Here is a 55,952-nt window from a genome sequence, read left to right as displayed (position 1 = left end):
GCACTGCCCGTCGCCGCAGGGAGGCGGCGGTTCGCTCGGCGGCAAGTGCTTCCTCGTGCAGAACGGATGCCTCGCTCCATGCCGCCGCAGCGGCTCCGGGCATCTCGAGCGCGACAGTGACCTCGATTTGTTCCTCGTTGAGGTCGAGCAAAGCGGAGATAAGTCCAATGGTCATGTCGTTGATCTGTCGCACACGCCGAGCCTGGGTGACGGCATCGAGCGCAGGGACGGTGATTATCCACCAGCGCCCCTCCCTGATCGCGACGGCGTCGAAATGGTGAGGTCGCGCATCTGTTGGCGAAGAAGTATGGGGCCCGGAGCCCTCGAGAACAGTCTTAAACATTCGGAAGGCTCTCTATCGCCATGAATCAGGTGTCGTCGGTAAAATCTTGACGATCTGGCGCACGACCCCGGGGGAGACTCGCCCGTGGGTGGGGATGGCGAGAGTGAGGGTTCCGTCGCCTGATTTCCACACGTTGTGTCCGCCTTAGGTTCGAATCAGCTGCCAGCCGAGAGACGTGAGGTACTTCTCAACCTCGCGCTGGCTCACTTCCTAACCATGATAGGGCGCTAGTTAGGCTAGGGCAAGCACACAAGGGGGGCTAGATTTCTGCCGGGATCTCGATGCAATTGGAATCATGCAGTCACCCTATTCACGTACCGCGTAGGTCCACTTCGACGCGGTACATCTGTGGATAACTGCGGGGTGTCAGCGGCGGCCCGCGTAAGGGGGCGTTCTGCCCTTGAGGGTAAATATCGGGTACCGGTGGGGGTATGTGTTGGAATTAGCTCGGATGCGGTTTGTTCAGGCGTTTCCCTAACGAACAGATTTGAGGAACCATGCCTGAAACCACCCCCACCGCCACTTTCACTATGCCGCGCCTCGGAGACCCTGCACCGGAGTTCACGGCCGTCACCACCCAGGGGGACATTTCCTTTCCCGGCGACTATGCCGGCCGGTGGGTCATCCTGTTCAGCCACCCGTCCGACTTCACCCCGGTCTGCACGAGCGATTCATGACCTTCGCCGTTATGCAGGAGGAATTTGCCCAGTACAACACGGACCTCGTCGGGCTCTCGGTCGACGGGCTGTACAGTCACATCGCCTGGCTCCGCACGATCGAGCAGAAGATCTCCTACCGCGGGCACAGCAACGTGCTAGTCACCTTCCCGCTCATCGACGACCACACGGTTGAGGTTTCGATGAAATACGGCATGATCATGCCCGGTGAAGGCGGCTCCTCAACAGTGCGCGCCGTGTTCATCATCGATCCGAAGGGCATTATCCGCACGATCATCTACTACCCGCTGAGCACCGGCCGCAACTTTCCTGAACTGCTCCGGGTGATCAAGGCGCTGCAGACCGCCGATGAGTTCGGTGTAGCGACACCGCCGACTGGATGCCGGGCGAACCCGTCATTATGCCGCTGCCCGGCTCGTGCGGAACGGCCAAGGAGCGTATGGACGGTGCCGCCGAAGAAGAACTCACCTGCCAGGACTGGTTACTTCTGCACCAAGAAGCTCACTGAAGCCGAGATCGACTCCCGCCTGAAGGTTTAGGGCAGGGAGGCGATCGCAATCGCGATAGCCATCCAGAGCGGCATGGCCGCGACCATGAGTGCGAGGCCGACCCACTGCAGCCGGGTGTAGGCCGGGTCGGCGCCGCCGCGCTTGCGGGTGCGCACGATGTCGACCACGGAGACGACCATGCCCACGAACATCAGTGGCGACACGGTCAGCAGGGCAATGATGTTCAGCGCATCGGTGCGCACGGCCAGAGCAACGGCCACGCCGAGAACGCTGTAGACCACGAAAAGTACCGCGCTGATCCACAGCGAAATAGGAACGCGCCGTGTCGTCGGTGTGAGCGTTGCGTGCATGGTGCTACCCCCGTTGGTATCTGCGATTTCTGACAGTAGCACGGGGGTGGGGGCAACGGCGTCGGGTCAGCTCAGGCGGCCGAGCTGCGTGAGCTTGGTGCGCACCTCGGCGTCGCTCGGCTCGACCAGGTGGGTGTCGTCGGGGAACACAATGACCGGAATGTTGGTGCGCCCGCTGATGGCGCGGGCGCGGTCGGCACCGTCCTCGACGAGCAGCAGGTCCACGTAGTCGTAGTCCACCTCGAGGCGGTCCAGCAGCGACTTGGAACGGCGGCAATCGCCGCACCACTCCGCCCCATACATCGTGATGCGCGTGGCGGTGTCGGTGGCAATGGATTCAGTCATGCCAGAAAGTTTAGGTGGCGCGCCTGTGTGAGGCGGGTGGACATCCGCTGTAGTCGTGCAGTGGTCGACCTGATGACTCGTGCACTAAAGGAGTACCCGTACCCTGAAGCCATGCCTTCTTATCGCGTCACCATGAGTATCGAATCCCTGCACCCTGGCACCGCGCCCGCTTCGGTTGTGCCCCGGGCCGCAGCTGCGGCGGCCGAATTCACCACGGTGGAGGCCTCCGACCTCACGATCGTCGCCGGCGCCGCCCGAATCATCGTGCGTTTCACAGCGGATGACGCGGCGTCGGCCCTCCAGATCGGCGCCCACGTGGTGGCTGACCTGCGACTCGTCGCCGAGCTGCGGGCATCGCTGGTTACCGAGCGGGTTAAGGGAACCTGGGTGCCGGTGCGCTGACCCCACCAGAGTGACGAAAGGCGCGGGTGACCAGAAGTCACCCGCGCCTTTCTGCGTTGCTGCGTTACTCGACGGGCGCGGTGACCGTGTTGCTCTGCAGTGTGACGGCCGTCTGGGCCAGAAGGCGGCCGTTGATGGTCGCTCCGGTCTTCATGGCGATCATCGTCTGGCTGAGGATGGTGCCTTCGAAGTGCGCGGTCGTGCCGATGGCGACGGAACCGGCAACCTGCCAGAACACGTTCTTCGCCTGCACGTCGCCGGCCAAGATGACGCTTTGGGCGGAGGCCTGGACCAGATCCTTGGAGATCTGGAAGATGAAGACGTCATCCGCGGTGCCGGTGAGGGTGACGTCGGTGGAAATGTTCACGTCGGTGCCCCACTTGTAGAGGCCTTGGGTGAGGGTCAGGCCACCGATCTCGCCAGCGCCCAGGTTGATGAAGTCGGGAGTGGTGCGCCCTGCGGCATCGGTGTAAGCGATTTCGACGTCGCTGACGGCCTCGGTGAGGTACGTGGCATCGGTCACGATGCAGGAGGGCCCCTCGGCGTCGACGCTGTAAATCGTTCCGTCGACCTCCGGGCAGGTGAGGTGAATAGCGGCACCGGAGATGGGGCTCGCGCCAACGTTGCCGCTGATCGCGGACGCGTAGACATCCGTGATGCCGGACTTCGACAGGATGGCAAAGGTGCCGGCCTCTCCAAGGTCGACCGCGGCGCGCGGGGCGGGCTCGGCGGCGACGGCTCCGCCGACTCCGATACTGCCGACTCCGATCATGCCGAAGGCGAGCAGAGCGCCGAGAAGTCGCTTGCGCGACGGTGAAAGCTGTGTGAACGAACTCATGATATTTTCCCCTCGGTATAGACCCGCACCATGCGGGTCCGGCAGGGCCACGCGTTGGCGTGGTCGCCGATGTTGCACATCGGGCTTCCCCCGTTGACCGGGCTCGCGAGCAGGTGACGCCCCCAAGTCCCCACTGTCGTGTCCTCCGGGCGCCATTCGCACACTCGTTCGTGCGCCCCCACGACAATGGTTCCAACGAATAGAATCTGTCTAACCCCAGACTAGGGGCAATTGCGGCCGTTCAGGGGCCGGTTAGACGACCGGGTCCATCGAACTCAGGTGGCAGGCGTCGTTCCACATCTGCAGCACACGATTCTCGCGTTCCCAACCAAGAGTCGACACCGTTGCAGTGCCGAGGCTCAGGCTCTTGCCGGCGACGGCTGGCAGGCCCATCCAGCGTGCGGTCATGATGCGCAGAAAGTGTCCGTGGGCGAAGACGGCCACTCGTCCCTCGGCGGCGAGGCACGTTTCGATGGCGAGATCGGCGCGAGCGCCCACCTCCTCGACGGATTCGCCGCCAAAAATCGGGTTGCCCCACACGGTCCAGCCGGGAATCTCTGAACGAATGTCGACGGTGCGGCGGCCCTCATACACACCGTAATCCCACTCCACGAGGTCGTCGCTCACCACTCCCTTCCTACCGTATCCGGCGCGTTCCATCGTCTCCCGGGCGCGCACCAACGGGCTCGAATAGACCCGATCGAAGTGTTCGCCGTCGAGCATCTCGCCGAGGGCATCCGCTTGCTGGCGACCGAAGTCGGTCAGCGGAATGTCGGTGCGCCCGGTGTGCTGACCGGAAATACTCCACTCGGTCTGTCCGTGGCGAATAAGAACGATGTCGTTCTGGGTCATGCGACTCCCTCACGCGTGCCACAGGAACGCGGTGGCCTGTCAAGTCTACGTTTCGTGCTTTCGGCGGCCCCGACCGGGGGAGTAGACGACCCGCCTGCTACCTTTACAAGGTCAGTGCAGACGCCCTGAGCCACAATGTTGTAGCAAACCAGGGGGACTTTCGTGTCAACTGCCACTGAGAAACGCGCCACCGGCCCCGCCGCCGCGTTTATGCGCCCGATCAACTCGCTCGTCGAACGGTTCATTCCGAGCGCCCTCGTGTTCGTGATCGCGCTGACCGTGATCGTAGCGATACTCGCCCTGATCCTCACCGATTCCGGCCCGATCGACGTCGTGCGCAGCTGGGGCGACGGCCTGGCCGGGCTGCTCGCTTTCATGACCCAGATGGCGCTCGTGCTGCTGCTTGGGCATATTCTGGCCAACACGACTCCGGTGCACCGGTTGCTGGTGCGACTCGGCGGCGTGCCTCGAACGGCGTTGCAGGCCTACATCTTTGTGTTCACCGTCGCCGCGGTGGCCTGCCTCATCACCTGGGGCCTCGGCCTTGTGGTCGGCGGATTGCTCGCCAAGGAGGTGGCCTTTCAGCTGCGCGCCAAGGGCGTACCGGCGCACTTCCCCCTGCTGGTCGCCGCCGGCTACTCGGGCTTTGTGATCTGGCACATGGGCTATTCCGGATCGGGCCCGCTCACCGCAGCCACCGATGGTTCCTTCCTGGCGGAGCAGCTCGGCCGAACAATCTCGCTGGCCGACACCACATTCTCCGCGTGGAATATCACCGCGGCCATCGCGACGATCGTGGTTGTGGCCCTCGCCCTGGCGCTGGTCGCCCCTCGCCAAGGCGCCCCGGTCTTTGTGCTCGAGGTCGATGCACGCGAGAAGCAGGTTGCCCAGGAACCCGTCGTCACACCCGCTGACCGGCTGGATGCCAGTCGCATCCTGACTCTGATTGTGGGTCTCGCCCTCGTCGCCTACCTCGTCATCCACTTCGTCGAGGGCGGCACGCTGACACTCGACATCGTGAACTGGTCGTTCCTCGCCCTGATCTTTCTGCTCGTGCGCAACCCGTTCGAACTAATCCGGCTGACCAAAGACGCGGCGTCGAACGTCGGCGACATTCTGCTGCAGTTTCCGCTGTACGCGGGCATCCTCGGCATGATGGTCGGCTCTGGCCTGATCGGCGTCTTCTCCGACTTCTTCGTGAACGTGTCGACGCCGGCGACCTTCGGCGTCATGGCACTGCTCGCGGCCGGGCTGGTGAACTTCTTCGTGCCCTCCGGTGGTGGCCAGTTCGCGGTGCAGGGCCCGATCATGCTCGACGCGGCGGAACGCCTCGGCGTCGACCCCTCGGTCGCCATCATGGCCGTTTCCTATGGTGACCAGTGGACCAACATGATCCAGCCGTTCTGGGCGCTGCCGCTGCTGGCGATCGCCGGGCTGAAGATGCGCGACATCCTCGGCTACACGACGATCACCTTTTTGGCGGCCGGCCTGGTCTTCATCGCGACCATGTTCATCGTCGGTGCCGGCTAGCCCTGATCGGGAGAGTGTGCAGGCTGGATACCACCTGCGCATATGCCAACTGACCCCGGATGTTCAATTGCGACCTCGGCGAGAGTCGTAGGCTTGTGGCATAGCCATCAAGTCTGAGACGGGTGCCATGAGGGTCATTAGTTACAACCTCCGCAAGAATCGTGCCAGCGGCGAACTCGTCGCTTTGGCCGAACGTTACAGTCCCAACATCCTCTGCCTGCAGGAATGCAACACCATCGACCTGCCGGCCGAGGTCGGTCACCTGCACTTGGCCGACTCGACCCACCGCAACCGGCTGGGCCTGGCGATCTACTACAACAGGGACCGCTTCACGGCGATCAAGACCCAGACCTTCGCGCTCAAGAAATCGCTGCACGACCGCCTTGCAGCGCCCGCCCACGAGCGGCTGATTGCGACGCGTCTGATCGACAATGTCGCTCAGCGTGAGCTGGTCGTCGCCTCCTTTCACGCAGCCCCGCTGACCGCGCTCAACTCCCTGCGTCGCAACCAAATTCGCACGGCCCACGAAGAGTTGAGCATTCTCGGTCCGGGGTTGCCCACCCTCATGGTCGGCGACTACAACTACCCGATCTTTCAGGGCAAGCTCGGCTACAAGGTGAACCAGTCCGGTTACGACCTCACGCTCAGCGACACGCGCACCTACACGCGGTACAAGTTCTTTCGCGGGCACTTCGACCTGGCCACTTCGATGGGGCTAAACATCTCCAACGTCGAGACCCTCCCGCAGGGCACGTCAGACCACATGCCTATTCTGGTGACGGCTACCTACCCAGACGAGCAAATTATGCACTCGGCGGCCGCGCATCACCTCGCTCATCCGGCCCGCGACGAGTCGGTGTCGGTCGAGGGCGTCGACTTCACCATCTGAGGTCAAACGAGAAGCTCGAGCACCCCGCGCAGGATGGTCGCGAACGACCCGAGATAGGCCACGATCACGAGCAGACGCCTGGCCACGTGCGGCTCGATCACCGTCGTCAGGCGGTCGCCGACTATGAGCCCGACAATGCAGGCGCACCCGATCAGCACCCAGACCAGTGCGGGAAGCTGCGGCAGGCCGGCCGATCCCAGGGCGAATTTTGAGGCCAGGGATGTCAGCCCGATCGTGAGAAAGTACGGCTGCATTGTCGCAGCGAAGGACCGTTGCGGCCAGCCCGTGGCGATGGCGTAAATGCTCACGGCCGGGCCGCCGACCCCGGCAGTGGTGTTCATGAACCCGCTGGACATGCCCGCTAGCACGCGAAAGCCGAGTCGGTCGCGCACCACGACTCGGCCGAGGTTAATCGAGATGGTCAGGCCAGCGGCCACGAGTACGCCGATCGAAATTTCCAGCCAGGCCACCGGCACGAACTGCAAAACGTAAGAACCCGGCACGATGCCGCCGACGGCGCAGACCGCCAGAATGCCGTAGCGCCGCCAGTCCACCTGCCGAAAGACGCGCAGCAAAATAATGCTCGCGGTGAGTGCCCCGCACACGTTGACCACGATGACGCCGTCGACCGGCCCGAGCAGCAGCACCAGAAAGGGGGCAGCGACGAGGGCGAACCCCATACCGGTGATGCGCTGCATGCTCGAGCCGATCAGTACGGCCGTGATCACCAGAACGGTCGTCCACACGGTACGGTCTCCCAGCTTGGTTGTTGCTGTCCACGATACCGGCCCGTCCCCACCGAATGGCGTGGTCGTTGCTGGGTGGCCTACCGTTGAGAAACGGCACTCAGTCGTCACGACGAAAGGACAGCGGATGCCCGGTACCGAAAACGTTTTGCAGGGGTGCACGTTCGACGCCGTGCTCTTCGACATGGACGGCACCCTCATCGATTCGACGCCAGCAGTCAACCGCTCGTGGGCACTGTGGGCCAAAGAATGGGGCGTAGCCAAGGACGACACCTCCCACGGACGCCCGGCCCGCGACATCATCGAGGAACTCGTGCCGCCTGAACGTGTCGACGAAGCGATCGCGCGGATTCTCGAGCTCGAAACCGCAGACACCAACGACATCACCGTGCTGCCCGGTGCTGCCGCACTCATGAACAGCCTGCCGGAGAGTCGACGGGCCATCGTCACGTCCTGCGCGCGGCCACTGGCGGTCGCGCGGCTGGGGGCATCCGCTTTGGTGGCACCGAACGTGATCGTGACAATCGATGACACCCCGCGCGGCAAGCCCTATCCCGAGCCGTTTCTCGCGGGAGCCGCGCGGCTCGGAGTCGACCCACGCCGCTGCCTGGTCATTGAGGATGCGCCCGCTGGATTGCAGGCCGGCCGCGCCGCCGGTTGCACCACGATCGGCGTCGCTGGAACGTATTCGGCCGCCGAGCTTGACGCCGATCTCATCGTGGCCGGACTCGATCACCTGCGCATCGAGGTTTCAAACGGCGGACTGATTGTTCGGATCGTGTCGCCGAAAAGCTAAAGAACGGTCAGCGCACGACCTCAAATGAACGTAACGTTGATAGGCGCTATGCGCGTTCGGCTTTTCCGAGTGGCGCGAGTACGCGAAACGAAAGGTTCTTCCCTCTTGGACGACGAATGCATCCACGGACTCGAGGGCCAATTGTGCGCCCTGTGCTATCCCAAAGTGGTCACTGAACCCCTCAACCCGGTGAAGAAGACCCGCGCCCCGAAGCTGTCCTCGCTGCGCGACCCGCTGCCGACTGCTGCCATACCAGCCGCCCGCGCGGCTCGCTCGGTTCGGGTCGCCGGAGCGCCGCGCCCGGTGCGCGCCGATAAGGTCGCCACCGACAAGGTTTCGACCGACAACGTCGACGAGCAGCGCGTGTACCACCTCACTCACATCAGCAACCTCGCCGCGATTTTGAAGGACGGGTGCCTGCTGGCCAACGACGCCCTCACGGCACGTCCCGTCGTGGACATCTCCGCTCCGGCCACGCGCGAGCTGCGTCACGCGGCCCTCGTGGCCGGCGACGGTCGCAGCGTTGCCGAGTACGTGCCGTTCTTTCTGTCGCCGAACGCGACCGTCTGGGAGAGCGTGCGCGCCGAGGCCGCTGACCCGCGCCTCGCGCTCGACGCCCACGGCTCCGAAGCCTTCGACTTCGTCATGCTCGTCAGCACAGTCAAGAACATCAACGACGGTCTCGCGGCCGTGGCCGCTTCTGCCGACACGGCCACGGATGCTGACGCCACCGACGATGAGGCCCCGTTCGTTTCCAGCGTGGTTGCCGTCACCAACGGTGACGCCGCCGGAACGCTCACCAGATTCGGCGCCACGCCGGCCACCGCTGAGCGCATGCTCCAGACCCTGCGCGCTGAAGCCGACGGCGCGATGATTCTCGACGCCGAACTGCTCGTGCCAGACGCAGTACCCATGGAACTGATCACGCTCATCGGCGTCTGCAATGACAACGTGCGCGAGACCGTGCGCGGCATTCTGAAGGCCAGCTCGTTCAAGCCCAAGGTCGCGGTCTACCCGCCGTGGTTCCACACCTCCGCTGACGCCCAGTAGCAAATACGGGCCTTGTCTTCTGGACGGGGCCCGGGCCCCGTCCGTGGGCCCAGCCTATAGACTGGGCCCACGGTCATAAGGTGGGCCCGGGGCGCGGCTAGACGACGCCGAGGGGGAGTTGCTCGCCGGCGGGCAGTGCCACCCGGATGCCGTCGCCCGGGTGCACGACACCGCCGGTGACCACGACGCCCATGATGCCGCCGCGGCGCTCAACGGTGCCGGCGGCATCCGTTCTGATTAGCTGCTTCATCAGACCTTTTTGGTACCCGTTGATCTGCGAGCACGGACTGCGCATGCCGGTGATCGAAACCGAAGCCTCGGCACCGAGGTGCAGCAGGGTGCCGATCGGCAGATGCATCAGGTCGATTCCGGTGGTCGTCACGTTCTCGCCGAGTTCGCCCGGAGCCACCGTGTAGCCGGTTGGGACCAGATCGTCGAAGAGTTCGGCGGCGATGAAGTGCACCTGGCAGAGGTTCGGAGCCGAGGGGTTGCGCTTCTTCAGATAGAGGTGTTGCGCCGTGGTGCCAGCGTGCGAGTCGCCTTCGACGCCGAATCCGGCCATCAAACGGATGCTGCTCACCACCGGTTTGCTGAAGCGGTGTTCGTCGTCACGGCTGACGGAAACGACCGTGCCAGCAGGTCCGTAAAGTGTCATTCCATCGATTCTGCCACAGCGCACGCACGTTCGAAGAGACGTGTGTAATACCGGCAGCGCAGGCGTCAAAACGTTTGTGTCAAGCGGTTGACGCGGCAACATGCTGGGCCTACATTGCATCAGTGGAAAGGTTGCCGATGACCAGTGTTGCCCCGGGCCAGCCCGACGAGTCCCTCACCGTGACAGCGCCTGCGCCCCAAGTTGAAGCCGGTCAAATGGTCGAACGCGCGGACGAACCGGCACCGTATATCGCGCGCCCCTACCGGGCTCTCGAACGAGAGTTGGAACGAGCGGTGCGCGATCGGGTTGAGGTCAACCTGCGGGTCACCGCGGCGGTGACCGCCATGCACGACGGCGGCGGTACCTGGGCCGATATCGCGCGCATCCTCGGTACCGCCCCGCAGACCGCACACAAGAAATACAGCAAGCCGCGGCCACCGCGCACAACTGGCCCCGACTGAGTCGACGCGATCTGTGCATCTGGCCAGCTCGCCAGCGCCACCCGCCAGCGCCACCCGGCTGCCGGGGGCCGCACGTCGGTCTGCGGTCCGCGATCGGGTGATGGCATTGTGGCCCAGATTCCGCGGCGGTGATATGGTCTTGAGGCAAATCTCCCGAATTGAAAGGACATCATGCACGCCTCCGCAACACTCAGCAACAACCTGCAGTCCGTTCTGGTCGACCTGATCGAGCTACACGTTCAGGGCAAGCAGGCACACTGGAGCGTCGTCGGTAAGAACTTTCGCGACCTGCACCTGCAGCTCGACGAGATCATCGTTGACGCGCGCGAATTTTCCGACGAAGTCGCCGAGCGGATGCGCGCCCTCGACGCAATGCCCGACGGCCGCAGCGAGACGGTCACCAAAACCACCAACCTGCCCAAGTTTCCCGACGGAGAAGTCGACACCGCCGAGACGGTGACGCTCATCACCGAACGCCTCGATGCTGTCGTCGACAACATGCGCAAGGTGCACGATGAGGTCGACGAGGAAGACCCCACCAGCGCCGACATCCTCCACGCCTTCATCGAGAAGCTCGAGCAGTATTCCTGGATGGTCAGCGCGGAGAACCGCAAACCGCGCAAGCGCTCCGCGGCGAAATCCGCCCACCGCGCCTCCTGACGAGAACGATCCGGCTTCGTGAGTCGAGAGGGGCGTCATGAGGCTTGAAGCGAAACTGAGGCCGGCAGAATTTCTCACGGTTCAGGGTGATCTTGCCGCCGCTGCCCGAGCGGTTAACGGTGACGCGCGGCGGGCGCTGGCGCTCGCGAGCTCTCTCGCATCCGTTCCCCGACCGGGGGAAGGACACACCATGCAGCTCTTCGACGCCCTCTCGACGCTCGCGGCCGCTGACCTCACGGCGGCTCGGGTCGTCGAGGCGCACCTTGACGCGCTGGCAATACTCCACCAGGCAGGCTACCCGCCCCGGCCAGACCAAACGTGGGGCGTGTTTGCGGCGGAGGGGCCTGGGCTGACACTGACGGCCATGCCAGCGGATGGCGGCTGGCGGCTCGACGGGACCAAGCCGTGGTGTTCGCTTGCCGGACTTCTCAGTCACGCCCTCGTGACAGCACACGTTGCTCGCGCGGACGGCCCACCAGGTCGACGGCTGTTCGCCGTCGACCTGCGTCAACCCGGTCTGACCGTGCACGACGACGTCTGGGTGGCCCGCGGGCTCGCTCAGGTGACGAGCGGCCCGGTCGATTTCTCGCAGGTGGCTGCCGATCCGGTCGGCGGCGACGGATGGTACCTGAGCCGACCGGGCTTCGCCTGGGGCGGTATCGGTGTGGCAGCAGCGTGGTGTGGCGGTGCCGTGGGACTGGCGCGCACACTCTTCGACTCCGCCGGGGGTCGCGCTCCTGACCAGCTCGCCCTCGCCCACCTCGGAGCTGTCGACCTGGCCGTGACCGGGGCCAAATATGCACTTGCAGCAGCCGCAGCAGACATTGATGGCGGTGCCGCCGACGGGCCGGCCGGTTCCATCCTCGCTGCACGCGTGCGCGGAATCGTCGCCCGCACGGTAGACGACGTTATATTCCACATCGGGCATGCACTGGGGCCAGCCCCACTCGCCCTCGACGCCCGGCATGCCCAGCGGGTCGCCGACCTGGAACTGTATGTGCGGCAGCACCACGCCGAGCGCGATGATGCGGCGTTGGGCCACATGCTCATGATGACGGGGAGTGCACCATGGTGACGTTCGATCATTCCGACAGCGGAACGCCCGAGAAGGCCTGGGAAGCCGCCCACTTACCCGATCGGTTCAGCGCACTTGGCCTCGACACCCTCCAACGCCTGATCGTGGTGTCGGCGCATCCCGACGACGAGAGCCTCGGTGTCGGCGGCCTCATCGCTCATGTTGCCGGGCTCGGGCTGCCGATCGTCGTGATCGTGCTCAGCAACGGCGAGGCGTCGCACCCGCAATCGCAGACCCATGATCCGGCGAGACTCGCGCAGATCCGCCGCATCGAGGTGACGGATGCCCTGGCTCAGCTTGCCCCTAATGCTCAGATTCACCTGCTGGAACTTCCCGATGGCAAACTCGCCGAGCACGTGGCCATCGCTCAGGGAGCGATCGCCGAGGCGATCGGCGATGCGGGCGACTCGACCTGGGTGGTGGCGCCGTGGCGCGCCGACGGGCATCCGGATCATGCAGCAGCCAGTGCGGCCGCGCAGCGGGCGGTGTGGCAACGTCGGGCGCGCCTGTTCGAATATCCGATCTGGGCCTGGCATTGGTCGTCCCCCGTGGATCCGGTGTGGTCTGCTGAAACCGTTCGGTTGTTTCAGCTGAAGCCCGACGAACGCAAGGCCAAAGCTCGTGCCCTCGCGTTGCATCGCAGCCAGGTGGGGCCCCTGTCGGATTTCCCCGGCGATGAAGCCATCGTTCCGCCCGGCTTTCGGGCGCACTTCGCGCGCGACTACGAAACGCTGATTGAGATGGATGCGCGGCCAAACTCGCCAACGGATGCGCGCGCCGACCCCGACCACACTCTTACCGCCGGGTATTTCGACTCCGTCTATTCATCCGGCCCTGACCCGTGGGGTTTTGAGACCCGGTGGTACGAGAAACGCAAACGAGCGGCCCTCATTGCGGCCCTGCCCCGGCAGCGGTTTGGTACAGCGCTGGAATTGGGCTGCTCCACCGGTGTGCTCACCGCCGAACTGGCCGACCGCTGTGACACCGTGTTGGGAGTCGATCTGGTGGAGCAGCCGCTCGTCATTGCCAGGCAACGACTCGCGGGCCGTCCCGGAGTGAGTTTTGAGCGCAGAACGCTGCCGGGGGACTGGCCGGAGGGCGAGTTCGGGCTGATCGTGCTGTCGGAGGTTGGGTATTATTGCTCGGCCGCCGACCTGCGTCGCCTGCTCGAACGGTGCCGCGCCAGTCTCGCCGCCGGCGGGGTTCTCGTGGCCTGTCACTGGCGGCATACGGTTGCCGATTATCCGCTTACCGGCGACGCGGTGCACGCGCAACTCACCCACGTGGTGGGGTTGCAGCGCACCGTGCATCACCTGGAACGCGATTTCGTACTCGAAGTCTACGAGCAGCGGCCGGCCCTATCTGTGGCCCAGCGCGACGGGCTGGTTCCGTGACCGGGCTCGCGCACATCGGCGCTGTGCCGATCACAGACGTGGTGATCGTCGTTCCCGTGCGCAACGAACAGGTGCTGCTGCCGCGCTGCTTGACCGCGCTGTCTGCGGCAATCGACGCGCTGAGTGTCGTGCCGGTTTCGGAGCGACCGCAAGTATTCGTGCATCTGGTGCTCGACCAGTGCATCGATCTGTCCGCGCGCGTTGCCGCACACTGGACCTCTTTTTGCCGCCACGAGATTGAGGCGGGAGCCGTCGGCGTAGCCCGCCGTGACGGTATTCGGCACGCGCTGAGACGGCTGTGGCATTCACAAACGGATGGCGCGGCATCCGCTGCACAGATCTGGATCGCGACGACGGATGCAGACTCGGCCGTGCCCCCCAACTGGCTGGTAACGCAGCTGGCCCTGGCCCGTAACGGGGCCGAGCTCGTGCTCGGAACTGTGCAGCCCGACGACGATCTGGCCGCTCACGAGCTGCTGCGCTGGGAGGCGCAGCACCTGATCGCCGAAGGACATCCGCACGTTCACGGTGCCAACCTGGGCGTGCGGGCTGATCGCTACCTCGCCGCCGGCGAATTTGCGCCGGTCGACCGAGATGAAGACGTACTGCTGGTTGCCGCGCTACGCAGTCTGGCGGTGGTTGAGGCCCGCACAGCGCTGATTCCCGTGCTGACCTCGGGCCGGCGGGAGGGACGCACCCCGGCCGGATTCGCCGGCTATCTGCGCGATCATGTCGACGTCGAACAGAAGAATGGGATCATGTTCAGATGACTTATCTTCCGAATGAATCCCGATACGAGTCCATGCCCTACCGTCGTGCCGGGCGCAGCGGCCTGAAACTTCCCGCTATTTCGCTTGGCCTGTGGCAGAACTTCGGTGATGACAAGCCGCTCGCAACGCAGCGCGCCATTCTGCGTCGGGCCTTCGATCTTGGTATCACCCACTTCGACCTCGCCAACAACTACGGTCCTCCCTACGGCTCGGCCGAAACGAACTTTGGCAAGCTGTTCCGAGAAGATTTCAGTGCCCACCGCGACGAACTCGTGCTCTCGACCAAGGCCGGTTACGACATGTGGCCGGGCCCCTACGGCAACTTCGGCAGCCGCAAATACCTGTTGTCGAGCCTCGACCAGTCGCTCTCCCGCATGGGGGTGGACTACGTCGACATCTTCTACTCCCACCGGGCCGACCCCGACACCCCGCTCGAAGAGACCATGGGCGCACTGCACGCCGCCGTCACGAGCGGCCGCGCCCTCTACGCTGGAATCTCGTCGTACTCGCCCGAACGCACCCGAGAAGCGGCCGCGATTCTGGCCGATCTCGGCACCCCGCTGCTGATTCACCAGCCTTCCTATTCGATGTTCAATCGGTGGGTCGAGGACGACCTGCTCAACACGCTCGATGACATCGGCGCCGGCTGCATCGCGTTCTCGCCGCTGGCCCAGGGGCTACTCACCGACCGCTACCTCGGCGGTATCCCCGCGGACTCGCGCGTGGCGCGGGAGGGCTCGGCGAAAAAGTCCATGGTGAGCGCCGAGGCGCTGACCCATATCCGCGCCTTGACCGAGATCGCCTCCGGTCGTGGCCAGTCACTGGCCCAGCTGGCACTGGCCTGGGTGCTGCGCAATTCCGAGGTGACGAGCGCCCTGATTGGAGCGTCGTCGGTGGCGCAGCTCGAGGCGAATGTAGGGGCGCTGCAGAACCTCGACTTCACCGCCGAGGAACTGACCGCCATTGACGTGCACGCCGTCGACAACGGCATCAACCTGTGGGCGGCTTCGAGCGCCGTCTAATCAGGGCTCGAGCAGGCCGCGAATGTCGTCGGCGGTGAGCGCGGTGCTGAACATGGCATCGTCGTCGAGCACCGCGGTGAACAGCTGGGACTTCTGCTTCGCCAGCTCCACCACCTTTTCCTCGATGGTGCCGGTGGCGACCAGCCGGTACACCATCACGTTGCGGGTCTGGCCGATGCGGTGGGTGCGGTCGATGGCCTGCGCTTCGGTCTGTGGGTTCCACCACGGGTCGAGCAGAAAGACGTAGTCGGCTTCGGTGAGGTTGAGGCCGAAGCCGCCGGCCTTGAGGCTGATCAGAAACACCGGCGCGGCCCCGCTCTTGAACCGGTCGATCACCTCACTGCGGCGCAGCGTCGACCCGTCGAGGTAGCAGTACGGAACACCCAGTGCATCGAGCCGGGCGGCGGCGAGCTTCAGAAACGAGGTGAACTGGCTAAAAATGAGAGCCTTGTGCCCCTCGGCAATGACGTCGTCGAGCTGCTCGAACAGGGCGTCAAGCTTGCTCGAGCGCACGCCGGCATACTTCTTATCGACCAGCGAAGCGTCGAGACTGAGCAGCCGCAGCAGGGTGAGCGAGCGAAAAATGATGAAGCGGTTTTTGTCGAGCTCCTCGATCAGCCCGTACAGTTTCTGCCTTTCGCGCTGCAGAAACGTGTCGTAGAGCTTCTGGTGCGCCGGATTCAGCGCGATCTGCAGCTCCTGTTCCTGCTTCGGTGGCAGATCGCGGGCCACGACCTCCTTGGTACGGCGCAAAATCAGCGGGCGGATGCGTCGGCGCAGCTTCGCCAGTCGCTCCGGGCCAGATCCAATCGTCACTGGCCCAATCGTTACTGGCCCACGCGTCACTGGCCCACGCGTCACCGGCCGCACGTACTCCTCGGTGAACTTACGCGACGACGCGAACAAGCCAGGAGCCACAATGCTGAACAGCGACCACAGGTCCATCAGATTGTTCTCGAGTGGTGTGCCCGTGATCGCCAGTTTGAACGGTGTGTTCAGTTCCTTCGCGCAGGCATACGCTCGGCTCGTGCGGTTCTTCACGAACTGCGCCTCGTCGAGAACGAGTCCGGCCCAGGAAACCGCCTGGTATGCGTCGAAATCGAGACGGAACAGGGCGTAGGAGGTGACGAGCACATCAACGTCGGCAGCGGCATCCGCTATCAGGGTGCGACTCTTCGCCTCGGTCGCGGTAAGCGTGCGCACGCGCAGCCCCGGAGTGAACCGAGTCGACTCGCTGCGCCAGTTCATGACAACGGATGTCGGTGCCACGACCAGAAACGGCCCTGACCCGCGTGCGTGCACCAGCATCGCGAGCGTCTGCAGCGTCTTGCCGAGCCCCATATCGTCGGCGAGCACCCCACCGAGCTGGTGCTTCCAGAGAAAAGCGAGCCAGGCGAAACCCTCCTGCTGGTACGGGCGGAGGGTGGCGTGCACTCCATCGGGGAGCGCGATAGCGTCGACGCCGCTGAGGTCTTTGAGCCCCGCGGCGGCCGCCCGCCACGACACGGCCGGCACGGTCTCGTCGGCGAGGTCTTCGAAATCGCTCCACAGGCTGGCCTGGTAGCGGCTGATGCGCAGGCCCGTCTGCCACTCCTGCAGCGCGCGGGCTTCGTCGATGAGCGCGTGCAGCTGCTCGAACTCGGGTTGCTTGAGCGACAGGTAGCTGTTGTCGACCAGTTTCAGGCGGGACTGGCCCTTTGCGAGCGCCTTGAACAGCGGCCCGAACGGCACGGTGATCGCGCCGACCGTGACGATCACGCCGAGGTCGAACCAGTCGCGCTGGTCGGTCTCGACGGTCGTGATCACGAGGTGGGGCGTTTCGGTACGCTCAAAGTTGTCGGGCAGTACCTCGGGAAAATGCACCGACGAATCCGTGCTGGTGACCGACACCCGGCGCTGCAGGGCCGGGTAGACCGTGCCCAGAAACTCGGCCGTGTCGGCTGCAGGAACGCTCGCCGACTCGACCTGGGTGACCAGGTGACGCTGCACCTCGCTCAGCGGGCCAGCCGTCGGCGCGAGCGTGAACATGGTCGGGGTGCCGAACCGCACACTATAAACGCCGTGGCCCGCGATGATTCCGGCGGGTTCGAGCGAGTGCAGGGCGCCGTCGATCTGCAGCCGGGCTTGCAGGGTGACCGGGCCGGCGGCATCCGGTTGGGAGGCGTCGAGGCTGATCTCGGCGAGCGAACCGACCCGCACGGCGACGTCTTTTTTGTTGCCGACCAAGCCGATGCCGAGCTGCTCAGCCTCGCGCAGCAGAGGCCAGAGCAGCGGACTGGTGAAATTATCGAGGTAGATCCAGTCGGTTTCCTGGCTGGTGTAGACCTCGCGCACGGCCTTGTACAGGGCGGCGAACTGGGAGATCCAGCGGTGGTGCTCTGGATCGAGGTTGAACCGGTTCAGCTGAAAGGTGAGGTGGCTCCAGGTGACGTTGCTGCGCACCCAGTTGCCATTCGGGTTCTGAATGACCGGCCGCACACCGAGCCGGTAGTCGCCGTGGCCGGGCTCGAGCGCCTTCACCGGCTTGGCTGTCGGCCCGCGCCAGCGGTCGTTGGTGCGCGGCGTCTGCTCGCGCAGCTCAAACTGCAGCCCCATCGGTACTTTCGGGCCCTTCGGGGTCAGCCGAGGCTGACCGAAATTACCGATACGCGGCAAAGCGGATGCCCCGCGCGGCGCTTCCGGAGGCAGCACCAGCCGCTTCCACGCCGGGGTATCTTCGAGCGCCTTCGCCGGGGTGCCCTCAGAATCCGACATTCCCCTATGTTCTCACGTGGCGTCAGATCTGACTCAACTCGCTGGCTATACCGGTGCTAGTCAACTAAACTTGGTCAACATGACCGACTACGTCAATGTGCAGGATGCCAAGACCCGGCTTTCCGAGCTGCTGGCGCGCGTGGAGCGCGGCGAGGAGATCATCATCGCTCGTGGCGGCAACCCGATCGCCCGCCTCTCGGCGCTGAATGCCCCGCCTCCCCGCGAGCTGGGATTCTCTCCCGGTGGGCAGGTTCCCGCTTCGTTCTTCGAGCCCCTGCCCGACGACGAACTCAAACTGTGGAGCGGCGAATGAGGCTTCTCCTCGACACGCACATCTTTCTCTGGAGTGTGTGGGAACCCTCCCGCCTCAAACCGGAGGTCGCTGCCGTTATCAGCGATCGAGCAAATGGACTTCTCATCTCCGCCGCCACTCCCTGGGAAATCGCGATGAAGCACCGTGCTGGAAAACTCTCGGATGCCGAACCAATCGTGCTGGCGTTCCCAGAATATCTGGACCGCTTGGGTGCTATCGAGCTGCCCATCACCAGTCGGCATGCGATCGCTGCCGGTCAACTGGAATGGGCGCACAAAGATCCGTTCGACCGGATGCTCGCGGCCCAGTGCATTCTCGAGGGGCTGACCCTGGTGACCTCTGACGAAGCGTTCCGGTCAATTAGTGGCGTCCAAACGCTCTGGGCGTAGAATTGCGGTGCATAATCTTGGGGCGTGATCTGACCTGCTTGAATGGGACGTTGAGTAGTACCTGGGTGTGAACTCAACCGTTTGACTTTGCGAAGGTTCCCTACGCGCAATTCCGAGTACGCCATCCGGTGGAGTTGCCTAGACCCTCTTCGAGATTCTGCCAAAGATCGCCCTCGGTCGCAGCGCTGCCAAGGATGTCTGAAAGCGCCAGGCTGGCGCCATACATGGTATCGGCAAGGCCCTCAGCGTCCCTCTCGGGTACCGCGCGGGCAAGTGCATCGAAATCGCTCTTCCACGTTTCAATCTCGGCCCGATTCGCGTTGATGAAAGCTGGTCGATCGGATTCAGACACTTCTCGGAAGGGGTCCGTCCACCCGTCGTTTCCGATCAGAAGATTGTCCGCTGACGCGACGCAAAATGCCATCACTTGTGCATCGTGCTGAAGCTTTCCGATCAGCAACGCCCCTCCAACAATGGTGCTTGAAAGTGTGAGCGTGAAAACTGCCCCGAGTGCTATTGACGTCGTCGCAAGCTTAGATCGATGTCGCGATCGCGCCACGGCTCCGAGAATAACTCCGACCGGAGGGACGATAATGGCTGCGATCAGAGCGCTGATCGCTAATCCGTCGTATCTACCGGGCGGTGACACTCTGCTGAAGTCTTCAGCCGGTGTGACGCTGAGAGATTCACTGTCTGTCCGGATTGGTGCAACTTGGCCTTGCGTGCCAATCCAGTCGCGAAGAGCTGGATACGTGCTCGGGTTGGCCGCGATCAGAGGCTGTAATTCGGGATGGCGGGAGAGTTCTCGAAGCCGATCCTGCTCCGTCGCTGGATTCGCCGCCTCGGCATAATCTCTTCCTTCGAGCACTGTCGATACCCCTGCTCCTAAACGATTTTCAACCAGTCTTCGCACGCTAGCAGGCTCACGGCGAGTGCCGCGTCCCCCTGAGTGGTGTCATTCTCCGAGTTGAATTCGTTGGATTTACGAGGTAGCGAAACACCGCGCACTGGACTACTGAAAAAGTCCGAGGGCAGCCTTCCTCGGCGACCCCTCACCACGAAATAAGCGCCGGTTCATTCGACGGAGGCATTCAGGCCGGCGGCATCGAGCACCCAGGCGTAGTTGAACGCGCGCTCGTGCCAGGCACTGTACCGACCGGAAACGCCGCCGTGACCGGCCGACATTTCGGTCTTGAGCAGGGCATCCGCACCCACTTCGCGTAGCTTGGCCACCCATTTTGCCGGCTCGACGTAGAGCACCCGGGTGTCGTTCAGGCTGGTCACGGCCAGAATCGCCGGGTAGGCGACGGCCCGCACGTTCTCGACGGGGGAGTACGACTTCATGTACGCGTACACGTCGGCGTCGTGCAGGGGATCGCCCCATTCATCCCACTCGATCACGGTCAGAGGCAGCGACGGGTCGAGGATCGAGGTGAGCGCGTCGACGAACGGAACCTCGGCGAGAATGCCGGAGAAGAGCTCGGGCGCGAGGTTTGCGACGGCGCCCATGAGCAGTCCGCCGGCGCTGCCTCCCTCGGCCACCAGCTGGGCCGGGCTGGTGAAACCCGCGTCGATGAGGTGACGGGCGCAAGTCACGAAGTCGGTAAAGGTGTTGCGCTTGGTGGTCGTCTTGCCGTTTTCGTACCAGGTACGGCCGAGCTCCCCGCCGCCGCGCACGTGCGCGATGGCGAAGATCATGCCGCGGTCGAGCAGACTGAGCCGGGCGATGCCGAATCCGGGGTCGATGCTGTGCTCGTACGATCCGTAGCCGTAGAGCAGAGTCGGGGCCGGGGTGCCGGGCGTGACGAGGTCGCGGCGGTAGACCAGCGAGATCGGCACCCGGGTGCCGTCGTCGGCGGTGGACCACTCCCGGCGCTGTTCATAGAGCGCGGGGTCGTAGCCGCCGAGCACGCGCTGCTGCTTGAGCAGGCGTCGCTCGCCCGTTGCAACGACGAGGTCATAGACCGTCGACGGGGTGACGAAGCTCGTGAAACCGAACCGCAGGGTGGGTTGGGTCCACTCCGGGTTGCCGGCCGAACCGACGGCGAACAGGGGCTCGTCGAAGTCCAGTTCGGTCAGCCCGCTCGCGTCGTGGCGGTCGATGGCGAGCCGGGTGAGGCCGTCCCTGCGGTACTCCACGACCAGAAAGTCGGCAAAGGCGTCGACGCTCTCGAGGCGAACTTGCGGGTCGTGCGGCAGCAGCATCCGCTTCTCGCCCTGCGGATCTTCGGCTGCGACGCTGACCAGCTCGAAATTGACCGCACCGCCACCGTTGTGGACGATCAGCAGGCGGTCTTCACCGTCGATGACGGCGTGCTCAACGTCGTATTCCGTGTTGTCCTGCCGGGGCCAGACCACGGAGAACTCGCCGGTCGGGTTGCCCGCATCGAGCACCCAGGACTCGGTGGTGACGCTCGAACCGGCCTCGATCATGAGGAACTTGCGGCTGCGCGTGATGCCGACGCCCACCCAGAATCGTTCGTCGGGTTCGTGAAAGATACTGGTATCAGTGTCTCGTGCTGCGCCGATTTCGTGCCGCCACACGGTGTCGGGGCGCCAGGCATCGTCGACGGTGGTGTAGAACAGGTAGCGTCCGCTCGGGTCGAACAGGGCGCCGGCGCTGGTGTTTTCGATCGTGTCCGTGAGGTTCTCACCGGTCGCGATGGTGCGCACCCGAATCGTGTAGCGTTCGTCGCCCTCGACGTCGACGGCGTACAACAATTGGGTGCCGTCGTCGCTCAGGTCGAAGCTGCCGAGCGAGAAGAATTCGTGGCCGTCGGCTTCGACGTTGTCATCGAGCAGAATTTGCTCGCCGGGCACGCTCTGGTGGGCGTCACCGAGTATCGGCGCGGCCCAGTCATCGGGGCCGCTGATCGGTGCCCGACAGTGGATGCCGTATTCCTGGCCCTCCACGGTGCGGGTGTAGTACCAGAAGTCGCCGCGACGCACCGGAACGCTCAGGTCGGTCTCCTGAGTGCGGTTCTTGATCTCGTCGAAGATCTGCTGCCGGAGCGGCCCCTGATTGATGGTGCGAGCTTCGGTGTAGCTGTTCTCGGCCTGGAGGTGGGCGATGACCTCTGGGCTGTCCTTGTCGCGCAGCCACTCGTAGTCGTCGATATAGACGTCGTTGTGGTGTTCGCGATGCTGCGGCTTCTTGGCTGCGACGGGAGCTGCGACGGGAGGTGTGATCGGGCCAGAGGTCATCCCCCCAGCGTAGTTCGTCCTTACTCTCGCTTCCCGATCAGGAGCCAGCGCGTACGCCCTGACGCCAGACCGAAGCGGTCAACGGCACTCCGGGGCGGTAGGCCAGGTGTGAAATCGACGGGGCATTCAGCACTTGCAGGTCGGCACGGCCGCCGACCTGCAGGGAGCCGACGGCATCCGCTCCCTGGTCGCGGCCGAGCGACCGGGCTGCCCCGCGGGTTGCCGCCCAGACGGCTTCGCTGACGGTCAGACCCATTTGCAGCACGGCGGTCGCCACACAGAACGGCATCGACGTCGTGTACGAGGTGCCGGGATTGCAGTTGGTCGCCAGGGCGATGCTCGCGCCGGCGTCGAGCAGACGGCGCGCCGGTGGAAACGGCTGTCGGGTCGACAGATCGCAGGCCGGCAGCAGGGTAGCGACCGTGGTGGATGCCGCCAGCGCGTCGATATCGGCCGGCTCCAGATAGTTGCAGTGGTCGACACTGTGAGCGCCCAGCTCGGCGGCGAGGCGCACACCACCGCTGAAACCCAGCTGATTACCATGCACCCGCAATCCCAAACCGGCGGCACGGCCGGCCAGCAATACCTCGCGGGTTTCCTCGACATCGAAGGCCCCCTGCTCGCAAAACGCATCAATGAACTGCACGTAGGGAAGCACAGCCGTGAGCATCGGCCCGGTCACGAGGTCGAGGTAGTCCCGACGATCCAGGCCGCCCGGCACGATGTGGGCACCGAGAAAGGTCACGACATCGGCAATCTGCGCGGCCGCCCGCGCCGAACGAGCCTCACTTTCAACATCGAGCCCGTACCCGGTCTTCGTTTCGAGAAAGGTGGTGCCCTGGGCTTCGGCTTCGTGGCGCAGGCCGTGCGCCGTGGCCAGGAGCTCGGCTTCGCTCGCAACACGCGTCGCGGCGACGGTGGTGTTGATGCCGCCGGCGGCATAGGCCTGGCCAGCCATGCGCGCTTCGAACTCGGCCGAACGGTCCCCGCCGAACACGAGATGGGTGTGCGTGTCGACCCAGCCGGGCAGAACGGCGCGGCCACCGACATCCGTTTGGTGATCGGCCGAGGGCGCCAGTGCGGCCGAGCCGATCCAGAGAATGCGGCCGTCGCCGATCACCAGAGCCGCGTCGTGCAGCCGCTCGCCGGAGTCATCGTGCGTGGTGAGCTCGCCGATACCCGTGATCAACTCAGTCATCTGCCGAGCCTAGCGAGCGCATCGGCCATGAGCGTTGCCGGTCGTTCGCCGCCAACCAGCAGACCGCACTCGGCCACGAGCCGCCCGCCAACGACCACCCGCAGCACATCGGAAGCCGTTGCGGTCAGCGGCAACTGCGCGACGGAGCACCCGACCGTGCGCACGCTGGTCGTGCTGATCTCGACCAGATCGCACGGGTTGCTGACCTGCAGCCGGTGGCGGCCGAGCCCCAGTGCGGCATAGCCGGCGGTCGATGCTGCGTTCAGCAACGCGGCCGGGGTGAACCGTCCGCGCTTGTGGGAGGCGAGCCGTTCGCCCATTTCGAGGCCGCGCATCTCCAGCAACGGGTCAATGACCGCGTTCTGGTCTGAGCCCAGGGCGATCGGCGCGCCGGCCGCGGCCAGAGCGAGCGCCGGCCCGATGCCGTCGCCGAGATCGGCCTCGGTGGTGGGGCACATGACGACGCTCACCCCGGCGTCGCCGAGAAGTGCGCGGTCGTCGTCGCTGAGATGGGTCGCGTGCACCACACTCAGGCGCGGCGCCAGTGCCCCGAGAGAATCGAGCAGGCCGGCCGGGGTCATTCTGTACGCGGCCAGGCAATCCGCGTTCTCCTGCGGCTGCTCGGAGAGGTGAATGTGCAGGGGAATCTCCACGGGCAGCCCATCGAGCACCTCGCGCATCGCGTCGGGCGTGACAGCGCGCACCGAGTGCAGGGCCGCCCCGAGTGTTACGAGATCGTCGCCGGCCAGCTGAGCACGAAGCGCGCGCCAGCGGGTCAGCCAGCCGGCCGCGCTGCCGTCGCCAAAAGCTTGCTGCTCCGGCGCGAGCTTCTGACCAATGCCGCCCTGCAGGTAAACGGTGTCGAGCAGCACCAAGCGGATGCCGACGGCCCGCGCCGCCGCCGCGAGCGCCAGTTCCATGGCGTGCTCGTCCGAATACGGCGTGCCGCCCCGGCGATGATGCACGTAGTGGAACTCGCCGACCGCGGTATAGCCACTGACGAGCATTTCGGCGAACACCGCCGTGGCCAGGGCCTCATATTTCGCAGGGTCGAGCTGGGCGGCGACCCGGTACATCCGCTCCCGCCAGAGCCAGAAATCGCCGCCCTCCCCGTGGGTCTGGCCGCGCAGTGCCCGGTGAAAAGCATGCGAGTGCGCATTGCCGAACCCCGGCACAACCGTACCCAAACGGATGTCCGCGGCCTCCGCCGCAGCCCCCGGCTGAACCCGTGCGATGCGTCCGTCTGCGCCAGCCTCCAGCCGCACCCCCGTCACGGCAACGCCGTCGATCACGAGGGCCTCGCACCAGAAGCTGCTCACAGCGGGCGCTCTGACAACAGCTCGCGCAACAGCAGTTCCAGGGCATCGACGCCGGCCGCACAGTCTGCTGTCTCGGCGAATTCCTCCGGCGCGTGTGAGATGCCGGTGGGGTTTCGCACGAACAGCATGGCACTCGGCACCTGGGCGGCGAGCACGCCGGCGTCGTGGCCGGCGCCGGTGGGGAGTTCGGGCAGCTGACCGAGAGCCCTCGCAAACCGCTCGCGGAGCCCGGGGTGAAACTGCACCGCGCCGGCCCAGGATTCCTCGGTGAGGGTGGCGGAGCATCCGTTCTGCTGGGCGGCCTGCTGGGCACGAGCGTCAATGTCGGCCACGAGCAGGCGAGTTTCTTGGTCGGTCTCAGCGCGGGCATCGAGCCAGGTGTGCACCGAACTTGCGATGACGTTGGTACCGCCGGGGATCGCTTCGATGCGGCCGATCGTCGCCCGGGTTCCTGGGAGTGAAAGAGCGGCCGCCTGCACGCCGACGATCGCCCGGGCGGTGGCGACCATCGGGTCGCGGCGCTCACCCATGGTGGTCGCGCCGGCGTGATTGCCCTGACCGGTGACGGTGAGCCGCCAGCGGCCGTGGGCGAGAATCGATGATGCCACGGCGACGGGCTGGCCGAGATCGATCAGGCCGCGCCCCTGCTCAACGTGCAGTTCAATGAACAGTCCGATGCGGGCGAGCGCATCGCGGTCGATGCCGAGGTGGGCGGGGTCGACTCCGACCTGCCGCGCGGCGTCGGCCAGCGTCACGCCGTCGTGGTCGGTGAGCGCCCGCGCCTGGTCAGCATCGATGGCGCCGGTCAACAGCCGGGAGCCGAGGCAGGCGACGCCGAAGCGGGAGCCCTCTTCTTCGGCGAACATCACAATGGCGCACGGTTTGGTCGAAACGAAGCCGCTGGCCTGCAGTCGCCCGATGGCTTCGAGGGCGGAGACCACGCCGAGCGGCCCGTCGTAGGCGCCGCCGCCGGGAACGGAGTCGAGATGGCTGCCAGTGACGACGGCGTCCGTTCCAGGCTGGCCCCACCAGGCCCAGAGGTTGCCGTTCCGGTCGGTTTCGACATCGAGACCGAGGCGCTCGGCGCGTTCGACGAACCAGGAGCGCAGCTCGAGGTCGGCCGCCTGCCAGAGATGACGCGAGTAGCCGCCACGACGGTGATCGCGGCCGACATCAGCGATCTCGGCGAGGCCACTGGGCAGTTGAGGTACGTGCAGTCGAGGTACGTGCAGTCGAGGTACGTGCATCACTCTTCCCACATGGGCACGCGCAGACCGCGGTCGCGGGCCACTTCTTCGGCCCGTTCGTAGCCCGCGTCGACGTGACGCATGACGCCGGTGCCGGGATCGTTGGTTAACACGCGCTCGATCTTCTCGGCAGCCAGCGCCGTGCCGTCGGCGACGATGACCTGTCCGGCATGGATGCTGCGGCCGATTCCCACACCGCCGCCGTGGTGAATCGACACCCAGGTCGCGCCGGACGCGGTGTTCAGCAGCGCGTTCAGGAGCGGCCAGTCTGCAATCGCGTCTGAGCCGTCTTTCATGCCCTCGGTCTCGCGGTAGGGCGAGGCGACCGAGCCCGAGTCGAGGTGATCGCGGCCGATCACGATGGGCGCGCTGAGTTCGCCGGAGGCGACCATTTCGTTGAACTTGAGCCCGGCGAGGTGTCGTTCCTTGTAGCCCAGCCAACAAATGCGGGCCGGCAGGCCTTCGAACTGCACCTTTTCTTCGGCCTTCGTGATCCAGCGGTGCAGACCGGCATCGTCGGGGAACAGCTCGAGAATGGCCCTGTCGGTGGCCGCGATGTCGGCACGGTCGCCGGAGAGCGCTACCCAGCGGAACGGCCCCTTGCCCTCGGCGAATAGCGGCCGAATGTAGGCCGGCACAAACCCCGGAAACTCGAAAGCCCGGTCGTAGCCCCCGAGCTTCGCTTCGGCCCGAATGGAGTTGCCGTAGTCGAAAACTTCCGCTCCGGCATCCTGAAATTCGACCATGGCCTTGACCTGCTTGGCCATCGCGGCGCGGGCGCGCACGGTGAACTCCTCGGGGTTCTCGGCAGCGTAGGCGTGCCATTCCTCAACCGTGACGCCTTCGGGCAGGTAGGAGAGCGGGTCGTGGGCGCTGGTCTGGTCGGTGACGATATCGATCGGTACTTTGCGGGCGAGCAACTCCGCGAACACCGTCGCGGCATTGCCGACCAGGCCCACCGACAGGGCGCGGCGTTCGGTCTTGGCCGCAAGCACCCGGGCTATGGCGTCATCGATGTCGTCGGTCATCTCGTCGAGGTAACCGTGATCGACGCGGCGCTGCAGTCGGGCCGGGTCGACGTCGACGATCAGTATGACGCCGTCGTTCATGGTGACGGCGAGCGGCTGCGCGCCGCCCATGCCGCCGGCCCCGCCGGTCAGCGTGAGTGTGCCTGCCAGCGTGCCGTTGAACCGTTTGGTGGCCACGGCCCCGAAGGTTTCGTAAGTGCCCTGCAGAATGCCCTGGGTGCCGATGTAGATCCACGATCCAGCGGTCATCTGCCCGTACATGGTGAGCCCCAGGTGCTCGAGTCGGCGAAACTCGGGCCAGGTGGCCCAGTCGCCCACCAGGTTGGAGTTGGCGATGAGCACCCGCGGCGCCCACTCATGGGTGCGAAACACGCCGACCGGTTTGCCGGACTGCACGAGCAGCGTTTCGTCTTTTTCCAACGTTTCAAGGGTGCGCACGATCGCGTCGTAGCACTCCCAGTTACGGGCGGCCTTGCCGGTGCCGCCGTAGACGACGAGGTCGTCGGGGCGCTCGGCAACCTCGGGGTCGAGGTTGTTCATGAGCATGCGCAGCGGTCCCTCGGTCTGCCAGCTCTTCGCGGTCAATTCGGTGCCGCGCGCGGCGCGAACGGGGCGTGCGGTGTGGGGGGTGGTGGTGTTCGACGCGGTGCTGGTCATGGTCGGGATTCCCTTATTCTGGCTGGGGCAGTGGATGTTGCGGGAAAGTGCCTGGGCTGGTCACGTGGCGTAGAGCTGACGTGCTTCCCCGAGCAGAATTTGGCTGATGCGTTCGATGGTTGAGGTCGTGATTCGATAGCTCGGGACGACAACGCTGAGGGCGCCCACAATTTGGTCACTGACAGTGATCGGTACGGCAATTGCGGTGACGTCACGCTCGACCCCGTCGCTGACCACGCAGTATCCGCTTGGGCCGCTGCCGCCCTGCAGGGCCTTGCCGGAGGCGCTCGAATCAAGGGGAAACTTGCGCCCGACCCAGTTCGCGTGTCGCACAGAGTGAGTTCCCTCAACAATTGCCACGTACAGTCCCTGTCGTCCGGGGGCGGGAATGCTCAGATAGGCCGATTCACCGGTCTGCTCCACAATCCGTGTCATCGGCTCGTGGCACAGCGCCACGAGTGATTCCTGACTCAAAGCGAGAACGCCGAGCTGCACGATGGCCACCCCCGGGCGGTAATTGCCATCGTCGTCACGCCGAATAAAGGTTGTTGCCTCGAGCGTGCGGAGCAGACGCAGCGCCGTACTGGCGGAGAGGTCCACCGCTTTCGCGGCCTCACCGAGCGTGAGCGAGCCGCGCTCACAAACAACGCTGAGCAGCGCCAAAGCACGTTCGGCCGTTCGGGTGGTCGTGTCGGCCTTGCCAGGTACTGCGCTCATCAAGCCCCTCGTGTTTCTGTCGCGCTCATGATTGCATTCAGTAAAACATCTTTTTTATTGGATGACAATAACTTCTTGGGTGCTCACGTCGTAAATATTCGGTCATACGTGCATCATGAGCACGAAAACCACAGTGGGGCACGGATGTTTCGATCAAGTAACGTGCTGATTTCCATCTAACGAAACCTTGACATCATTCGGCATTCACGGATACTTTTCATACATTGACAATGACTTTTCATTCCCATGAAGCGAGAGCCATTCTCATTCAGCATCTGATTCAACACCCTCCCCGATCATGTCGGAGGAGCTCAGCGTTTTCGGAAGGACCACCCACCATGAGCGCAATTCGTGCCAGCTCACCTCGTAGGCCGTTTGGCCCCGCGATCTCGTCCGCGGCGATCGCCTTCGTCGCAGCACTGGCTCTGGCCGGCTGCAGCCCGACCAATCCCGGTGCCGCCGAGACAACCGCGGATGGCGGGCTCACAACGGTGACTCTCGGGCTGATCCCGATCACCGATGTCGCTCCGATCTACCTGGGCATTGAACAAGGCATCTTCGCCGACCACGGCATGGAATTAGACATACAGCTCGCCCAAGGCGGTGCAGCTATCGTCCCCGCCGTGGTCTCCGGCGAGTACGACTTCGGCTACAGCAATGTCGTCTCACTGCTGGTCGCCCACCAGAACGAAATTCCGATCCAAGTCATTTCGAACGGTTCCACCTCGACCAATATCGACGGAGCCGACACCACAGAGGTTGCCGCGTTGGCCAGCAGCGGTATCGAGAGCATTCTCGACCTGGAAGGCAAGACTGTGGCGATCAACGCTCTCAGTAACTTCGGTGAGATCACCATTCGGCATTCCCTGGAGCAGGCCGGGGGCGACCCTGATTTAATCTCGTTCGTCGAGGTTCCCTACCCGAACATGCCAGCCCAGTTGGCAGCCGGAGAGGTTGACGCGGCCTGGACCACGGAACCGTTCCGTACCCAGATTCTGCAGGAAGGCGGAGTGATCGCCGCGAGCCCCATGGTCGACATGGCCGAGAACTTCGATTCCGCCTTCTACTTCGCATCCGCGCAAACGGTCGAGACCAACCCGGAACTCGTCGCGAGCTTCCGGGAGGCCCTCTCGGAGTCGTTCGCGTTTGCATCCGCTCATGAGGACGCTGTTCGGGCGATCATCCAGGACTACGCGTCACTGAGCCCCGACCTGGCCGCGACGGTGGGACTGTCGCAGTGGATCCCCGAGATTAATCGGGCCGGCCTGGAAACGCTTGCGGCGGCGGCCATCAGCTACGGCGTTCTGGGTGATGAGCCGGACTATGACGGCTTTATCGCCAAATGAGTAATCGCCTGGACACCCTCCCCACGTTCGAGGTGAGGGTCAACACCTCCGCTTTGTCGCGGCGGCGGTTCCGGGCGCGCGGCCGCGCAACGAACACGTTGCTCGGCTGCGCCGGGCTACTGACCGTCGCACTCATCGCCCAGTTTCTGGCACCCCTGGGTATCGTCCGAGCCCAGGATCTGCCGCCGACAACTGTGATTCTGGCCGCTTTCATCGACTTACTCGGCGAAGCCACCATGTGGATGGCCGTCTACGACACGATCTACGTCTGGGCGATTGGCCTGGTCGTGGCGTCGGTAGCCGGCATCGTTGTCGGGGTGCTTCTCGGCAGCAGTGAACCGCTGCGACGTGCGACGTCCTCAACCGTTGAATTTCTGCGTCCGATTCCTTCGGTCGCCCTGGTGCCGTTGGTGGTGCTGGTCTTCGGCCCGCGTTACGAGTCAGCCCTTGTCCTCGTCATCTATGCCGCCTTCTGGCAGGTTCTCGTGCAAACGGTGTACGGGGTCGCCGATGTTGACCCGGTCGTCGCCGACACGGCACGGTCGTACCGGTTCAGTCGGTGGGGCGTGATGCGGTATGTGATTTGGCCGACCGCGCTTCCATTCGTGATGACCGGCATCCGTCTGGCCGCCACGGTAGCCCTGGTGCTGACCGTCACGGCGCAGCTCATCATCGGTACGCCGGGGCTCGGCCAAAGTATCGCGCTCGCCGAGTCCGGAGGGGCGAACGCGCGAATGTATGCGCTTGTCCTCATCACCGGACTGCTCGGTCTGGCGGTCAATATCGTTGTCCGGCTCGTGGAGAAGCGCGTGTTGGCCTGGCACATGTCGTTCAGAAAGGATGCCAGCGAATGAAAGCTGCGCAATCAATCCTCCACACCCTGGCCCTGCCGGTCGTACTTGTGGCGACGTGGTGGGTGGTCAGCTTCGACAGCACAAACGTGTATTTTCCATCCTTGCAGCGCATACTCCAGGCGTTCCCGGCGACCTGGCTCGACGGCGGCATGGAATCTCGCCTCGTTGTCGACGGATTCGCGAGCGTCTGGCGTTTACTCGTCGGCTTCGTCGTCGCGACCGTCATTGCAGTCGCACTCGGCACCCTCATCGGCTTGCTTCCCCGGGTGCGGGCCTACTGTGAGCCAACACTCGAACTGTTTCGCGCCATTCCCGGACCGGTGCTCGTGCCGATTATCGGTCTGTTCGCCGGTATTGGCGACACGATGAAGATCATTGTCGTGCTGTTGGGATGCCTGTGGCCGATTTTGCTGAACACCGTCGAGGGGGTGCGGGCCGTCGATTCCGTCATGATCGACACCGCCAAGTCGTATCGACTGAGCCCACGGCGACGTATCGTCAAGCTCATCCTTCCGGCAGCATCCCCGCAAATTCTCGCCGGAATGCGCCAAGGCCTATCGGTCGGAATCATCCTGATGGTCATCAGTGAGATGTTCGCCGCCACCAACGGGCTGGGCTTCACCGTAGTGCAGTTCCAACGCAACTTTGCGCTTCCCGAAATGTGGACCGGCATCATCGTGCTCGGGCTGCTGGGGCTGGTGGCATCCGTTTTCTTTCAAATCTTCGAGTCGCGCTCGCTGCGGTGGTACACCGGCATGCGCCGCGCGGCTCGTGATGCTTGACCGACCAGCAAAGTAAAGGAATCCCATGCTTGAAGTCACTCATTTGCAGAAGCTCTACCGCACGGCCGAGACGAGTTTTGAGGCCTTGCGAGATGTACATTTCACCGTTGCCCCGGGCGAATTCGTGTGCCTGGTCGGACCTTCTGGGAGCGGCAAAACGACCCTGCTGAAATGCATGGCCGGCCTCATGAAACCAACCTCGGGCACGGTCCGGGTTGCCGACAAAGCCGTTGCCGGACCGCCGGAGGGGCTCGCCCTCGTCTTTCAGGAGTATGGGCGCAGTTTGTTCCCGTGGCTGCGCATCGCTGAGAATGTAGAACTGCCGCTCAAAGAACTCAAGATTCCGGGGAAAGAACGCGGGGCGCGCGTTGCGGAGGCCCTGGCCCATGTCGGCCTGGAAAACTCGGCGCGATCATATCCGTGGCAACTCTCCGGTGGTATGCAGCAGCGAGTCGCCATCGCCCGCGCGATAGCGTACCGGCCCGACGTCCTCCTCATGGATGAGCCGTTCGCTGCAGTTGATGCGCAGACCCGAGCCGATCTGGAAGACCTGGTTCGCGAGATCTGGCGGGACTTGAAGATCACCACGCTGTTCGTGACCCACGACATCGACGAGGCCGTCTATTTGGCTGAGCGCGTGATCGTGTTGTCATCGACGCCGACGATCGTGCAACGAGAGATGATCATCGACCTGCCGTCCGAGCGCGACCAGCTCTCAACCAGGGCGTTGCCGCGGTTCTCCGAGCTCAGACATGATCTGTACGCCGAGATTCAGAAGGCCAAGACCCACTCGGCGCTGACTCTCACGGCGTAGGCCCGACCGTGTGCCGATGACAACAGTCGAGTCCAGCTCCTCGCTCCGGATGATGCGGGGGAGCAGCCGTGAGCGAAATCAGGTCGGGTGCGGGCATGGGACGTCTCCTGTCGAAGCCGAGCGGGGGCATCCTACGCCCGGGTCTTGAAGGCTGTCGGAAGCGTGATTACCCTGAAGGCATGTGCCGAAACATTCATGTCCTGAGTAACTTTGAACCTGCCGCGACCGATGACGAGGTGCACGCGGCCGCACTGCAATACGTGCGCAAGATCAGCGGGTCGACGCATCCGTCGAAGGCGAACGCGGAGGCGTTCGACCGTGCGGTGCACGAGATCGCGCACATTTCACGGCACCTGCTCGAAGACCTGGTGAGTGTCGCGCCGCCGAAGAACCGTGAAATCGAGGCCGAGAAGGCCAAGGCGCGCTCGCAGAAGCGGTTTGCTGCCTAGAGGCTGCGCCATTCCGCATATAACACCATGACGGCTGCCACGACGCTGGCGGCCACACCGAAGACCAGACCGAATGCGATGGTGATTCCGGCGTAGGCTCCATCGTCGATCAGGGACAGCACGCCGGCCACCACCACTGATAACAGCACTACGCCCAGGGTCGCGCCGACTGCGGCTCCCGACGTGCGCGCGCGCCGCGATTTCGTGAGGTGCCGATCGACGATCGCCACGGCGGCCAGGGCGCCCAGTAGCGCCGCCGCCGCGATGACTGAACCGATCACACCGTAGTTCGCCATGGAACGCACGACAAACCAGAACCGAAATTCGGTTTCACGGCTACCGGCATCGGTCATGATGATCGCCACGACCGCCGCGAGGAGAAACCCCACGAACGGTGCAAACACCGCGATGCGCCAGTAACGCCGAATAATCATGTGCCCACCCTACGTTCTAGAACTCCAGCCACGCACCGGGCAGCGGATGCTCCACCCGGGCTGGCCGGATGCGCTCGCTTCGCCGCTCCGCCCGGTACACCAGAAACGCTGCCACGATGCCCGCAACGATGGCCAGCACCACGGTGAAGGAGACGATGAGGGAGGCCCAATTATCGCCGACTCTCCCTTGCACGGTGGCGAAGACGATTCCGAGAACCAGTACGCCGCTGGCCGCCCCCAGAGCGGCCCATGCTGTGCGCGCGCCAGACGTTTTAGCGAGGTGCGGGTCGATACAGGCGACCATCATGATTCCGCCGATCAGCGCGGCGAGACTGACCGCCAGACCCACGGAACCGAAGCCCAAAACCGCCCGCGCGACGCTTTCGACAGTCGTACCGGAGCGGGTCTGAGAGTTACCGCCCATGGCCATCACGCCGAACACGGCGGCCCCCAGGAGAAAGCCGAGTACCGGCGCCATCAGGCCGATGCGCCAATATCGGTGAAACATCATGCGTCCCACCCTATGGGGAGCATCAGTCGGTGTCGGGGGCGGTGACTCGATCCGAAAGGTGTCCGCCGTAGTAGTCGGACTGCTGCGACATGACCTCGCGCATGGATTCGTCGCGACTCACGCCATAAGACGGGCTCATGAAATTGAGTGCGGGGCAGTTAGTCTGAAGCGATGCCTGACCTAATCTGCTCCGACTGCGGCGCAATCTACCCGGTGGAAAGCCTGGCCTGGCGGTGCACCTGCGGCGGTGTGCTCGACGTGGTCGAATTCGCCACACAAATGGATGCCGCGGCTCTACCCGGCCGCGCCACCTCGCTCTGGCGCTACGCCGAAGCCCTGCCGATCGCTGCCGACCGTACCATCACCCTGGGGGAGGGCTTCTCACCACTCGTGCCGGCCCGCGCGCTTCCGCACGTGCAACTCAAGCTGGACTTTCTGCTGCCGACGCTCTCCTTTAAAGACCGCGGCGCCGTCATACTCGCGACCCTCGCCAAACGGTTGGGCGTCGAAAGTGCCATGGTCGACAGCAGCGGCAACGCCGGCACGGCGATGGCCGCGTACTTCGGTCGGGCCGGCATCGATTGCACGGTCTACGTGCCCGAGTCCACGTCGCCCGGCAAGCTCGCGCAGATGCGTGCGCACGGCGCGACGGTTGTACTGGTGCCTGGTTCGCGCAGGGACACCTCCGCGGCGGCCCTGCAGGCGGCCGGGCAACCCGGTGTGCTCTACGCGAGCCACGTCTACCATCCGTACTTTCTGCACGGCGTCAAGACCTACGGCTACGAAATCTGGGAGCAGCGTGGATGCTCGCTGCCGGAGACGGTGGTGGTTCCTGTCGGCAACGGAACGATGCTGCTCGGCTGCTACCTCGCCTTCAGCGAGCTGGTGGCCGCGGGTCTCGCCGAGCGGATGCCGCGGATTGTCGCGGTGCAGGCATCCGCTTGTGCGCCGCTGGAACAGGCCATGGCGCAGGGTATCGATGCGCCCGTGGCCGCTGACGGCGGCCGCACGATCGCCGAGGGCATCGCCATTGCGGCGCCACCCCGGGGACGACAGATTCTCGCGGCCGTGCGTGCCACCGGCGGCACCATCGTCGCTGTCACCGACCGGCAGACCGCGGCCGCCCGGCAGGAGCTGGCCGACGAGGGGCTCTTCGTCGAGCCCACCTCGGCCGTGTGTTTCGCCGCCGTGCGCGCCGCCGTCGACCAGACGTTCCACTCCGTCAGCCGCACCTGGGCGACGGCCGCGAGCCTGCTCACGGCCGAGTCGGTAGTCGTGCCGCTCTGCGGTGCCGGCCTGAAATCGCTCGAGTCAACGACACGGCACGCATGATCGACGAAGAAACCGCTGACGCCCCCCTGTGTCCTGCCTGCGGCACCGAGATGATCACTGACGGTGTCGACACCGCCGAAGGGCTGGAATCCTGCTATCGGTGCCCACGATGCCGACTGGTTATCGTCATACCCGGCCTCGGGCCGGAATAGACCCATCCCCGACGAATAACTTTTCAATTGCAGAAGAATCGCGTTTATTCTGGCTAACTTTCTTGAGAAGACCGGTTGTTCTTGCGTCAATCTGGGTTTAGCAGCCGATACCGGCCAGTTGAGTCAGAAGTCCCGGCTCAGCCCAACTCATACGTCGAAGGAATGAACATGACTGAGTACCAGAAAGACATCGAGGATATCGAAGCCCTCAAGCAGCAGGTTGGAAGCAGCTGGGACGCCATCAACCCCGAGTCCGTCGCCCGGATGCGGGCCCAGAACCGGTTCAAGACCGGCCTCGAGATCGCTCAGTACACCGCCGACATCATGCGCAAGGACATGGGCGAGTACGACGCCGATTCCTCCGTCTACACCCAGTCGCTCGGCGTCTGGCACGGTTTCATCGGCCAGCAGAAGATGATCTCGATCAAGAAGCACCTCAAGACGACCAACAAGCGCTACCTGTACCTGTCCGGTTGGATGGTTGCAGCGCTGCGCAGCGAATTCGGTCCGCTCCCCGACCAGTCCATGCACGAGAAGACGACCGTTCCCGCTCTCGTCGAAGAAATCTACACCTTCCTCCGTCAGGCTGACGCCCGCGAGCTCGACCTGCTCTTCACCGGCCTCGACAACGCCCGCATCGTCGGCGACGACGCCAAAGCAGCTGCGATCCAGACGCAGATCGACAACTTCGAGACCCACGTTGTGCCGATCATCGCCGACATCGATGCCGGCTTCGGTAACCCTGAAGCCACCTACCTCCTGGCAAAGAAAATGATCGAGGCTGGCGCCTGCGCCATCCAGATCGAGAATCAGGTCTCGGACGAAAAGCAGTGTGGCCACCAGGACGGCAAGGTCACCGTTCCTCACGAAGACTTCATCGCCAAGCTGAACGCCGTTCGCTACGCGTTCCTCGAGCTCGGTATCGAGAACGGCATCATCGTCTCGCGCACCGACTCGCTCGGTGCCGGCCTTACTCAGAAGCTCGCCGTGACGTACACGCCCGGCGACCTCGGTGACCAGTACAACTCCTTCCTCGACGTTGACGAAATCACCGAGGCCGACCTTGGTAACGGTGACGTCGTCATCAAGCGGGACGGCAAGCTGCTTCGCCCGAAGCGCCTTGCTAGCAACCTGTTCCAGTTCCGCGCCGGAACCGGCGAGGCGCGTTGCGTTCTCGACAGCATCACGTCGCTGCAAAATGGTGCCGACCTGCTCTGGATCGAGACTGAGAAGCCCCACATCGGCCAGATCGCAGGCATGATGAACGAGGTTCGCAAGGCCATTCCGAACGCCAAGCTGGTCTACAACAACAGCCCGTCGTTCAACTGGACCCTGAATTTCCGTCAGCAGGCGTACGACGCACTCCTCGCCGAAGGCAAGGACGTCTCAGCCTACGACCGCGCCAAGCTCATGAGCGTCGACTACGACGAGACCGAACTGGCCGTGAATGCCGACGAGAATATCCGTACCTTCCAGCGCGACAGCTCCAAAGAGGCTGGTATCTTCCACCACCTCATCACCCTGCCGACGTACCACACGGCTGCACTCTCGACGGATGACCTGGCCAAGGGCTACTTCGCCGATCAGGGCATGCTCGCCTACGTCAAGGGCGTGCAGCGTCGCGAAATCCGCGAGGGAATCGCCACGGTCAAGCACCAGAACATGTCCGGTTCGGACCTCGGTGACAACCACAAGGAGTACTTCGCCGGTGCAGCAGCCCTCAAGGCTGGCGGCGTGAACAACACGAGCAACCAGTTCGAGGAACCGGCTTTGAGCAGCCACTAACTCCCACTGGATGACGAAGAAGCCCCGGTCACGCGACCGGGGCTTCTTCGTGTGTCGAGCGCGTCGACCATGGCCGCAGCAGCTCGGCGAGCGTGGTGAAGGCGGTCAGCGGTACCGGCGAGCCCGGCACGAACCATGGCGCCCCCCAATAGGAAGGCGCAATGCTCGGCGGTGATCGCGTCGACGCTTGTTGCCAACAGGCCCTTGGCGTAGAACAGTTGGGCGGCCGAAGCGAGCAGCCGTTCCTTGGCCGACCCGCCGTTTGATTTGACCGTCATTGCCGGTGGTCACCCTCGATAGACGAGCGGATGTCATCACGGCTGCACTCGACGCTGCTATGGGTGCCGATTCGTGCCAGTCGATTAGCCATCGCCGGTGTGTTCCACTTTTCCGGCGAGGCGACCCGGTCCGATGAAATGACGGCGTTAGTCCTGCACCGGCTTGATCGTGACCACGATTGCCTTCGTTTTCGACGTAAATTCGGTTTGTCTGGAGTCGGCAAGAGAATCGGACATTTTGACAGCATAGATTTGGACGTCGCTGTTGGACCAACCATGTGTGCTCATGCCCGACAGGCTGCTTTCCGGAAAGTCAGCGGCTTGAAGCGTCTTGTCCAATTTTTCGAAGACCTCCGAACCGCCGGCCAGGATGGCGATAGATACCCTGCTGGTGTCGTAGGCGTCGGGATCAGTCGTGGCGTATTCCCCCGCGCAGATCACCGACTGGCTGGCCGAGAAAAGATCCGGTTGAGCGAAGTCCCCGGTCTGCGAGATAGTGTCGGCCGCAACATCGCCGAACATGACGGCCTGAACTTGAGTCACGGAGCAGGCTTTCGTCGAGGTGCGTAACCGCTCTAATGCGCTGCTCGTTCCGCTGTTCGCCGCGCACCCTGAAAGCAGCGCCATCATCACCACGGGCGTCGCTATGGACGCGACAATCGAGATCCGCATGATATTTTTCCCCGTCTATTTACGTGTCTTCAACTTCGGAAAGAGCCGAAACGAAGTAGTGCGATCCTCGAGATCAAGTTCGCCTCAGCTTACTGACCGTCCCCTCGTGGCAAGTGTGCCCTCACGGCCCCCAATAATGGGCACTCGAAACAACTGAGACGAGCATGAACCATCACGCGTCGTAGAAGCGATTCCCGCGGGCCGCCCGGTGCGACCGCGCACTCCTTCTCTGCCGACGAGCCAGGGCCTGTGGACGTGGCTGGGCCCCGTTGACGCCTTGGTGAGCAGCAGCCCGCGAATCGCGGAACTCACCTCGGCGCCGATCAAAGCGGGTGCGTGCACATACCGCTCCATCCTGAACCGCTCGCGCAATACCGTGTCGCCCCGCCGGTTCTGCAGCAGTCGTACAACGATTGAGGCATCCACGACCGTCACGGTCGGTCGTCGTCAATAAATGAGCGGATGTCCTCACCACTGCCCTCAACGCTGTTGCGGGCAGGGCGGGATCGATAGCGTCAGTCCGCCCCCATGCGAGGTGGGCAGAGGAATAAGGTCAGGCATGGAACAAATAGACACGATCGTGGTTGGCGCCGGAGTAGCAGGGCTGACCGCCGCTCGGTTGCTGGCGCGGGCCGGCCGCCGCGTCGTGGTGCTCGAGGCCCGCGACCGCGTCGGCGGACGAGTGTGCACAGACCGCGCTGACGGGCTGGTCACCGACCTGGGCGCATCCTGGATCCACGGCGTCACTGCTAACCCCGTCGCGGCGGCGGCCGAGGCGTTCGGCCTGCCGACTGTGGAGTTCACCGTCGGGGGATACCAGCCGGACAGCCGCCCGATCGCTTACTACGGTCCGACTGGCGAGCGTCTGGGCGATGATGCCGCGCGGGCTTTCGCCGACGACGTGCGCGCGGTCGACGCTGCGCTGGTCACGGCGGTCGCTGCCTCGAAAGCGGATGCCTCCTACCGGCACGTCACCGAGACAGCCCTGGCCAGCTTGGGCTGGGACGATGATCGTGCTGAACGGGTGCGCGAATTTCTGCAGCATCGAAGCGAGGAACAGTATGGGGCGTGGATCGAGGACCTTGCCGCCCACGGCCTTGATGACGATGTCATCGACGGCGATGAAGTCGTTTTTTCACATGGCTATGACCAACTGCCGGGGCACCTGGCGGCCGGGCTGGACATCCGCTTTGACCAGGTCGTCACCCGGGTGCGCTGGTCGACGGAGGGTGTCACCGTCACGACGGGAAACGGCACTCTGACGGCGGACAACGCGGTCGTGACGGTACCGATCGGAGTGCTCCAATCGGCCGATTTCATCATCGAACCAGCGCTCCCCGAACCGAACGCCGGGGCCCTGGGGCGACTCACGATGAACGCCTTCGAGAAGGTCTTTCTGCGGTTCCCGACCAAGTTCTGGGACGACGGGGTCTACGCTATCCGGCAGCAAGGCCCCGAGAGCCGCCGGTGGCACTCCTGGTACGACCTCACGGCTCTGCACGAAACGCCGACATTGCTGACATTCGCGGCCGGTCCGGTGGCCCGGGAGATTCGCACCTGGACTGAAGAGCAGGTCGTCGACTCCATTCTCGGGCAACTGCGACGACTTTACGGCGCTCGGGTGGAGCAGCCGATCCGCGTGGATATCACCGCCTGGCAGGACGATCCCTTCGCGCGCGGTTCGTACGCTTATATGAAGCTCGGCTCCACAACAGCCGACCACGACGATCTCGCAACGCCCATCGGCGGGGTGCTCCACCTCGCCGGAGAGGCGACCTGGACGGACGATCCCGCGACGGTAACCGCAGCGCTATGCTCCGGTCACCGAGCGGCCTCGAATATTCTGCGGCAGGAGATTCCGATCGCCGAGGTGTGGGCCGACTGAATCAGTCAGTGTCCGCCGCCGAGGTTGCCGGCGAGGCGGGCGTGCAGTTCGTGGCTGGCCTCGTTGAGGCCTTCGATGACGACGTGCTTGTCGTGTCGCTCATATTTGTAGGTGATGGCGTCGAGGGTGGCCACGGTTGAGGCGTCCCAGATGTGCGATGCCGACAGATCGATGACGATGCGGTCGGGGTCGTCGGCGTACTCGAACTGGGTCATTAGATCGTTGCTCGAGGCAAAGAACAGCGCTCCGGTCACCGTGTAATAGGCCGTCGGAACGGGCTGATCGAGCTCGACGGTGCGCTCAACCCGGGCGAGGTGGGCGACGCGACGCGCGAAGGCGACCATCGCGACGATGACACCGACGACAACACCGATTGCGAGGTTGTGGGTGAGAACGATGATGACGACCGTGGCGATCATGACAGTGGTCTCGCTTTTGGGCATCCGCTTAAGAGTCGACAAGCGGATGCTGTGCCAGTCGAACGTGAGATAGGACACGATGATCATTACCGCGACCAGGGCCGCCATGGGCACGACCGCGAGCACGTCACCGAGGCCCAGCACCAGAACGAGAAGGAAGACACCGGCGAGGAACGTCGAGATGCGGGTGCGGGCACCCGAGGCTTTGACGTTGATCATGGTCTGGCCGATCATGGCGCAACCGCCCATGCCACCAAACAGGCCGCTCATGATGTTGGCGACGCCCTGGCCCCAGGTCTCCCGGGTCTTGTTGGAATGAGTGTCGGTGATCTCGTCGACGAACTTCGCGGTCATGAGCGACTCGAGGATGCCGACCAGGGCCATGCCGAGGGCGTAGGGGGCGATGATCGTGAACGTCTCCCAGCGAAGCGGAATGTTCGGAAAGAACAGCTCGGGCAGGCTCTGGGGGAGTTCGCCTTGGTCGCCGATCGTGGGCACCTTGATAGCCATCAGCACGGTGACGCCAGTGATGACGACAATCGCTACGAGCGGCGCGGGAACGATCTTGGTGATGCGCGGCATGACGACCATGATGACCAGGCCCGCCGCGACCAGCGGGTAGACCAGGAACGGCACGCCGAGCAGCTGGGGGAGTTGCGCGCCGAAGATGAGGATGGCGAGGGCGTTGACGAAGCCGACCATGACGCTGCGGGGAATGAAGCGCATGAGCTTGGCGACGCCGATCAGGCTCAGGACGACCTGGAATACCCCGGCGAGGATGACGGTGGCGATGAAGTATTCCATGCCGTAATCGCGGGCGACAGGGGCGATGACGAGGGCGACAGCGCCGGTAGCGGCCGTTATCATAGCGGGGCGGCCGCCGACGAAGGCGATGGTGACGGCCATCACGAAGGAGGAGAACAGGCCCACGCGGGGGTCGACGCCGGCGATGATCGAGAACGCAATCGCCTCGGGAATCAGAGCCATCGCCACGACGAGCCCGGCGAGCACCTCCCGGGTGAGCAGGCGCGGCGTGCGCAGGGCGGTGAGAACCGAGGGTTCCGCTTTATAGCGGTTCGATGCAGCAGATTTTTGAACGATGGCCATGAGGCCTCCAGAAGCTGGGCCGAGTGGCGGCCGAAGTGGATACGGAAGAGTTGGGTGGGCGCCGCAGTGCGCACCTCCACCGGCCCTCGGGGATAACGCCATCAGGGACAACGCCATCAAGGACAATGGTGGGAGAGTGGGCTCACAGATGAATGTCAGCCGACTTCTGCAACACTACACTAACGTAAGGGTTGATTGTGACCCCAAAGAAAGAGGCCTTCCGATGGCACCAGGCGCGACAGACTCTGCGGTCACAATGCACATCGGCGAACTCGCCGACAAGACCGGGCTCTCGCTGCGCACGATTCGGCACTATGACGAGGTCGGTCTGCTCAAGGCATCCGCTCGTACCGATGGTGGCTTTCGTCTATACACGCCCGACGATTTCACTCGGCTGATGCTCATTCGTCGTATGAAACCGCTCGGCTTCACTCTCGATGAGATGACGACGCTACTGGCGGTCATCGACGCCCGACAAAACGGTGAAGCGGATGCCGACACTCCCGAAACAAAGCAGCAACTCAACGCCTTCATTGCCGAAACCGTTGCGCGACGCCAGAAACTCCAGGACCAGCTCGGCATGGCCGACGAGTTTCTGGAGTTGCTCCGCGCTCAGTAGAAGTGATAGTCCCTACGCAGAAACGAAACCGCCTCGATACAGTGGGACTCAACTCCGCAATTGACTACCTCTATTAGAAGCGAGTTTCTGTGTCACTAAGCGTCAACTCCGCCGCATCGATTGCTGGGCTCACCCCGAGTCGAACGTCGGCCCCTCGTTCCACCGGAGTGCAGCCGGCCGACAAGCTCATGTCTCTGTTGACGGCATCCGATCGCGAGATCGTCTACCAAGCGACCGGACGTCGAGTCGATGACAGCTCAAGTATTGTTTCCATGTTTGCAGTCGAAATCGCCCTGGACCGTCAGTCGGGATATCTTTCCGCCGGTCAAGAAGTTTCTCCGGCATACCTTCAGCTGATGGCCACCAAATACGCTGGAGACGAGTACTCACAATCATTCGGAGTTGCCATCGGTAACGCATTGAGCTACCTCGCCGGGCAGGCGCCCCGCACGGGCATCGACGTCACCGCGTGAGGTTCATCTCCGCCGAATGAGCTCGTCGGCTTGCGTTCATACTTGACGCTAGCCGACGTGTGGCCGGGATTCAGCGGTCGGTAGATCCGGCTCTACTCACGGATCGAGAAGAGTTGCTGCGGCGTCGTATCGAGAGCGTCGCAAACGAGGGTAAGCGTAGTGAAACGGATGGCTTTCGCCCGGTTGTTCTTAAGGATCGAGAGGTTGGCCATGGTGATTCCCGTGCGAGCAGACAGCTCAGTGAGCGTCATGCCTTTGCCGATTAGTACGGCGTCTAAATGGCAGACGATCCGGTGGTTGGCCGAAGTCTCATCGAGCGGTTCAGACAACTCCGTCGACATCCTTCTCGAGTTTGGCTCCGGCCTGAAACGCAGCTGTGAGCGCGAGGGCAACGAGTCCGGCGACTATAACGGACACCGGCCATTGCGGGTAGTTCGTGTTAATCGCTTGATAGTCGCCGCCGAGGAACTGTTCCTGCTGCTCGGTAGAGACTGCCCCGGTGCCAAACAGGAGCCCGATGCGCGAGGTGAGGTAAACGTTCGCGACGGTATCCGTTAGGGCCTGGGACACTCCGCCGATGAGGAGTGCGAAGCTGAGCCGTCGCCAGTTGGTCAGGACGAACGGGTCGAAAGGACGTGCCTGCGCTATCCCGCGCAGAACGCGGAGCAGGAACACTGTCGCTAGAACAATCGTCGCGCCATGGACGAGGGTTGGTAGGGCGCTGAGGAGGCGCAGCGATAGGTCGGCATCAGCCAGCGTCCCACTCGCGCCGTCTCGCAGGTCCGCTTTCAAGAGCTGCGGCAGATGAGCCAAAGGCAGTCGGCCGTCGGCACCTCCGAACGCCATCAACGCGCGCCCAGTCACGATCGTGATTGCCTGCGTGAGGTCGCTCAGGACCGTGAAACTCGCGACGATCAGTAGGATCGCGCGGACCACGCGGAAGACTTTCGGCCGCTCGCGAAGTGGTCGACTCTCGATGACATTCCCCTGGACCATGAGTGACTCCGTATTGTTTTTCGATGTTATTGAATATCAATATACACGAGTCGCGACGGTGAGACGCTGGTGCTGATGTCGCATCGCGAGGCCGACGCCCGCGCTGTACTTCTGCCATTCGCAGCAGGCCTCATCACGGTCACGCTCGATGACGAGGGCACGCTCTCATCGAGAATGGCTGACCGGTTCCGGTGGATGCTGGCGCTGTCGCCGGGGGATCAGGCACAGTGCGCGCAAGACCTCGTCAACGCTGCACGAGCGTCGTTCGCGACAGGACAGGTGCACCTCGCCATCGCCGAGCGCACCGCTTGGCGCGAGACCGCAACCGCGATCGCTGCTGGACTGGCGAGCTACCCGGTCGATAGTCTCGAGTGGCTCGAGGACGCTGAATCGGTTGGGCGTCCCTAACGGTGGCGAAAGACGACCTGGTTGCTAAGAGTGTGCCCCCAGGCAGATTCGAACTGCTGCCCCGGCCTCCGGAGGGCGAACCACGAACTTTTTCCAGTCGCCCTCCCGACGGTAAATAGCCGATCAAGATTCGTTTTTGCTCACGACGGTGATCATGATTGAGCAATGATTGCGCTACGATTGTGGGCAGAAGTGGGTACGTGCCGCAGGTGACGAAAGTCGATCCTTCCTCGATCAGAGATTCCGCTCATGACTTCGTCATGGGTATCAATGTCCTATCAGCGGTCACTGTGGCTGGTCCAGAATGATCATGACGGATACGCAGCGCCGGTAGGGCCTGGACTTCCGAATGCATTCCGAATACGATGATCACATGACTCTGATCAACGACCTTCGTACCACGACTCGGCGATCATCAGACCTGAGTAAGCACTCGGCCGACGTGTTCGCCGAGGCTGAGGATCACACTGTCCAGATCACGCGCCGCGACGGTGAGCCGCTGGTGCTGATGTCGCAGCGCGAGGCCGACGCTCGGGCTCTACTTCTGCAATTCGCAGCAGACCTCATCACGGTCACGCTCGATGACGAGGGCACGCTTTCATCGAGAATGGCTGACCGGTTCCCGTGGATGCTGGCGCTGTCGCCGGGGGATCAGGCACAGTGCGCGAAAGATCTCGTCAACGCTGCTCGAGCGTCTTTCGCCACAGGCCAGGCGCACCTCGCCATCGCCGAGCTCACCTCTTGGCGCGAGACCGCGACCGCGCTCGCTGCTGGGCTGGCGAGCTACCCGGTTGAGAGTCTCGAGTGGCTCGAGGACGCTGAACTGGTTGAGCGTCCCTGACGGTGGCGAAAGACGACCTGGTCGCCAGGCCCGCGAAGAAGACCGAGTACGCGATTCGATTCGCCTCGGCCGGCGCACGCACAGGATGGCGCGACTTGGCTGCGACGATCCGGAACCCGATGGCAGACGCGTGGGATTTCCTGACGAAGACACCCACCGACCGGACCCCTACGAATTACCCGCTCCGCGGTGAATTGGGGCACGTCCAGCGCGAAGGCAAAAGCCACGAGCGCTGGCAGCACAAACCCACTGCCCACGGTGACGCTCGAATTTGGTTCTACGTGGACGGGCAGGATGTGTTCCTCGAGCAAGTCCACACCCATCATCCGAACGCGACGAAGTGAATGGACGGAGCGATTGGAGTTGAGTTGATCCACGACTTGTCCAGGTTCATTCCGATTTTCTGAGTCGCCCGCACCTGACGTCCCGTCTTCCAGCGTTGTACCTCGCGGTGCGGGGCTTCGGCGTCTGCGGCCGCACGCTGGTCGGAAGCAAGCTATCTCTATATATGTAGTGATAGCGTCACGTTATGGTTCCTCTCAGCCGTGTTACTTCGGCCACCGTCGATGTGCTGAACGCCTTACTCAGTGGCGAGGCGCCGATTTGGGGGCTGCGCGTCGTGAAACAAACGGGTCGCCCTGCAGGCAGCGTTTATCCCATTTTGGAGCGCCTGGAAGGATCAGGATGGGTGACTTCGGAGTGGGAGGACGATTCCGAACGGACTGGCCCGCGGCGACGCCTATATGAGCTGACTTCGGACGGAACATCAGCCGCGAGGGAAGTGGTGGCCGCGGTTGCAACGCGGAGTCAGGCCAGGGTGGCCCGGGTCGTCGTTGCCCCGAATGCGATCGCGACTGGAACCGTCGCATGAACAGCGATGTGTTCCTTCGTGTCCTTGCGCTGATGCTGCCCTGCGCAGTCCGCGCCCGCTATCTGGAGGAATGGTGCGCAGACTCATTGGCCGCGGCAGAAGCCGGCCACCGGCGGCGCGACATCGCTCGCGGAGCCGCAGGGCTTACCGTGACGATTGACCGCGATTTGCCAGCGAACACTATGAGCCGCGCGGCGCAGTTTTCTTCCGCTTCTTTGCGGGGTTCAGTATTGGGATGTCGATAGCTGACACCTTCGGAACGACTGGCGCCAATACGTCGATCGTTTCCGCAGTCCTGCCGTATGTCGGTCAATTAGCACTAGCGACTGCAGCCGTCCTCTCAGGATGGGCGCCCAAGATTCACAATGCCAACGCCGCTGAGGCACGCGATGTTGCGGTCGCGTAGACCCATGCGGACGGCCTCCGCGACTGAGGTCACTCCTCACAGTCTGGTCCCAGTTCGGTGGTACGGACCGTCACCAATCGACCGATCGACGCTTGGGCCCACCTTGCTTTGGCTTCAGGGAGGCGGTTTTTTCAGAGGCGGTCTCGACCAACCCGAAGCGCATGCCGTAGCACAATCATTGGCCCACCAAAGGCTGTCGGTCGCGACAGTGGATTACCGACTCGCACCGGCTCCTGGCATGAGCTGGATGAAGACACGTGCGGCCCTTCCCAGAGGGCGCTTCCCATTACCCCTCAACGATGTCCTCGCCGCATACCGCAATGTGCGCGCTCAGTCGCCACGTGGAGTGATTCTGGGAGGTGCCAGTGCCGGAGCGTGTCTCGCCGCTGCAGCAACGCTCGGCGCGACCGACGAAGGATTGCCTCCCGTCGGTGCCGTCCTCACCTATGGGTTCTTCCACGCAGCGCACCGCCGAACTGAAAATGTTCAGCAACGGGCGCACGGTCACCGTCGGGTCACTCACTCTGTCTGGGCGTTGAACGCGATGAACCGTAACTATGCCGGTTCACAAGCCGAACTTGCCAACAGGCTCGCCTTCCTGGTGGCCACGACCTCCAAAAGTTTCCGAGAACCCTCTCAATCAACGCGGAGAGGGACAACATGCGAGCGTCCGGTGACGCATTCGCATCAGAACTCTCCAGCTACGGCGTGGACGTCCAGCGCCACGTCCTTCAGGGCACTCGACACGCATTTCTGAACAGACCCGACGACGACGCATTCTCGAAGGCCGTTGCGTTGATCGCCGAGTGGAGCCTCCGAAAGTAGCTCAATTCGATTTTTCAAAGTTCAGGGGGTCTGGGCTGGAAGTTTTACCCATAATGAGTGGACGGAAACGAATCAATTGTGGGCACGCGTGGGCACAAGACGCTCGCGAGACCGAGATATCCGCCCCAGTATGGCCCTGGAAATTCCTCTGATCAGGAATTTCTGCAGTGTGAATGGTGTGCCCCCAGGCAGATTCGAACTGCCGCCCCTGCCTCCGGAGGGCAGTGCTCTATCCCCTGAGCTATGGGGGCCAGGGTGGTTCAAGGTTAGCATCATGACCCGGCTGCCAGGAGCCACCACGGCCGGCCCGGCAGAATCTGCTAACCGAGGTGCGACAGCACCGTCGAGATGAGGGATTCGGCATCGCCGGGCTCAAAGAACGCGGAGGTGCTGAGAGTGACCCAGTACTTTTCCGTGAAGACCTGGGCTTCACCGACGCCACCGGCATAGGTGAAGAAGCCGTCCACGGCCGGCGGGGTGCCGTAGGTGGGAACGGCCTGGCTGTCGGCATCCGCTTGCTGCTTAAGCGTGGTCATCAGCACATCGTTGGGTGCCACGACCGAGATCTCGATCAGCTCGCCGCTGGTCTGGTTCGACCAGCCGCAGGTGAGGCCGTTGTACGTCGCGGCGGTCTCGCTCAGGCTGCCGGTACTCGGCGAGTAATCGGGGGCGGTGCCATAGTTCGAGTTGAAATCGTAGACATCCTGCAGGGTGAGCAGATCGCCACAGACTTGCGTGATCGCGGTCCCGGTCGCTTCCGGCGTCGGCGTCGGAGACGACGAGGGTGCGGCGGTTTCGGTCGGGTCAGCGGATGCCCCGCTCGTCGCGACCGAGGAATCCGTGGGCTTCGGCTCGTCGCCACCACTGCACCCGGTCAGAGCGAGGGTAACCAGCGTGCCAGCGGCGAGCAGAACGCCCGCCCGGCCACGAGCGGAGCGAACGAGAGGGGGGTAGACGCGTGTATCAGTCACGCGTTGACCTTACCAACAGGAGAGGCCGGTACGATCGGTGGGTGACTCCTGCCGAACTCTCCCAATCCCTGTTCGACCTCATTGTCGACGTCAGCGAGCGCCGACGTGAGGCTGACACGGTTGGGGTAGACCTCGGACTCACCCTCGCGGACGTCGCCGTCGAACGCCCGCGCAACCGCGACCACGGTGACTGGGCCTCGAGTATCGCGCTCAAAATAGCGAAACCCCTCGGGGCCAACCCGCGTGAAATCGCCGCCGAACTGGCTTCCGGTCTCGAACAGCTCAGTGATGTGGCATCCGTAGAAATCGCTGGTCCCGGCTTCATCAACATTCGCCTCGAAGCGGCGGCGGCCGGCGCACTGGCCAAGACCATCGTCGACCAAGCCGACCTTTACGGCACCGGCCACCTCTATGACGGTCTCAAGATCAACCTCGAATTCGTCTCGGCCAACCCCACGGGCCCGATCCACATGGGTGGCGTGCGGTGGGCGGCAGTGGGTGACAGCCTGGCCCGGGTCCTTAAAGCCGAGGGCGCCGACGTCACCCGCGAGTACTACTTCAATGACCACGGTTCGCAGATCGACCGCTTCGCCCGCAGCGTGCTCGCCAGCTACCTCGGCGAACCCACCCCCGAAGACGGCTACGGCGGAGCGTACATCGGCGACATCGCCGCGAACGTGCTCGCGAAGTACGACGGCGACGTTGCCGCCCTTCCCCGCGACGAACAACAAGAAGTGTTTCGCTCGATCGGCGTTGACCTCATGTTCACCGAGATTAAAGACAAACTGCACGGCTTCGGCGTGGACTTCGACGTGTACTTTCACGAAGATTCCCTGCACGAATCCGGCGCCGTCAACCGTGCCATCGAACGCTTGCGCGAACAGGGCCACATCTTCGAAGCGGATGGCGCGATCTGGCTGCGCACGACCACTTTCGGCGACGATCGTGACCGGGTGATCATCCGTTCAAACGGGGAACCGGCCTACATCTCTGGCGATCTCGGCTACTACCTCGACAAGCGCGAGCGCGGATTCGACCAGTGCCTGATCATGCTCGGCGCTGACCACCACGGCTACGTCGGCCGCATGATGGCGATGGTCTCCGCCTTCGGCGACGAGCCCGGCGTGAACCTGCAGATTCTGATCGGCCAGATGGTCAACCTGCTCAAAGACGGCGAACCGGTGCGCATGAGTAAGCGGGCCGGCACCATCGTCACCCTCGACGACCTCGTCGACGCGGTCGGTGTCGACGCCGGCCGCTACGCCCTGGTGCGCTCGAACAGCGACTCGCAGCTCGACATCGACCTGGACCTGCTGGGCAAACGCACCAACGACAACCCCGTCTTCTACGTGCAGTACGCCCACGCCCGCACCTGCTCGGTCGCCCGCAACGCGAGCTCGAGCGGCGTCGAACGCACCGTCTTCGCCCCGGAACTGCTCGTGCACGACAGCGAATCCGCACTGCTCGGCGTACTGCAGGAATTTCCGCGCGTCGTCGCCCAGGCTGCGCAACTGCGCGAGCCGCACCGCGTCGCCCGCTACATCGAAGAGGTCGCCGGCTACTACCACCGCTGGTACGACAACTGCCGGGTCATTCCACTCGGCGAAGAACCGGTCACCGACCTGCACCGCACCCGCCTGTGGCTGAACGACGCCACCGGCCAGGTGATTCGCAACGGCCTGGGCCTGCTCGGCGTCACCGCCCCGGAGCGCATGTAGCCGCCGTGAATGAAACAGTGGCCAGAACCAAGCGTCGCGGTCTCGTTCCGCTGATCATCGTGGGCGTACTCGCCGTGCTGCTCGTCGTCGCCTACTTCCTGGTCGACAGCGGGCTGCGGGCCTTCGCGCAGGATACCGCCGAGGCGGAGATCGCCAAGAGCCTGCCCGCCTCGGTGACCGGTGACGTGACCGTCAGTATTGGCGGCACCTCGGTGATCGCCCAGTTCATCGCCGGCAACTTCGACCAGGTGGAATTGACCGCGCCGAACCTCGCGGTAAATGGCGTGCCGGCATCCGTTCACGTCGTGGCTCGTGACGTATCGACCAACACCGCCAAGGCCATCGGATCGCTCACCGCCACCCTCGATCTCGACCAGGACGCGCTCAACCAGCTGGTTCAGGCCTCTGGCACGGCTCCCGCCGACGCCGTGATGACCCTCGGCGACGGCGTCGTCAGCTACACCGGCACGGTGAAATTGTTCGAATTCAATGTGGGATACAGCGCCACCGCGACGGCCACTGCCGCCGGTGACGCGCTGAGTATTGCGCCCACCGAAGCCACCATCACCAGCGGCGTCGGCGACATCGACGCCACACCCCTGGTCAATCTGATCCTCCAGCAGGCGCCCATCAGTGTCTGCGTCGCTGGTTACCTGCCTGAAGGCGTCGAACTGAACGGTGTCGACATTTCGCCGGAGCGGGCACGCGTTACGCTGGAGTCGAGCACGCTCATGCTCACCCGGCAGTCGCTGACCACCCTAGGCACCTGCTCCGGCTAATTCGAACCTCGCCACCTGCGGCGGTAGAATTCAGTCAGGCACGCCCCAATCGCGGGCTGGCACATTTTCCGGCTTCAGGGACCAATCCGGGTTCGCTCGCTGAGATTCCCCTTCGACTCTCGTGAGGTAATTCCCGTGACACTTCATCCTGTGGACAACTCATCCAACCCGCTGGCACCCGATTGGCTGCGCGTGCCCGCCGACGCCAACGCGCTCGCGCCCGGGCTCTGGCCCACCTCGACCGTTCGCACCAGCACCGGCGAACTCCAGCTCGGCGGCGTGAGTGCCACCGCCCTCGCCGCCGAATTCGGTACCCCCCTGTACGTCATCGACGAAACGGATGCCCGCTCCCGCGCCGCCGAGCTGCTCGCCGTGTTCCAGGCCGAGTTCGCCCGCATCGGCACGAGCGCCAAAGTGTATTACGCCGGCAAGGCCTTTCTCTCCACCGAGGTCGTGCGCTGGATGATCGCCGCCGGCCTCAATATCGACGTGTGCAGCGGCGGCGAACTCGCCGTCGCTCTGGCCGGCGGTGCCGACCCCGCTCGCCTCGGGTTTCACGGCAACAACAAATCCCCCGCTGAACTCGACGAGGCCACCCGGGTCGGTGTCGGCACGATCGTGATCGACAGCGAGGTCGAGATCGGCCGCGTCGCCGAAGCAGCAGCCCGCAACGGACGCGCCCAGAACGTGCGCCTGCGCGTGAACAGCGGCGTGCACGCACACACCCACAATTTTCTGGCGACCTCGCACGAAGACCAGAAGTTCGGCATCGTGCTCAGTGACGCTGCAAGGCTGGTCGCATTGATTCGCGCTCAACCGGCGCTCAATTTCGTCGGTCTGCACTGCCACATCGGTTCGCAGATCTTCGGTGCCGACGGTTTCGCCGAGTCGGCTGCCCGTCTGCTCGACCTGCATGCCACCCTGCTGGCGGATGGCCCGGTGCCAGAGCTCAACCTGGGCGGTGGCTTCGGTATCGCCTACACGAGCGCTGACGAACCCACTCCGATTCGCGAACTCGCTCGTGCCCTGGCCGACATCGTCGCCGCAGAGTGCGCGCGGCTGAAAATTCCGCTGCCGATCGTCGCTTTTGAACCCGGACGGGTCATCATCGGTCGCGCCGGAGTGAGCCTGTACCGCGTTGGCACGACCAAAGCCGTCGACGTCGCCGGCACGCAGCGGCTCTACGTCAGCGTCGATGGCGGAATGAGCGACAACGTGCGCCCCGCCCTGTACGGCGCCGACTATGCCGTGCGCCTCGCCGATCGCAGCTCGATCGCGCAGCCGGTGCTCGTGCGAATCGCCGGCAAACACTGCGAGAGCGGCGACATCGTTGTTGACGCTGACTATCTGCCCGGAGACGTGACTCCCGGTGACCTGCTCGCTGTGCCCGCCACCGGCGCCTACTGCTGGGCGCTGTCCAATAACTACAACTACCAGGGCCGCGCGCCCGTCGTCGCGGTTGTGAACGGTACGGCTCGTGTGCTCGTGCGCGGCGAAACGATTGCCGACCTGCTCGCGCGGGACACCGGGGCCGTGCCGCCCACCAACGGAGGACAACTCATTAAGGAAGCACCTTGAAGATCGAATACCGCAATCTACGCGTCGCCCTCCTCGGCGGTGGATCAGTTGGCGCCCAGGTGGCCCGCCTGCTGCTGGAGCAGGGCCCTGAGCTCGCCAACCGGGTCGGGGCCACCCTTGAACTGGTCGGCATCGCGGTTCGCGATGTGAACGCCGAACGCACCGTCGACCTGCCGCGTGAACTGTTCACGACCAACGCTGAAGAACTCATTCTCGGCGCTGACATCGTCATCGAACTGATGGGCGGCATCGAGCCGGCTCGCAGCCACATTCTGCTGGCGATCAGCAGTGGAGCGGATGTTGTCACCGCCAACAAGGCGCTCCTCGCGCTCCACGGACCCGAGCTGTTCGCGGCCGCGAATCAGGTGGGCGCCCAGATCAACTATGAGGCCGCCGTCGCCGGGGCCATCCCCATCGTGCGTCCGCTGCGGGAGAGCCTCGCCGGTGACCAGGTCAAACGCATCCTCGGCATCGTCAACGGCACCACGAACTTCATCCTCGACCGGATGGATACCGAAGGGTCCAGTCTGGAGGACGCGCTGGCCGAGGCGACCGCGCTCGGCTACGCGGAGGCCGACCCGACCGCTGACATCGGGGGCTACGACGCCGCGCAGAAGGCGGCCATTCTGGCGAGTCTGGCGTTTCACACGACGGTGCCGTTGGCATCCGTATATCGCGAGGGAATCACCTCGGTCACGCCGGCGCAGATTGAATCGGCCCGAAAGGCCGGCTATGTCGTGAAGCTGCTGGCTATCTGTGAACGTGTTAGAGACGAGAACGGTGTCGACGGGGTGTCGGCACGGGTCTACCCGGCGATGGTGCCGCGCAGCCATCCGCTCGCCGCAGTGCACGGCGCCAACAACGCCGTCTTCGTCGAGGCGGAATCGGCTGGCAGCCTCATGTTCTACGGCGCCGGTGCCGGGGGAGTGGAGACGGCCTCTGCCGTGCTCGGCGACGTCGTCTCGATCGCGAGGCGTCACGTGGCCGGCGGGCCGGGAGTAGCTGCGTCGAGCTACGCCGAACTGCCCGTTTTCGACATCGGCCGGGTAACCACCCGCTACGCCGTGACTCTTGAAGTAACCGACGAACCGGGCGTGCTCGCGACCATCGCGAGCGTGTTCAGCAAGCGCAAGGTCTCCCTGGCCCTCGTGGAACAATCCATGACACCCGCCGTGATTGGCACCGCGAGTCGCGCAGCCCGCTCGGCCACGGCTACCCTAGTTATCGGGACCCATGACGCAACGGAGGCCGCACTCGCCGCCACCGTGCAAGACCTGGCCACCAACAGCGTGGTCAGCGAAGTCGCATCCGTTTTGAGAGTTGAAGGAGTCTGATGTTTAGCCCAAGCGAGACCAGTGCCAACCTGACCAAGCCCGGCGCGATTGTCAGTCGCCAGTGGCGCGGCGTGCTGAGCGAATACTCCGACCGACTGAACATCTCGGCCGCCACCCCGATCATCACGCTGGGTGAGGGGGGAACGCCTCTCATTCCCGCCGCCGCGCTGTCCGCGCGCACCGGCGCCAAGGTCTGGATCAAGTTCGAGGGAATGAACCCGACCGGTTCGTTCAAGGACCGCGGCATGACCATGGCCATCTCCAAGGCCATGGAAGACGGCGCGAAAGCCGTCATCTGCGCCTCGACCGGCAACACCAGTGCGTCCGCTGCCGCGTACGCCACCCACGCCGGCATCACCGCCGCCGTGCTCGTGCCAGAGGGCAAGATCGCCATGGGCAAGCTCAGCCAGGCCGTCGCACACAACGCGCAGCTGCTGCAGGTGCAGGGCAACTTCGATGACTGCCTCGACATCGCCCGCGACCTCGCCACCAACTACCCGGTGCACCTGGTCAACTCGGTCAACCCCGACCGCATCGAGGGGCAGAAGACCGCCGCCTTCGAGGTCGTCGAAGTTCTCGGCGACGCCCCCGACTTTCAGTTCGTCCCGGTCGGCAACGCCGGCAACTACACCGCCTACTTTCGCGGCTACAGCGAAGAGGTCGCGCGCGGCGCCACCACGAAGCTGCCGCGCATGTTCGGCTTCCAGGCCGCCGGCAGCGCCCCGATCGTGCTCGGCCACCGCGTCGACCACCCGGACACCATCGCGAGCGCCATCCGCATCGGCAACCCGGCATCCTGGGACCTTGCGCTGAACGCACGCGAGCAGAGCGACGGCTATTTCGGTGCCATCACGGACGAGAAGATTCTCGAAGCCCACCGCATCCTTTCGGCCGAGGTTGGCATCTTCGTTGAGCCGGCATCCGCTATCGGCGTCGCCGGCCTGCTCGAGCGTGCCGAAGCCGGATTCATTCCCAAGGGCTCGACCGTGGTCATCACGGTCACCGGCCACGGTTTGAAAGACCCGCAGTGGGCGCTTCGCACCGCTGACGGCTCCGATGTGAAGCCCACAATCGTTCCGATCGACACCGCCGAAATCGCGAGCGTGCTCGGCCTGGCCAAGGCATGACCAGTTCTGATTCTTGGCAAGGCGGGGTCGTCTCGTTGATCGGCCGTGCCGTCTCGGTGCAGGTTCCGGCCACGACGGCCAACCTCGGCCCCGGCTTTGACACGCTCGGTCTGGCGCTGGCCAAGTATGACCAGCTCGAGGTGACTGTGCGGAGTGAACCCGGCGTGTTCGTCGAGGTGCACGGCGTCGGTGCCGGCGTGGTGCCCACCGACGAGAGTAACCTCGTCGTGCGGGCCATTATTCACACCTTCAACGCCGTAGGTCAGCCCATGCCCGGGCTGGACATCGTCGCGCACAACGTCATTCCGCACGGGCGCGGCCTCGGTTCCTCCGGTGCCGCAATCGTGTCGGGCATCATGGCGGCTAAGGGCCTGCTCGAGGGCATCGTCGACATCGATGCCGAGATGCTGCTCGTGCTCGCCACCGAGATGGAAGGTCACCCCGACAACGTGGCCCCTGCCCTGTTTGGCGGCCTGACCATTGCCTGGACGACGCCGGAGGGCCCGCGTCACAAGAAGCTCATGGTGCACCGCGGCGTCAAGCCGCTCGTGTTCGTGCCGGAGCAGGAGATGTCCACAGCGCTCGCGCGCAGCCTGCAGCCGGCCTCGGTGCCGCACGAAGACGCCGTGTTCAACCTGTCGCGTTCGGCGCTGCTGATCGCCGCGCTCATCCAGAGCCCCGAGTTGCTGCTCGCCGCGACCGAGGACAAACTGCACCAGAGCTACCGTGCCGCCGCGATGCCGGAGACGAACAAGCTCATCACCCTGCTGCGCGCCGCCGGCTTCGCGGCCGTCGTGTCCGGCGCCGGGCCATCCATTCTCGTATTGGCCAGCGACCCGAGCCAGCGTCTGGTGGCTGCCGAACTCGTTGCCAGCAACTCTGATACCCCATGGCGAGCACTCATGCTCGCCGTCGATGTGCAGGGCGCCACCGTACATCCGCTCACGGCGGACAACACGGCGGAGACTGCGGCGGAGACCGCCGCGTAGCGAGCATTCTGGTCGAGTCGGCGTGCGTGGCGTGCGTCGGCTCGGCCGTTCCTCGGGCGGTCGAGCCGAATGGCTCCGGAGTGCTATGGTTATTGTGCACCCGATAGAAACCGCCTCTGGCGACATCCGGTGCATTCCCTGTACCTCACTGCTATTGCGATTTCGTGCGTGGCTGTGTGTGTTTACACCAATCCCCTCCATTTGTCGGATTGGATCACCCGCAGCGCATTCGTCGCTGCATACATCTCTCCTGGCCTGAATTTTTGTTCGGCAGGGGAAAGGAACCCCCTTCGTGACTGATGTCAACCTCCGCGCCACTGGCTCGGAACTTCCCCGCCTGAGCGCACTTCGGGTGTCCGAGCTTCAGGCTCTGGCCCTTGAACTGAAAATCCCCGGCGCTTCCAAACTTCGCAAAGGAGAACTCGTTGAGGCAATCGAAACGGCTCAGTCCGGCACGAGCGCCGCTGCTCCCGCCGAGGCTCCCGTAGTCGAGGCTGCACCCGCAGAGGCCGCGCCCGTCAAGGCCGCTCCTGCGGAGGCCGCGCCCGAGAGCGCGACGATCGAGAGCCTCGCGGAGGCACTCGAAACGGCCCCCCGCAAGCGTGCACCGCGTCGTGCCAGCACCACGACCGCCGCTCCGGCCAAGTCCCACGTCAATGCCGACGCCAGCACCGGATTCGGTATTATCCTGCCCGACGCTCCGGCGGCCGGCTCGCGCATCGCTCGCAACGCCCGTAATACTGTGACGTCTAACACCGCTGCTCCCGCTGTCGACGACGCTGCTCCCACCACAACGGATGCTGACAAGCCGGTTCGCCAGGCGCGCAAGCGTGTGCAGGTCGCACCGGTGCACGTCGATGACGCCGCCGCTGTGGTAGCCGACTCCGCCGACGCGCCGGCCGATGCTCCCGTTGAGGTCGCGCCATCCGCTCGCCGTCCGTCCCGCCGTGCATCGTCGCAGCGCACCATCGCTGTGGTACCCGACGAGACGCCGGCCGAGTCTGACG

The 55,952-nt window shown here is 64.1% G+C and carries 59 protein-coding genes, 1 tRNA gene and 1 pseudogene (2 of these 61 running past the window's edge); 37 read left to right on the top strand and 24 right to left on the bottom strand.

What is annotated here, in order from left to right:
- Positions 1-175, bottom strand: the 5' portion of a protein-coding gene (locus CJ028_RS06710; protein WP_129590404.1) for a hypothetical protein. 119 nt of this gene lie to the left of the window's left edge; the window shows 175 of its 294 coding nt (coding positions 1-175); it begins with the start codon at positions 173-175; its stop codon lies off the left edge, out of view.
- A 665-nt stretch (positions 176-840) separates the two neighbouring features.
- Here CJ028_RS06710 and CJ028_RS21710 point away from each other — a divergent pair.
- Complete coding sequence (locus tag CJ028_RS21710; RefSeq protein ID WP_205683961.1) at positions 841-1,020, top strand: redoxin domain-containing protein; 180 nt, start codon at positions 841-843, stop codon at positions 1,018-1,020.
- The gene (locus tag CJ028_RS06705; protein ID WP_205683960.1) at positions 1,017-1,559 is read left to right on the top strand and encodes a redoxin domain-containing protein; all 543 of its coding nucleotides are present in this window, start codon (positions 1,017-1,019) and stop codon (positions 1,557-1,559) included. The genes CJ028_RS21710 and CJ028_RS06705 overlap by 4 nt, the downstream gene beginning before the upstream one ends.
- Here CJ028_RS06705 and CJ028_RS06700 read toward each other — a convergent pair.
- Both CJ028_RS06700 and CJ028_RS06695 read right to left on the bottom strand, forming a co-directional pair.
- Positions 1,556-1,879: a hypothetical protein gene (locus CJ028_RS06700; RefSeq protein WP_105034490.1), complete on the bottom strand. Its 324-nt coding sequence runs from the start codon at positions 1,877-1,879 to the stop codon at positions 1,556-1,558. The two genes, CJ028_RS06705 and CJ028_RS06700, sit on opposite strands and share 4 nt — an antisense overlap.
- Before the next feature lie 66 nt (positions 1,880-1,945).
- Entirely contained in the window at positions 1,946-2,224 is a 279-nt protein-coding gene (locus tag CJ028_RS06695) for a glutaredoxin family protein (protein ID WP_205683959.1), read from the bottom strand.
- Between the two features lie 111 nt (positions 2,225-2,335).
- On the opposite strand from CJ028_RS06695, the gene CJ028_RS06690 reads away from it, so the two are divergent.
- Positions 2,336-2,626, top strand: a complete 291-nt coding sequence (locus tag CJ028_RS06690; protein ID WP_129590403.1) for a hypothetical protein — start codon at positions 2,336-2,338, stop codon at positions 2,624-2,626.
- Positions 2,627-2,690: 64 nt separating this feature from the next.
- Here CJ028_RS06690 and CJ028_RS06685 read toward each other — a convergent pair whose 3' ends face one another.
- Both CJ028_RS06685 and CJ028_RS06680 read right to left on the bottom strand, forming a co-directional pair.
- Positions 2,691-3,464, bottom strand: coding sequence for an ice-binding family protein (locus tag CJ028_RS06685; protein ID WP_105034488.1), 774 nt, complete (start codon positions 3,462-3,464; stop codon positions 2,691-2,693).
- A gap of 252 nt (positions 3,465-3,716) precedes the next feature.
- On the bottom strand, positions 3,717-4,316 hold the full coding sequence (locus CJ028_RS06680; protein ID WP_105034487.1) for a histidine phosphatase family protein: 600 nt from the start codon (positions 4,314-4,316) through the stop codon (positions 3,717-3,719).
- Positions 4,317-4,526: 210 nt separating this feature from the next.
- On the opposite strand from CJ028_RS06680, the gene CJ028_RS06675 reads away from it, so the two are divergent.
- Together CJ028_RS06675 and CJ028_RS06670 are read left to right on the top strand one after the other, a co-directional pair.
- Positions 4,527-5,846 carry a short-chain fatty acid transporter gene (locus CJ028_RS06675; RefSeq protein WP_105034486.1) on the top strand — a complete coding sequence of 440 codons (1,320 nt, stop codon included), beginning with the start codon at positions 4,527-4,529 and terminating at the stop codon, positions 5,844-5,846.
- 127 nt (positions 5,847-5,973) lie between these two features.
- A complete protein-coding gene (locus tag CJ028_RS06670; RefSeq protein WP_129590402.1) occupies positions 5,974-6,735 on the top strand; it encodes an endonuclease/exonuclease/phosphatase family protein in 762 nt (253 codons plus the stop codon).
- Positions 6,736-6,737: 2 nt separating this feature from the next.
- Here the strand turns inward: CJ028_RS06670 and CJ028_RS06665 are convergent, their stop codons facing one another.
- Entirely contained in the window at positions 6,738-7,481 is a 744-nt protein-coding gene (locus CJ028_RS06665) for a sulfite exporter TauE/SafE family protein (protein ID WP_105034485.1), read from the bottom strand.
- Positions 7,482-7,608: 127 nt separating this feature from the next.
- Here CJ028_RS06665 and CJ028_RS06660 point away from each other — a divergent pair, with 127 nt between their 5' ends.
- Both CJ028_RS06660 and CJ028_RS06655 read left to right on the top strand, forming a co-directional pair.
- A complete protein-coding gene (locus CJ028_RS06660) occupies positions 7,609-8,277 on the top strand; it encodes an HAD-IA family hydrolase (RefSeq protein ID WP_105034484.1) in 669 nt (222 codons plus the stop codon).
- A 105-nt stretch (positions 8,278-8,382) separates the two neighbouring features.
- Positions 8,383-9,327: a DarT ssDNA thymidine ADP-ribosyltransferase family protein gene (locus tag CJ028_RS06655; protein ID WP_205683958.1), complete on the top strand. Its 945-nt coding sequence runs from the start codon at positions 8,383-8,385 to the stop codon at positions 9,325-9,327.
- A gap of 97 nt (positions 9,328-9,424) precedes the next feature.
- Here the strand turns inward: CJ028_RS06655 and CJ028_RS06650 are convergent, their stop codons facing one another.
- The gene (locus CJ028_RS06650; protein ID WP_105034482.1) at positions 9,425-9,982 is read right to left on the bottom strand and encodes an MOSC domain-containing protein; all 558 of its coding nucleotides are present in this window, start codon (positions 9,980-9,982) and stop codon (positions 9,425-9,427) included.
- A gap of 137 nt (positions 9,983-10,119) precedes the next feature.
- Between CJ028_RS06650 and CJ028_RS06645 the strand changes: the two genes are divergently transcribed.
- From CJ028_RS06645 to mgrA, 6 genes are all read left to right on the top strand, one after another.
- Positions 10,120-10,443 (top strand): hypothetical protein, encoded by a 324-nt coding sequence (locus tag CJ028_RS06645; RefSeq protein WP_105034481.1) that lies wholly within the window; start codon positions 10,120-10,122, stop codon positions 10,441-10,443.
- 171 nt (positions 10,444-10,614) lie between these two features.
- Positions 10,615-11,103 (top strand): Dps family protein, encoded by a 489-nt coding sequence (locus tag CJ028_RS06640; protein ID WP_105034480.1) that lies wholly within the window; start codon positions 10,615-10,617, stop codon positions 11,101-11,103.
- Between the two features lie 37 nt (positions 11,104-11,140).
- Positions 11,141-12,178: an acyl-CoA dehydrogenase family protein gene (locus tag CJ028_RS06635; RefSeq protein WP_105034479.1), complete on the top strand. Its 1,038-nt coding sequence runs from the start codon at positions 11,141-11,143 to the stop codon at positions 12,176-12,178.
- Entirely contained in the window at positions 12,172-13,572 is a 1,401-nt protein-coding gene (locus CJ028_RS06630; protein WP_105034478.1) for a bifunctional PIG-L family deacetylase/class I SAM-dependent methyltransferase, read from the top strand. Before CJ028_RS06635 ends, CJ028_RS06630 begins: the two co-directional genes overlap by 7 nt.
- Positions 13,569-14,342 carry a glycosyltransferase gene (locus CJ028_RS06625; protein ID WP_240607130.1) on the top strand — a complete coding sequence of 258 codons (774 nt, stop codon included), beginning with the start codon at positions 13,569-13,571 and terminating at the stop codon, positions 14,340-14,342. The genes CJ028_RS06630 and CJ028_RS06625 overlap by 4 nt, the downstream gene beginning before the upstream one ends.
- Positions 14,339-15,364, top strand: coding sequence for an L-glyceraldehyde 3-phosphate reductase (gene mgrA / locus CJ028_RS06620; RefSeq protein ID WP_105034477.1), 1,026 nt, complete (start codon positions 14,339-14,341; stop codon positions 15,362-15,364). Before CJ028_RS06625 ends, mgrA begins: the two co-directional genes overlap by 4 nt.
- Here mgrA and CJ028_RS06615 read toward each other — a convergent pair whose 3' ends face one another.
- Positions 15,365-18,118 (bottom strand): DEAD/DEAH box helicase, encoded by a 2,754-nt coding sequence (locus tag CJ028_RS06615; RefSeq protein ID WP_105034476.1) that lies wholly within the window; start codon positions 18,116-18,118, stop codon positions 15,365-15,367.
- Between the two features lie 79 nt (positions 18,119-18,197).
- On the opposite strand from CJ028_RS06615, the gene CJ028_RS06610 reads away from it, so the two are divergent.
- Both CJ028_RS06610 and CJ028_RS06605 read left to right on the top strand, forming a co-directional pair.
- Positions 18,198-18,431 (top strand): type II toxin-antitoxin system Phd/YefM family antitoxin, encoded by a 234-nt coding sequence (locus CJ028_RS06610; protein ID WP_105034475.1) that lies wholly within the window; start codon positions 18,198-18,200, stop codon positions 18,429-18,431.
- Positions 18,428-18,820 (top strand): type II toxin-antitoxin system VapC family toxin, encoded by a 393-nt coding sequence (locus tag CJ028_RS06605; RefSeq protein ID WP_105034474.1) that lies wholly within the window; start codon positions 18,428-18,430, stop codon positions 18,818-18,820. The genes CJ028_RS06610 and CJ028_RS06605 overlap by 4 nt, the downstream gene beginning before the upstream one ends.
- 100 nt (positions 18,821-18,920) lie before the next feature.
- Here CJ028_RS06605 and CJ028_RS20620 read toward each other — a convergent pair whose 3' ends face one another.
- The 7 genes from CJ028_RS20620 to CJ028_RS06570 all read right to left on the bottom strand — a co-directional run bounded on the left by CJ028_RS20620 (position 18,921) and on the right by CJ028_RS06570 (position 28,190).
- Positions 18,921-19,733 (bottom strand): variant leucine-rich repeat-containing protein, encoded by an 813-nt coding sequence (locus tag CJ028_RS20620; protein ID WP_129590401.1) that lies wholly within the window; start codon positions 19,731-19,733, stop codon positions 18,921-18,923.
- Positions 19,734-19,894: 161 nt separating this feature from the next.
- On the bottom strand, positions 19,895-22,024 hold the full coding sequence (locus CJ028_RS06595; protein ID WP_105034472.1) for a S9 family peptidase: 2,130 nt from the start codon (positions 22,022-22,024) through the stop codon (positions 19,895-19,897).
- A gap of 37 nt (positions 22,025-22,061) precedes the next feature.
- Complete coding sequence (gene hutI / locus CJ028_RS06590; RefSeq protein ID WP_105034471.1) at positions 22,062-23,222, bottom strand: imidazolonepropionase; 1,161 nt, start codon at positions 23,220-23,222, stop codon at positions 22,062-22,064.
- Positions 23,219-24,541, bottom strand: coding sequence for a formimidoylglutamate deiminase (locus tag CJ028_RS06585; RefSeq protein WP_105034470.1), 1,323 nt, complete (start codon positions 24,539-24,541; stop codon positions 23,219-23,221). The genes hutI and CJ028_RS06585 overlap by 4 nt, the downstream gene beginning before the upstream one ends.
- A complete protein-coding gene (locus CJ028_RS06580) occupies positions 24,538-25,788 on the bottom strand; it encodes an allantoate amidohydrolase (protein WP_105034469.1) in 1,251 nt (416 codons plus the stop codon). Before CJ028_RS06580 ends, CJ028_RS06585 begins: the two co-directional genes overlap by 4 nt.
- Positions 25,788-27,473: a urocanate hydratase gene (gene hutU, locus CJ028_RS06575; protein WP_105034468.1), complete on the bottom strand. Its 1,686-nt coding sequence runs from the start codon at positions 27,471-27,473 to the stop codon at positions 25,788-25,790. The genes CJ028_RS06580 and hutU overlap by 1 nt, the downstream gene beginning before the upstream one ends.
- Before the next feature lie 60 nt (positions 27,474-27,533).
- Entirely contained in the window at positions 27,534-28,190 is a 657-nt protein-coding gene (locus CJ028_RS06570) for an IclR family transcriptional regulator (RefSeq protein WP_105034467.1), read from the bottom strand.
- A 338-nt stretch (positions 28,191-28,528) separates the two neighbouring features.
- On the opposite strand from CJ028_RS06570, the gene CJ028_RS06565 reads away from it, so the two are divergent.
- From CJ028_RS06565 to CJ028_RS06545, 5 genes are all read left to right on the top strand, one after another.
- Positions 28,529-29,536 (top strand): ABC transporter substrate-binding protein, encoded by a 1,008-nt coding sequence (locus CJ028_RS06565; protein WP_161498910.1) that lies wholly within the window; start codon positions 28,529-28,531, stop codon positions 29,534-29,536.
- Positions 29,533-30,390: an ABC transporter permease gene (locus CJ028_RS06560; protein WP_105034465.1), complete on the top strand. Its 858-nt coding sequence runs from the start codon at positions 29,533-29,535 to the stop codon at positions 30,388-30,390. The genes CJ028_RS06565 and CJ028_RS06560 overlap by 4 nt, the downstream gene beginning before the upstream one ends.
- Complete coding sequence (locus tag CJ028_RS06555) at positions 30,387-31,172, top strand: ABC transporter permease (RefSeq protein ID WP_105034464.1); 786 nt, start codon at positions 30,387-30,389, stop codon at positions 31,170-31,172. Before CJ028_RS06560 ends, CJ028_RS06555 begins: the two co-directional genes overlap by 4 nt.
- A gap of 25 nt (positions 31,173-31,197) precedes the next feature.
- On the top strand, positions 31,198-31,986 hold the full coding sequence (locus tag CJ028_RS06550; RefSeq protein ID WP_105034463.1) for an ABC transporter ATP-binding protein: 789 nt from the start codon (positions 31,198-31,200) through the stop codon (positions 31,984-31,986).
- Positions 31,987-32,165: 179 nt separating this feature from the next.
- Positions 32,166-32,435: a DUF2277 domain-containing protein gene (locus CJ028_RS06545; protein WP_105034462.1), complete on the top strand. Its 270-nt coding sequence runs from the start codon at positions 32,166-32,168 to the stop codon at positions 32,433-32,435.
- Here the strand turns inward: CJ028_RS06545 and CJ028_RS06540 are convergent.
- Positions 32,432-32,869 carry a hypothetical protein gene (locus tag CJ028_RS06540; protein ID WP_105034461.1) on the bottom strand — a complete coding sequence of 146 codons (438 nt, stop codon included), beginning with the start codon at positions 32,867-32,869 and terminating at the stop codon, positions 32,432-32,434. The genes CJ028_RS06545 and CJ028_RS06540 overlap by 4 nt on opposite strands.
- A 16-nt stretch (positions 32,870-32,885) precedes the next feature.
- Positions 32,886-33,380, bottom strand: coding sequence for a hypothetical protein (locus tag CJ028_RS06535; protein ID WP_105034460.1), 495 nt, complete (start codon positions 33,378-33,380; stop codon positions 32,886-32,888).
- A gap of 171 nt (positions 33,381-33,551) precedes the next feature.
- Here CJ028_RS06535 and CJ028_RS06530 point away from each other — a divergent pair, with 171 nt between their 5' ends.
- Positions 33,552-34,712: a threonine synthase gene (locus CJ028_RS06530; RefSeq protein WP_105034459.1), complete on the top strand. Its 1,161-nt coding sequence runs from the start codon at positions 33,552-33,554 to the stop codon at positions 34,710-34,712.
- Positions 34,713-35,032: 320 nt separating this feature from the next.
- Positions 35,033-36,649: an isocitrate lyase gene (locus CJ028_RS06525; RefSeq protein ID WP_105034533.1), complete on the top strand. Its 1,617-nt coding sequence runs from the start codon at positions 35,033-35,035 to the stop codon at positions 36,647-36,649.
- Here the strand turns inward: CJ028_RS06525 and CJ028_RS06520 are convergent.
- Together CJ028_RS06520 and CJ028_RS06515 are read right to left on the bottom strand one after the other, a co-directional pair.
- Positions 36,646-36,927, bottom strand: coding sequence for a hypothetical protein (locus CJ028_RS06520; RefSeq protein ID WP_105034458.1), 282 nt, complete (start codon positions 36,925-36,927; stop codon positions 36,646-36,648). The genes CJ028_RS06525 and CJ028_RS06520 overlap by 4 nt on opposite strands.
- Positions 36,928-37,074: 147 nt before the next feature.
- Positions 37,075-37,599, bottom strand: a complete 525-nt coding sequence (locus tag CJ028_RS06515) for a hypothetical protein (RefSeq protein WP_105034457.1) — start codon at positions 37,597-37,599, stop codon at positions 37,075-37,077.
- Positions 37,600-38,158: 559 nt separating this feature from the next.
- Between CJ028_RS06515 and CJ028_RS06510 the strand changes: the two genes are divergently transcribed.
- Positions 38,159-39,484, top strand: a complete 1,326-nt coding sequence (locus tag CJ028_RS06510; RefSeq protein ID WP_105034456.1) for a flavin monoamine oxidase family protein — start codon at positions 38,159-38,161, stop codon at positions 39,482-39,484.
- A gap of 5 nt (positions 39,485-39,489) precedes the next feature.
- Here CJ028_RS06510 and CJ028_RS06505 read toward each other — a convergent pair whose 3' ends face one another.
- Positions 39,490-41,010, bottom strand: a complete 1,521-nt coding sequence (locus CJ028_RS06505; RefSeq protein ID WP_105034455.1) for a SulP family inorganic anion transporter — start codon at positions 41,008-41,010, stop codon at positions 39,490-39,492.
- Between the two features lie 256 nt (positions 41,011-41,266).
- Here CJ028_RS06505 and CJ028_RS06500 point away from each other — a divergent pair, with 256 nt between their 5' ends.
- Complete coding sequence (locus CJ028_RS06500; protein ID WP_240607129.1) at positions 41,267-41,629, top strand: MerR family transcriptional regulator; 363 nt, start codon at positions 41,267-41,269, stop codon at positions 41,627-41,629.
- Positions 41,630-41,718: 89 nt separating this feature from the next.
- A complete protein-coding gene (locus CJ028_RS06495) occupies positions 41,719-42,102 on the top strand; it encodes a hypothetical protein (protein WP_105034453.1) in 384 nt (127 codons plus the stop codon).
- Positions 42,103-42,194: 92 nt separating this feature from the next.
- Here CJ028_RS06495 and CJ028_RS06490 read toward each other — a convergent pair whose 3' ends face one another.
- Positions 42,195-42,431, bottom strand: coding sequence for a helix-turn-helix domain-containing protein (locus tag CJ028_RS06490; RefSeq protein WP_439099033.1), 237 nt, complete (start codon positions 42,429-42,431; stop codon positions 42,195-42,197).
- Positions 42,424-43,038 (bottom strand): hypothetical protein, encoded by a 615-nt coding sequence (locus CJ028_RS06485; RefSeq protein WP_129590400.1) that lies wholly within the window; start codon positions 43,036-43,038, stop codon positions 42,424-42,426. Before CJ028_RS06485 ends, CJ028_RS06490 begins: the two co-directional genes overlap by 8 nt.
- 135 nt (positions 43,039-43,173) lie before the next feature.
- On the opposite strand from CJ028_RS06485, the gene CJ028_RS06480 reads away from it, so the two are divergent.
- From CJ028_RS06480 to CJ028_RS21905, 5 genes and pseudogenes are all read left to right on the top strand, one after another.
- Positions 43,174-43,506 carry a prevent-host-death protein gene (locus CJ028_RS06480; protein WP_240607128.1) on the top strand — a complete coding sequence of 111 codons (333 nt, stop codon included), beginning with the start codon at positions 43,174-43,176 and terminating at the stop codon, positions 43,504-43,506.
- A 373-nt stretch (positions 43,507-43,879) separates the two neighbouring features.
- Positions 43,880-44,347: a prevent-host-death protein gene (locus tag CJ028_RS06475; protein WP_105034532.1), complete on the top strand. Its 468-nt coding sequence runs from the start codon at positions 43,880-43,882 to the stop codon at positions 44,345-44,347.
- 2 nt (positions 44,348-44,349) lie between these two features.
- A complete protein-coding gene (locus CJ028_RS06470) occupies positions 44,350-44,691 on the top strand; it encodes a hypothetical protein (protein ID WP_105034450.1) in 342 nt (113 codons plus the stop codon).
- Positions 44,692-44,876: 185 nt separating this feature from the next.
- Positions 44,877-45,218: a PadR family transcriptional regulator gene (locus CJ028_RS06465; protein WP_105034449.1), complete on the top strand. Its 342-nt coding sequence runs from the start codon at positions 44,877-44,879 to the stop codon at positions 45,216-45,218.
- Positions 45,219-45,583: 365 nt separating this feature from the next.
- Positions 45,584-46,449 (top strand): annotated as a pseudogene (locus CJ028_RS21905) (alpha/beta hydrolase).
- 179 nt (positions 46,450-46,628) lie between these two features.
- On the opposite strand, the gene CJ028_RS06450 reads toward CJ028_RS21905, so the two are convergent.
- Positions 46,629-46,700, bottom strand: a tRNA-Arg gene (locus CJ028_RS06450).
- A 69-nt stretch (positions 46,701-46,769) separates the two neighbouring features.
- Positions 46,770-47,420, bottom strand: a complete 651-nt coding sequence (locus CJ028_RS06445) for an iron ABC transporter ATP-binding protein (protein WP_105034446.1) — start codon at positions 47,418-47,420, stop codon at positions 46,770-46,772.
- A gap of 41 nt (positions 47,421-47,461) precedes the next feature.
- Between CJ028_RS06445 and argS the strand changes: the two genes are divergently transcribed.
- The 7 genes from argS to rho form a co-directional block, all read left to right on the top strand.
- Positions 47,462-49,138, top strand: coding sequence for an arginine--tRNA ligase (gene argS / locus CJ028_RS06440; RefSeq protein ID WP_105034445.1), 1,677 nt, complete (start codon positions 47,462-47,464; stop codon positions 49,136-49,138).
- Between the two features lie 17 nt (positions 49,139-49,155).
- Positions 49,156-49,917: an LmeA family phospholipid-binding protein gene (locus CJ028_RS06435; protein WP_161498908.1), complete on the top strand. Its 762-nt coding sequence runs from the start codon at positions 49,156-49,158 to the stop codon at positions 49,915-49,917.
- Positions 49,918-50,067: 150 nt separating this feature from the next.
- Positions 50,068-51,495, top strand: coding sequence for a diaminopimelate decarboxylase (gene lysA / locus CJ028_RS06430; RefSeq protein WP_205683957.1), 1,428 nt, complete (start codon positions 50,068-50,070; stop codon positions 51,493-51,495).
- Positions 51,492-52,829 carry a homoserine dehydrogenase gene (locus tag CJ028_RS06425; RefSeq protein WP_240607127.1) on the top strand — a complete coding sequence of 446 codons (1,338 nt, stop codon included), beginning with the start codon at positions 51,492-51,494 and terminating at the stop codon, positions 52,827-52,829. Before lysA ends, CJ028_RS06425 begins: the two co-directional genes overlap by 4 nt.
- Entirely contained in the window at positions 52,829-53,956 is a 1,128-nt protein-coding gene (gene thrC, locus CJ028_RS06420) for a threonine synthase (protein ID WP_105034442.1), read from the top strand. The genes CJ028_RS06425 and thrC overlap by 1 nt, the downstream gene beginning before the upstream one ends.
- Complete coding sequence (gene thrB / locus CJ028_RS06415) at positions 53,953-54,945, top strand: homoserine kinase (RefSeq protein WP_105034441.1); 993 nt, start codon at positions 53,953-53,955, stop codon at positions 54,943-54,945. Before thrC ends, thrB begins: the two co-directional genes overlap by 4 nt.
- A 292-nt stretch (positions 54,946-55,237) precedes the next feature.
- Positions 55,238-55,952 carry the 5' end (the start) of a transcription termination factor Rho gene (gene rho / locus CJ028_RS06410; protein ID WP_167395130.1) on the top strand. Its footprint extends 1,715 nt past the window's final position, so only the first 715 of its 2,430 coding nucleotides appear in the window; it begins with the start codon at positions 55,238-55,240; the stop codon falls past the right edge of the window.

The organism is Cryobacterium aureum (assembly GCF_002954245.1).
Classification (GTDB): Bacteria; Actinomycetota; Actinomycetes; order Actinomycetales; family Microbacteriaceae; genus Cryobacterium; species Cryobacterium aureum.
The sequence above is the reverse complement of the archived record's forward strand: the minus strand, read 5'-3'. Positions and strand labels throughout refer to the sequence as shown.

Excerpts from the sequence above, each read along its gene's own strand:
- CJ028_RS06555 (WP_105034464.1), top strand. The coding sequence starts at position 30,387 with ATGAAAGCTGCGCAATCAATCCTCCACACCCTGGCCCTGCCGGTCGTA.
- CJ028_RS06565 (WP_161498910.1), top strand. The coding sequence starts at position 28,529 with ATGAGCGCAATTCGTGCCAGCTCACCTCGTAGGCCGTTTGGCCCCGCG.
- thrB (WP_105034441.1), top strand. The coding sequence starts at position 53,953 with ATGACCAGTTCTGATTCTTGGCAAGGCGGGGTCGTCTCGTTGATCGGC.
- CJ028_RS06615 (WP_105034476.1), bottom strand. The coding sequence starts at position 18,118 with ATGTCGGATTCTGAGGGCACCCCGGCGAAGGCGCTCGAAGATACCCCG.
- CJ028_RS06545 (WP_105034462.1), top strand. The coding sequence starts at position 32,166 with ATGTGCCGAAACATTCATGTCCTGAGTAACTTTGAACCTGCCGCGACC.
- CJ028_RS06670 (WP_129590402.1), top strand. The coding sequence starts at position 5,974 with ATGAGGGTCATTAGTTACAACCTCCGCAAGAATCGTGCCAGCGGCGAA.
- CJ028_RS06705 (WP_205683960.1), top strand. The coding sequence starts at position 1,017 with ATGACCTTCGCCGTTATGCAGGAGGAATTTGCCCAGTACAACACGGAC.
- hutU (WP_105034468.1), bottom strand. The coding sequence starts at position 27,473 with ATGACCAGCACCGCGTCGAACACCACCACCCCCCACACCGCACGCCCC.
- CJ028_RS06475 (WP_105034532.1), top strand. The coding sequence starts at position 43,880 with ATGACTCTGATCAACGACCTTCGTACCACGACTCGGCGATCATCAGAC.
- CJ028_RS06505 (WP_105034455.1), bottom strand. The coding sequence starts at position 41,010 with ATGGCCATCGTTCAAAAATCTGCTGCATCGAACCGCTATAAAGCGGAA.
- CJ028_RS06605 (WP_105034474.1), top strand. The coding sequence starts at position 18,428 with ATGAGGCTTCTCCTCGACACGCACATCTTTCTCTGGAGTGTGTGGGAA.
- mgrA (WP_105034477.1), top strand. The coding sequence starts at position 14,339 with ATGACTTATCTTCCGAATGAATCCCGATACGAGTCCATGCCCTACCGT.
- CJ028_RS06510 (WP_105034456.1), top strand. The coding sequence starts at position 38,159 with ATGGAACAAATAGACACGATCGTGGTTGGCGCCGGAGTAGCAGGGCTG.
- CJ028_RS06570 (WP_105034467.1), bottom strand. The coding sequence starts at position 28,190 with ATGAGCGCAGTACCTGGCAAGGCCGACACGACCACCCGAACGGCCGAA.
- CJ028_RS06595 (WP_105034472.1), bottom strand. The coding sequence starts at position 22,024 with ATGACCTCTGGCCCGATCACACCTCCCGTCGCAGCTCCCGTCGCAGCC.
- CJ028_RS06610 (WP_105034475.1), top strand. The coding sequence starts at position 18,198 with ATGACCGACTACGTCAATGTGCAGGATGCCAAGACCCGGCTTTCCGAG.
- CJ028_RS06540 (WP_105034461.1), bottom strand. The coding sequence starts at position 32,869 with ATGATTATTCGGCGTTACTGGCGCATCGCGGTGTTTGCACCGTTCGTG.
- hutI (WP_105034471.1), bottom strand. The coding sequence starts at position 23,222 with ATGACTGAGTTGATCACGGGTATCGGCGAGCTCACCACGCACGATGAC.
- CJ028_RS06660 (WP_105034484.1), top strand. The coding sequence starts at position 7,609 with ATGCCCGGTACCGAAAACGTTTTGCAGGGGTGCACGTTCGACGCCGTG.
- CJ028_RS06680 (WP_105034487.1), bottom strand. The coding sequence starts at position 4,316 with ATGACCCAGAACGACATCGTTCTTATTCGCCACGGACAGACCGAGTGG.
- CJ028_RS06530 (WP_105034459.1), top strand. The coding sequence starts at position 33,552 with ATGCCTGACCTAATCTGCTCCGACTGCGGCGCAATCTACCCGGTGGAA.
- CJ028_RS06645 (WP_105034481.1), top strand. The coding sequence starts at position 10,120 with ATGACCAGTGTTGCCCCGGGCCAGCCCGACGAGTCCCTCACCGTGACA.
- CJ028_RS06515 (WP_105034457.1), bottom strand. The coding sequence starts at position 37,599 with ATGCGGATCTCGATTGTCGCGTCCATAGCGACGCCCGTGGTGATGATG.
- CJ028_RS06480 (WP_240607128.1), top strand. The coding sequence starts at position 43,174 with ATGTCGCATCGCGAGGCCGACGCCCGCGCTGTACTTCTGCCATTCGCA.
- CJ028_RS06640 (WP_105034480.1), top strand. The coding sequence starts at position 10,615 with ATGCACGCCTCCGCAACACTCAGCAACAACCTGCAGTCCGTTCTGGTC.
- CJ028_RS06635 (WP_105034479.1), top strand. The coding sequence starts at position 11,141 with ATGAGGCTTGAAGCGAAACTGAGGCCGGCAGAATTTCTCACGGTTCAG.
- CJ028_RS06675 (WP_105034486.1), top strand. The coding sequence starts at position 4,527 with ATGCGCCCGATCAACTCGCTCGTCGAACGGTTCATTCCGAGCGCCCTC.
- CJ028_RS06690 (WP_129590403.1), top strand. The coding sequence starts at position 2,336 with ATGCCTTCTTATCGCGTCACCATGAGTATCGAATCCCTGCACCCTGGC.
- CJ028_RS06550 (WP_105034463.1), top strand. The coding sequence starts at position 31,198 with ATGCTTGAAGTCACTCATTTGCAGAAGCTCTACCGCACGGCCGAGACG.
- CJ028_RS06580 (WP_105034469.1), bottom strand. The coding sequence starts at position 25,788 with ATGCACGTACCTCGACTGCACGTACCTCGACTGCACGTACCTCAACTG.
- CJ028_RS21710 (WP_205683961.1), top strand. The coding sequence starts at position 841 with ATGCCTGAAACCACCCCCACCGCCACTTTCACTATGCCGCGCCTCGGA.
- thrC (WP_105034442.1), top strand. The coding sequence starts at position 52,829 with ATGTTTAGCCCAAGCGAGACCAGTGCCAACCTGACCAAGCCCGGCGCG.
- CJ028_RS06650 (WP_105034482.1), bottom strand. The coding sequence starts at position 9,982 with ATGACACTTTACGGACCTGCTGGCACGGTCGTTTCCGTCAGCCGTGAC.
- CJ028_RS06700 (WP_105034490.1), bottom strand. The coding sequence starts at position 1,879 with ATGCACGCAACGCTCACACCGACGACACGGCGCGTTCCTATTTCGCTG.
- CJ028_RS06500 (WP_240607129.1), top strand. The coding sequence starts at position 41,267 with ATGCACATCGGCGAACTCGCCGACAAGACCGGGCTCTCGCTGCGCACG.
- CJ028_RS06685 (WP_105034488.1), bottom strand. The coding sequence starts at position 3,464 with ATGAGTTCGTTCACACAGCTTTCACCGTCGCGCAAGCGACTTCTCGGC.
- CJ028_RS06465 (WP_105034449.1), top strand. The coding sequence starts at position 44,877 with ATGGTTCCTCTCAGCCGTGTTACTTCGGCCACCGTCGATGTGCTGAAC.
- CJ028_RS06695 (WP_205683959.1), bottom strand. The coding sequence starts at position 2,224 with ATGACTGAATCCATTGCCACCGACACCGCCACGCGCATCACGATGTAT.
- CJ028_RS06520 (WP_105034458.1), bottom strand. The coding sequence starts at position 36,927 with ATGACGGTCAAATCAAACGGCGGGTCGGCCAAGGAACGGCTGCTCGCT.
- CJ028_RS06535 (WP_105034460.1), bottom strand. The coding sequence starts at position 33,380 with ATGATGTTTCACCGATATTGGCGCATCGGCCTGATGGCGCCGGTACTC.
- CJ028_RS06560 (WP_105034465.1), top strand. The coding sequence starts at position 29,533 with ATGAGTAATCGCCTGGACACCCTCCCCACGTTCGAGGTGAGGGTCAAC.
- CJ028_RS06630 (WP_105034478.1), top strand. The coding sequence starts at position 12,172 with ATGGTGACGTTCGATCATTCCGACAGCGGAACGCCCGAGAAGGCCTGG.
- CJ028_RS06525 (WP_105034533.1), top strand. The coding sequence starts at position 35,033 with ATGACTGAGTACCAGAAAGACATCGAGGATATCGAAGCCCTCAAGCAG.